This window comes from Desertibaculum subflavum (genome assembly GCA_003576705.1).
GTDB classification, from domain to species: domain Bacteria; phylum Pseudomonadota; class Alphaproteobacteria; order Ferrovibrionales; family Ferrovibrionaceae; genus Desertibaculum; species Desertibaculum subflavum.
Window position 1 is genome coordinate 1 of the sequence record QOZS01000015.1, and the last position, 57,671, is coordinate 57,671.

General features: G+C 63.4%; 53 protein-coding genes (1 of these 53 running past the window's edge). 34 read left to right on the plus strand and 19 right to left on the minus strand.

Annotation, left to right across the window (positions count from 1 at the left end):
* The 7 genes from DT074_RS09760 to DT074_RS09790 all read right to left on the minus strand — a co-directional run.
* Positions 1-1,845 (minus strand): amidohydrolase (locus DT074_RS09760; protein WP_162914769.1); only part of this gene is annotated, 1,845 nt, incomplete at its 3' end.
* A 74-nt stretch (positions 1,846-1,919) separates the two neighbouring features.
* A complete protein-coding gene (locus DT074_RS09765; protein ID WP_119419659.1) occupies positions 1,920-2,213 on the minus strand; it encodes a XapX domain-containing protein in 294 nt (97 codons plus the stop codon).
* Between the two features lie 98 nt (positions 2,214-2,311).
* A complete protein-coding gene (locus DT074_RS09770; RefSeq protein ID WP_119419660.1) occupies positions 2,312-2,998 on the minus strand; it encodes a hydrolase in 687 nt (228 codons plus the stop codon).
* A 31-nt stretch (positions 2,999-3,029) separates the two neighbouring features.
* Positions 3,030-3,434, minus strand: a complete 405-nt coding sequence (locus DT074_RS09775; RefSeq protein ID WP_119419661.1) for a response regulator transcription factor — start codon at positions 3,432-3,434, stop codon at positions 3,030-3,032.
* Between the two features lie 102 nt (positions 3,435-3,536).
* The gene (locus tag DT074_RS09780; RefSeq protein WP_119419662.1) at positions 3,537-4,163 is read right to left on the minus strand and encodes a response regulator transcription factor; all 627 of its coding nucleotides are present in this window, start codon (positions 4,161-4,163) and stop codon (positions 3,537-3,539) included.
* A gap of 5 nt (positions 4,164-4,168) precedes the next feature.
* Positions 4,169-5,782, minus strand: a complete 1,614-nt coding sequence (locus DT074_RS09785) for a sensor histidine kinase (RefSeq protein ID WP_119419663.1) — start codon at positions 5,780-5,782, stop codon at positions 4,169-4,171.
* Between the two features lie 333 nt (positions 5,783-6,115).
* The gene (locus DT074_RS09790) at positions 6,116-6,304 is read right to left on the minus strand and encodes a hypothetical protein (protein ID WP_119419664.1); all 189 of its coding nucleotides are present in this window, start codon (positions 6,302-6,304) and stop codon (positions 6,116-6,118) included.
* Between the two features lie 540 nt (positions 6,305-6,844).
* Between DT074_RS09790 and DT074_RS09795 the strand changes: the two genes are divergently transcribed.
* Together DT074_RS09795 and DT074_RS09800 are read left to right on the plus strand one after the other, a co-directional pair.
* Positions 6,845-9,739: a hypothetical protein gene (locus DT074_RS09795; protein ID WP_119419665.1), complete on the plus strand. Its 2,895-nt coding sequence runs from the start codon at positions 6,845-6,847 to the stop codon at positions 9,737-9,739.
* 31 nt (positions 9,740-9,770) lie between these two features.
* Positions 9,771-10,988 carry a hypothetical protein gene (locus DT074_RS09800; protein WP_119419666.1) on the plus strand — a complete coding sequence of 406 codons (1,218 nt, stop codon included), beginning with the start codon at positions 9,771-9,773 and terminating at the stop codon, positions 10,986-10,988.
* A gap of 10 nt (positions 10,989-10,998) precedes the next feature.
* Here DT074_RS09800 and DT074_RS09805 read toward each other — a convergent pair whose 3' ends face one another.
* Both DT074_RS09805 and DT074_RS09810 read right to left on the minus strand, forming a co-directional pair.
* A complete protein-coding gene (locus tag DT074_RS09805) occupies positions 10,999-12,039 on the minus strand; it encodes a recombinase family protein (protein ID WP_368744571.1) in 1,041 nt (346 codons plus the stop codon).
* Entirely contained in the window at positions 11,954-13,039 is a 1,086-nt protein-coding gene (locus DT074_RS09810; protein WP_119419667.1) for a recombinase family protein, read from the minus strand. The genes DT074_RS09805 and DT074_RS09810 overlap by 86 nt, the downstream gene beginning before the upstream one ends.
* A 370-nt stretch (positions 13,040-13,409) precedes the next feature.
* On the opposite strand from DT074_RS09810, the gene DT074_RS09815 reads away from it, so the two are divergent.
* The 4 genes from DT074_RS09815 to DT074_RS09830 all read left to right on the plus strand — a co-directional run bounded on the left by DT074_RS09815 (position 13,410) and on the right by DT074_RS09830 (position 15,401).
* Entirely contained in the window at positions 13,410-13,853 is a 444-nt protein-coding gene (locus DT074_RS09815) for a hypothetical protein (RefSeq protein ID WP_162914770.1), read from the plus strand.
* Between the two features lie 85 nt (positions 13,854-13,938).
* The gene (locus DT074_RS09820) at positions 13,939-14,142 is read left to right on the plus strand and encodes a hypothetical protein (protein WP_162914771.1); all 204 of its coding nucleotides are present in this window, start codon (positions 13,939-13,941) and stop codon (positions 14,140-14,142) included.
* Between the two features lie 36 nt (positions 14,143-14,178).
* Positions 14,179-14,397, plus strand: a complete 219-nt coding sequence (locus tag DT074_RS09825; RefSeq protein WP_119419670.1) for a hypothetical protein — start codon at positions 14,179-14,181, stop codon at positions 14,395-14,397.
* Positions 14,398-14,759: 362 nt separating this feature from the next.
* The gene (locus tag DT074_RS09830; RefSeq protein ID WP_119419756.1) at positions 14,760-15,401 is read left to right on the plus strand and encodes a thermonuclease family protein; all 642 of its coding nucleotides are present in this window, start codon (positions 14,760-14,762) and stop codon (positions 15,399-15,401) included.
* A 77-nt stretch (positions 15,402-15,478) separates the two neighbouring features.
* Here the strand turns inward: DT074_RS09830 and DT074_RS09835 are convergent, their stop codons facing one another.
* On the minus strand, positions 15,479-16,300 hold the full coding sequence (locus DT074_RS09835) for an isocitrate lyase/PEP mutase family protein (RefSeq protein ID WP_119419671.1): 822 nt from the start codon (positions 16,298-16,300) through the stop codon (positions 15,479-15,481).
* Positions 16,301-16,523: 223 nt separating this feature from the next.
* Here DT074_RS09835 and DT074_RS09840 point away from each other — a divergent pair, with 223 nt between their 5' ends.
* The 8 genes from DT074_RS09840 (at position 16,524) to DT074_RS09875 (ending at position 24,344) form a co-directional block, all read left to right on the plus strand.
* Positions 16,524-17,435: an HNH endonuclease gene (locus DT074_RS09840; RefSeq protein ID WP_119419757.1), complete on the plus strand. Its 912-nt coding sequence runs from the start codon at positions 16,524-16,526 to the stop codon at positions 17,433-17,435.
* Positions 17,436-17,443: 8 nt separating this feature from the next.
* Complete coding sequence (locus tag DT074_RS09845; RefSeq protein WP_119419758.1) at positions 17,444-18,370, plus strand: HNH endonuclease; 927 nt, start codon at positions 17,444-17,446, stop codon at positions 18,368-18,370.
* Between the two features lie 15 nt (positions 18,371-18,385).
* Positions 18,386-18,991 (plus strand): hypothetical protein, encoded by a 606-nt coding sequence (locus DT074_RS09850; RefSeq protein WP_119419672.1) that lies wholly within the window; start codon positions 18,386-18,388, stop codon positions 18,989-18,991.
* Between the two features lie 292 nt (positions 18,992-19,283).
* The gene (locus tag DT074_RS09855) at positions 19,284-20,660 is read left to right on the plus strand and encodes a DNA methyltransferase (RefSeq protein ID WP_119419673.1); all 1,377 of its coding nucleotides are present in this window, start codon (positions 19,284-19,286) and stop codon (positions 20,658-20,660) included.
* A gap of 16 nt (positions 20,661-20,676) precedes the next feature.
* Complete coding sequence (locus tag DT074_RS09860; protein ID WP_119419674.1) at positions 20,677-21,036, plus strand: DUF5681 domain-containing protein; 360 nt, start codon at positions 20,677-20,679, stop codon at positions 21,034-21,036.
* Positions 21,033-22,580 carry a phage terminase large subunit gene (gene terL / locus DT074_RS09865; protein WP_119419675.1) on the plus strand — a complete coding sequence of 516 codons (1,548 nt, stop codon included), beginning with the start codon at positions 21,033-21,035 and terminating at the stop codon, positions 22,578-22,580. Before DT074_RS09860 ends, terL begins: the two co-directional genes overlap by 4 nt.
* A 292-nt stretch (positions 22,581-22,872) precedes the next feature.
* Positions 22,873-23,421, plus strand: coding sequence for a phosphatase domain-containing protein (locus tag DT074_RS09870; RefSeq protein ID WP_119419676.1), 549 nt, complete (start codon positions 22,873-22,875; stop codon positions 23,419-23,421).
* Between the two features lie 38 nt (positions 23,422-23,459).
* Positions 23,460-24,344 (plus strand): ADP-ribosylglycohydrolase family protein, encoded by an 885-nt coding sequence (locus DT074_RS09875; RefSeq protein ID WP_119419759.1) that lies wholly within the window; start codon positions 23,460-23,462, stop codon positions 24,342-24,344.
* Between the two features lie 28 nt (positions 24,345-24,372).
* On the opposite strand, the gene DT074_RS27985 is transcribed toward DT074_RS09875, so the two are convergent.
* Together DT074_RS27985 and DT074_RS27990 are read right to left on the minus strand one after the other, a co-directional pair.
* Positions 24,373-24,744 (minus strand): hypothetical protein, encoded by a 372-nt coding sequence (locus tag DT074_RS27985; RefSeq protein WP_162914772.1) that lies wholly within the window; start codon positions 24,742-24,744, stop codon positions 24,373-24,375.
* A 106-nt stretch (positions 24,745-24,850) separates the two neighbouring features.
* Positions 24,851-25,630: an endonuclease/exonuclease/phosphatase family protein gene (locus DT074_RS27990; protein ID WP_162914773.1), complete on the minus strand. Its 780-nt coding sequence runs from the start codon at positions 25,628-25,630 to the stop codon at positions 24,851-24,853.
* Positions 25,631-26,084: 454 nt separating this feature from the next.
* On the opposite strand from DT074_RS27990, the gene DT074_RS09885 reads away from it, so the two are divergent.
* From DT074_RS09885 to DT074_RS09910, 6 genes are all read left to right on the plus strand, one after another.
* The gene (locus tag DT074_RS09885; RefSeq protein WP_119419678.1) at positions 26,085-27,494 is read left to right on the plus strand and encodes a hypothetical protein; all 1,410 of its coding nucleotides are present in this window, start codon (positions 26,085-26,087) and stop codon (positions 27,492-27,494) included.
* A 56-nt stretch (positions 27,495-27,550) separates the two neighbouring features.
* Entirely contained in the window at positions 27,551-28,303 is a 753-nt protein-coding gene (locus tag DT074_RS09890; protein ID WP_162914774.1) for a hypothetical protein, read from the plus strand.
* A gap of 9 nt (positions 28,304-28,312) precedes the next feature.
* Positions 28,313-29,572 carry a hypothetical protein gene (locus DT074_RS09895; protein WP_119419680.1) on the plus strand — a complete coding sequence of 420 codons (1,260 nt, stop codon included), beginning with the start codon at positions 28,313-28,315 and terminating at the stop codon, positions 29,570-29,572.
* On the plus strand, positions 29,562-30,572 hold the full coding sequence (locus DT074_RS09900; RefSeq protein WP_119419681.1) for a hypothetical protein: 1,011 nt from the start codon (positions 29,562-29,564) through the stop codon (positions 30,570-30,572). The genes DT074_RS09895 and DT074_RS09900 overlap by 11 nt, the downstream gene beginning before the upstream one ends.
* A 539-nt stretch (positions 30,573-31,111) precedes the next feature.
* Positions 31,112-31,588, plus strand: a complete 477-nt coding sequence (locus DT074_RS27995; RefSeq protein WP_162914775.1) for a hypothetical protein — start codon at positions 31,112-31,114, stop codon at positions 31,586-31,588.
* A gap of 142 nt (positions 31,589-31,730) precedes the next feature.
* Positions 31,731-32,525: a hypothetical protein gene (locus tag DT074_RS09910; RefSeq protein ID WP_162914776.1), complete on the plus strand. Its 795-nt coding sequence runs from the start codon at positions 31,731-31,733 to the stop codon at positions 32,523-32,525.
* Positions 32,526-33,257: 732 nt separating this feature from the next.
* Here DT074_RS09910 and DT074_RS09920 read toward each other — a convergent pair.
* Complete coding sequence (locus DT074_RS09920) at positions 33,258-35,243, minus strand: ATP-dependent nuclease (RefSeq protein ID WP_162914777.1); 1,986 nt, start codon at positions 35,241-35,243, stop codon at positions 33,258-33,260.
* An 809-nt stretch (positions 35,244-36,052) separates the two neighbouring features.
* Here DT074_RS09920 and DT074_RS09925 point away from each other — a divergent pair.
* From DT074_RS09925 to DT074_RS09965, 9 genes are all read left to right on the plus strand, one after another.
* Complete coding sequence (locus tag DT074_RS09925; RefSeq protein ID WP_119419686.1) at positions 36,053-36,637, plus strand: DUF3489 domain-containing protein; 585 nt, start codon at positions 36,053-36,055, stop codon at positions 36,635-36,637.
* Positions 36,638-36,802: 165 nt separating this feature from the next.
* Positions 36,803-37,237, plus strand: a complete 435-nt coding sequence (locus tag DT074_RS09930; protein ID WP_162914778.1) for a DUF2924 domain-containing protein — start codon at positions 36,803-36,805, stop codon at positions 37,235-37,237.
* Entirely contained in the window at positions 37,234-38,892 is a 1,659-nt protein-coding gene (locus DT074_RS09935) for a recombinase family protein (RefSeq protein ID WP_119419688.1), read from the plus strand. The genes DT074_RS09930 and DT074_RS09935 overlap by 4 nt, the downstream gene beginning before the upstream one ends.
* 701 nt (positions 38,893-39,593) lie before the next feature.
* Positions 39,594-41,492: a DNA recombination protein RmuC gene (locus DT074_RS09940; protein WP_368744574.1), complete on the plus strand. Its 1,899-nt coding sequence runs from the start codon at positions 39,594-39,596 to the stop codon at positions 41,490-41,492.
* 73 nt (positions 41,493-41,565) lie between these two features.
* On the plus strand, positions 41,566-42,051 hold the full coding sequence (locus DT074_RS09945) for a hypothetical protein (RefSeq protein ID WP_119419689.1): 486 nt from the start codon (positions 41,566-41,568) through the stop codon (positions 42,049-42,051).
* 18 nt (positions 42,052-42,069) lie between these two features.
* Complete coding sequence (locus tag DT074_RS09950; protein WP_162914779.1) at positions 42,070-43,611, plus strand: trypsin-like peptidase domain-containing protein; 1,542 nt, start codon at positions 42,070-42,072, stop codon at positions 43,609-43,611.
* A 184-nt stretch (positions 43,612-43,795) separates the two neighbouring features.
* Positions 43,796-44,128, plus strand: coding sequence for a DUF4286 family protein (locus DT074_RS09955; protein WP_162914780.1), 333 nt, complete (start codon positions 43,796-43,798; stop codon positions 44,126-44,128).
* A gap of 388 nt (positions 44,129-44,516) precedes the next feature.
* On the plus strand, positions 44,517-45,725 hold the full coding sequence (locus DT074_RS09960; protein ID WP_119419692.1) for an RWP-RK domain-containing protein: 1,209 nt from the start codon (positions 44,517-44,519) through the stop codon (positions 45,723-45,725).
* A 67-nt stretch (positions 45,726-45,792) separates the two neighbouring features.
* Positions 45,793-46,140 carry a DUF4286 family protein gene (locus tag DT074_RS09965; protein WP_162914781.1) on the plus strand — a complete coding sequence of 116 codons (348 nt, stop codon included), beginning with the start codon at positions 45,793-45,795 and terminating at the stop codon, positions 46,138-46,140.
* Between the two features lie 447 nt (positions 46,141-46,587).
* Here the strand turns inward: DT074_RS09965 and DT074_RS28000 are convergent, their stop codons facing one another.
* From DT074_RS28000 to DT074_RS09985, 4 genes are all read right to left on the minus strand, one after another.
* Positions 46,588-47,160: a bacteriohemerythrin gene (locus DT074_RS28000; protein WP_368744575.1), complete on the minus strand. Its 573-nt coding sequence runs from the start codon at positions 47,158-47,160 to the stop codon at positions 46,588-46,590.
* Positions 47,072-48,229: a DUF8744 domain-containing protein gene (locus tag DT074_RS09975; protein WP_497746120.1), complete on the minus strand. Its 1,158-nt coding sequence runs from the start codon at positions 48,227-48,229 to the stop codon at positions 47,072-47,074. The genes DT074_RS28000 and DT074_RS09975 overlap by 89 nt, the downstream gene beginning before the upstream one ends.
* Positions 48,230-48,255: 26 nt before the next feature.
* Positions 48,256-48,579, minus strand: a complete 324-nt coding sequence (locus DT074_RS09980; RefSeq protein ID WP_119419695.1) for a metal-sulfur cluster assembly factor — start codon at positions 48,577-48,579, stop codon at positions 48,256-48,258.
* Positions 48,580-48,642: 63 nt separating this feature from the next.
* Positions 48,643-49,620, minus strand: a complete 978-nt coding sequence (locus DT074_RS09985) for a diacylglycerol/lipid kinase family protein (RefSeq protein WP_119419696.1) — start codon at positions 49,618-49,620, stop codon at positions 48,643-48,645.
* Positions 49,621-49,758: 138 nt separating this feature from the next.
* Between DT074_RS09985 and DT074_RS09990 the strand changes: the two genes are divergently transcribed.
* On the plus strand, positions 49,759-49,974 hold the full coding sequence (locus tag DT074_RS09990) for a DUF1858 domain-containing protein (protein ID WP_119419697.1): 216 nt from the start codon (positions 49,759-49,761) through the stop codon (positions 49,972-49,974).
* Here DT074_RS09990 and DT074_RS09995 read toward each other — a convergent pair.
* On the minus strand, positions 49,946-50,644 hold the full coding sequence (locus tag DT074_RS09995; RefSeq protein ID WP_119419698.1) for a Crp/Fnr family transcriptional regulator: 699 nt from the start codon (positions 50,642-50,644) through the stop codon (positions 49,946-49,948). The two genes, DT074_RS09990 and DT074_RS09995, sit on opposite strands and share 29 nt — an antisense overlap.
* A gap of 144 nt (positions 50,645-50,788) precedes the next feature.
* Between DT074_RS09995 and DT074_RS10000 the strand changes: the two genes are divergently transcribed.
* Positions 50,789-51,244 (plus strand): pseudoazurin, encoded by a 456-nt coding sequence (locus DT074_RS10000; RefSeq protein ID WP_119419699.1) that lies wholly within the window; start codon positions 50,789-50,791, stop codon positions 51,242-51,244.
* Between the two features lie 50 nt (positions 51,245-51,294).
* Here DT074_RS10000 and DT074_RS10005 read toward each other — a convergent pair whose 3' ends face one another.
* Entirely contained in the window at positions 51,295-52,161 is an 867-nt protein-coding gene (locus tag DT074_RS10005; protein ID WP_162914783.1) for a ferritin family protein, read from the minus strand.
* Positions 52,162-52,405: 244 nt separating this feature from the next.
* Here DT074_RS10005 and DT074_RS10010 point away from each other — a divergent pair, with 244 nt between their 5' ends.
* The 3 genes in view from DT074_RS10010 to DT074_RS10020 are tightly spaced (at most 19 nt apart) and all read left to right on the plus strand, a layout consistent with a single transcriptional unit that may run on beyond the window.
* A complete protein-coding gene (locus DT074_RS10010; protein ID WP_162914784.1) occupies positions 52,406-54,718 on the plus strand; it encodes a 4Fe-4S binding protein in 2,313 nt (770 codons plus the stop codon).
* Positions 54,719-54,733: 15 nt separating this feature from the next.
* On the plus strand, positions 54,734-56,671 hold the full coding sequence (nosZ, locus tag DT074_RS10015; RefSeq protein WP_119419702.1) for a TAT-dependent nitrous-oxide reductase: 1,938 nt from the start codon (positions 54,734-54,736) through the stop codon (positions 56,669-56,671).
* A gap of 19 nt (positions 56,672-56,690) precedes the next feature.
* Positions 56,691-57,671 carry the 5' portion of a nitrous oxide reductase family maturation protein NosD gene (locus tag DT074_RS10020; protein WP_119419703.1) on the plus strand. It continues 402 nt past the right edge of the window, so the window shows 981 of its 1,383 coding nt (coding positions 1-981); the start codon lies at positions 56,691-56,693; its stop codon lies beyond the right edge, outside the window.

Genomic DNA, 57,671 nt, shown 5'->3' on the forward strand with positions numbered 1-57,671 from the left:
GAACGAGCGGAGATCGCGGGTCGGCGCGCCGCCGCCCCAGGCCGCCGCGTGCGCATGGCCGTGCACGGCGCAGGCCGTGCCGCAGCCGCAGGCCGCGGCCGCGACGCGGGCCACGCTCTCGGCGCGACGCGGGCCCGAGGCCTGCTTCTGGTAGCCGCCGAAGCTCCTGACCGGCGACCAATCCGGCATCGCCGGCGGCGGTGGCGGCGCAAGGGCGACGAAATCCGCCGCGCCATAGACCGGCTTGCCGCCGACGATGGTCAGCACCGACTGCAGGTGCTGGATCTCGTCCTCGGGAACCTGGAAGTAATCGCGGTCGAGCACCGCGAGATCGGCAAGCTGGCCGACCTTGATGTTGCCCTTCTTGCCCTCCTCGTTGGAGAACCAGGTGACGTTCTCGGTCCACATCCGGAGCGCCGTCTCCCGGTCGAGGCAGTTGCGCTGCGGATAGAGCTTGAGGCCGCCGAGCGTCTTGCCGGTGACGAGCCAGGCGAGCGAGACCCAGGGATCGTAGGAGGCGACGCGGGTAGCGTCGGTGCCGGCGGAGATGTTGATGCCGGCCTCGATCATGCGCTTGACCGGCGGTGTCGCTTCGGCGGCCGCGGCGCCATACCGCTCGACGTAGTACTCGCCCTGATAGGCCATGCGGTGCTGCACCGCGACGCCGCCGCCGAGCTTGGCGATCCGATCGATCGAGCGGTTGCTGATCGTTTCCGCGTGATCGAAGAACCAGTTCAGGCCCTGGAGCGGGATCTCCGAGTTCACCTTCTCGAACACGTCGAGCGCGCGCGCGATCGTCTCGTCATAGGTGGCGTGCAGACGCCACGGCCATCGGTTCTGCGCCAGGATGCGCACAACGGCTTCGAGTTCCGGCTCCATCTCCGGCGGCATGTCCGGCCGCTCGACGCGGAAATCCTCGAAATCCGCGGCGGAGAAGACCAGCATCTCGCCCGCGCCGTTCAGCCGGAAATAATCGTCACCTTGCTGGTACTTCGCCTGTGCCGTCCAGCGCAGAAAGTCGTCCTTCTCTTCCTTCGCCTTCTGCGTAAACAGGTTGTAGGCAAGGCGCAGGGTCAGCTGCCCATCGCGGTGCAGTTGCTCGATGACGGCGTAGTCGTCGGGATAGTTCTGGAAGCCGCCGCCGGCATCGATCACCGAGGTGACGCCGAGGCGGTTGAGATCGCGCATGAAGTGCCGCGTCGAATTGACCTGGTATTCGAGCGGCAGCTTCGGCCCCTTCGCCAAGGTCGAGTACAGAATGCCGGCATTGGGTTGAGCCAGCAGGAGCCCGGTTGGGTTGCCGCTGGCGTCGCGCTGAATCTCGCCACCCGGCGGGTTCGGCGTGTCCTTCGTGTAGCCGACCGTGCGCAGCGCAGCGCCGTTCAGCAAAGCCCGATCGTAGAGATGCAGGATGAAGACCGGCGTATCGGGCGCCGCCTGGTTGATCTCGTCCAGCGTGGGCAGCCGCCTCTCGGCGAACTGGTGCTCGGTGAAGCCGCCGACCACGCGCACCCATTGCGGCGGCGGCGTGTTGGCCACCTGGCGCTTCAGCATGCTCATCGCGTCCGCGAGCGAGCGAACGCCGTCCCAGCGCAGCTCCATGTTGAAGTTGAGGCCGCCGCGGATGACATGGATATGGTTGTCGCAGAGGCCCGGGATCGCCCGGCGGCCGCCGAGATCAATCACCTGAGTGCTCGCGGCCCTGGTCGGCATGATGTCGGCAAGTGTGCCGACGGCGCTGAAGCGCCCGCCGGTGATCGCGACCGCCTCCGGCGCCGGGTTGGCGCGGTCGAGCGTCGTGAACCGGCCGTTGGTCAGAATCAGTTCCGGAGCTGATTGGGCCATGGCTGTGCTCCTGCCAAAAGCGTAGAGGCTGAGCGCGGCGGCGCCGATGCCGGCGTCGCGGCGGGTGAGGCGCGTCATGTCCGCGCGCCGGGCGACTGCTTGGTCGCCGCATCACCGGCAACGCCGACCGGCCGGCTCGGCAGCCGGCCGAATATGTGATCGCCACAATGCGCATGCAGCACAGAGACGGAGAAGACCTTGTGCCCCTCGATCATCCGCTTGGTCAGCGCCGGCAACTGCTCACCGAGCAGGATGCCGAACAGCCCCACCAGCGCAATGACCGGCGGCGCCGGCGAGCGCACGTTCAGGAATCCGTAAATCACGCCGACAAGCAGACCCGCGGCAAGGGAGAATATGTACGCCTTCATGGTCCCGCCTCCTTGATATCGGCTGGGCACTCTCGCCTTCTCGGATGCGGCCGCCGGCCATTCGGCCGGTGGCGCGGACATCCGCGCGCGGATATGCGTTAGCGGGCCGGCACCGGCGCGAGGACCTCATTGGAGGCGCCGGCGCGGGGCGGGGCGTCGTGGACCATGGTGTAGGCATAGTCGACGCCCATGCCATAGGCACCGGAATGCTCCTTCACCACGGCCATGACGGCGTCGTAGGTGTCCCTGCGAGCCCAATCGCGCTGCCATTCGAGCAGCACCTGCTGCCAGGTCACCGGCACCACACCGGCCTGGATCATGCGCTGCATCGCGTAGTCGTGCGCCTCCTTCGATGTGCCGCCGGAGGCATCAGCCACCATGTAGATCTCGTAGCCGCCTTCGAGCATGGCGCAGAGCGCGAAGGTGTTGTTGCAGACCTCGGTCCAGAGGCCAGAGACCACCACCTTCTTCCGGCCGTTGGCTGCGAGCGCATCGCGCACCTTCTGGTCGTCCCAGGAGTTCATCGAGGTCCGCTCCAGGATCTTGTTGCCCGGAAACACCGCGAGAAGCTCGGGGTAGGTGTAGCCGGAGAAGCTCTTGGTCTCGACCGTCGTGATGGTGGTCGGAATGTTGAAGATCCTGGCCGACTTGCCGAGTGCGACGACGTTGCTTTTCAGCACCTGCCGATCGATCGACTGGACGCCGAACGCCATCTGCGGCTGTTGATCGATGAAGATCAATTGGCTGTTGGCGGGCGTCAGAACTTCAAGCTTCGAGTCGGTCATCGGTTCGCTCCTTTCATTGGCTGGTTCCGGATCAGGGCTTCGGTCCCTTGTCAGCGGGTCCGGCGCCACCGCCTCGGGGTGCCGCCAACCCGATGCAGTCGAGGAGGTCAGCGGGAGAACATGGCTTTGTCAGATAGCAAAGCACTCCGGCCCGAAGTGCCCGCCCTTTCGTCGCTTCGTTCGGATATCCGGTGACAAGGATGGTCGGGATCGGTGTGCCAGAGGCGAGCAGATGCATGTGAAGTTCGAGACCATTCATCTGGGGCATCTGCATGTCGACAATAAGACAGCTCGTTTGCGCAAAGCCGTCCGAGCGCAGGAACTCGGCAGCGCTCCGAAATCCCACGGCGGCAAAGCCGGAGGCCCTGACGAGGCCGACGAGCGCGTCGCATGCCGCCTGATCGTCATCAATGATCACAATCGGGCCCGTACTCATGTTCGGCCTCGTCCCTTCGGCAAGCCGATCGAGACGGCTGCGTCGCGGGAAGGAATAGGCTCGAGGAGCCGGCGGCCGCAATTATACGATGGTGTCGGCGGTCTACTGCTTTGTGTTGCTTGTCGCCAGCTTGTCGGCGAACCGGACGAGTTCCGCCAGCGAGCCCGCCCGCATCTTCCGCATCACCTGGCCGCGATGGACTTTTGTCGTTATCTCGCTGATGCCTAGCCGTGCAGCAGCCTCCTTGTTCGGCAGACCGCTGGTGACCAGCGCCATGACCTCGCGCTCACGTGCCGAGAGCGTCTCGTAGCGCTGTCGAAGATCCGCAGCCTCCGCCGCGGCAATCCGTCGCGCGCGGTCGACCGCGATCCCCCGTTGCACGGCATCGAGAAGCTCCTGATCGCGGAACGGCTTGGCAAGGAACTCGATCGCGCCGGTCTTCATGGCGGTCACCGACATCGGAATGTCGCCGTGTCCGGTGATGAAGACGATGGGGATACGATTGCCCAATCGGACCATCTCCTTCTGGAGCTCCAATCCGCTTCGACCGGGCAATCGGACATCCAGCACCAGGCAGGCGGGAAGGTCGGGGAGCGTGCTGCTCAGGAACATCTCGGCCGACTCGAACCACTCGACCGGCTGGCGCACGGACCGGAACAGGCCGACCAATGCCTCTCGCATCGACCGGTCGTCGTCGACAACGAAGACGATGGACGGTTCGGGATTCATCGTGCTCACCCGGCCGCAGGCCGAACGGCCGCGTCATCTCTTGGCAGCGTGAAATGCGCCGTAACGCCGTGCAGCGCGTTCTCGCTTATCCACAGGCGCCCGCCGTGCGACTCCACGACCGAACGACTGAAGATCAGCCCCATGCCCATGCCCTCGGACTTTGTCGTGAAGAACGGCTCGAACACGCGATCGCCATGTCCGGATGGGAGCCCGATTCCCGTGTCCTCAACGGAAACCTCGATGCCGTCAGGATCACGGCAGGTGGTTCTTACATGCAGCATCCGTGGTCGATCGGTGACGGGCTGCATCGCGTCGATCGCATTGGCAAGGAGATTGGATACAACCTGCCGTAGCTGCACCGCGTCACCGGTGACCAACGGCAATGTAGCGTCGAGTGCAGCGTGGATGGACATGGTGTCGAACCGCCCTTCTCGCTGGCCGTGCCGCAGCACATCCTGAATCAGCTCATTGAGATTGATCGGACCGCGCTGGAGAGCGTCCTTCCGGAACATTGCCCGGACACTCCTGATGATCTCGCCGGCACGTTGTCCGCTGTCGGCGATGCGCCGCAGCGCCGAACGGGTCTCGTCGACATCCGGGCTCTCCTTGTCGAGCCAGCGAAGGCCCGCATCGGCGTTCGTGACCATGCTCGCCAAAGGCTGATTGATCTCGTGGGCAATCGATGCCGAGAGGGCCTCCATCGCGCTTAGCCTCGCCTCCCGGGCGCGACGCTCCGCGGAGATCGAGCGAACGAGCCGGCCCTGCAGCGTCGTCGTCTCCGATAGAAGGACGAGCAATACAAAGCTCGCGGAGGCGAGCCCATAAAGGCGCCCGGCCCACCAGCCGACGCTGAAACGTCCGGAGCTCAGGTAAGAGAGAAGCAGGATCTCGACGAGGAACGTGAACAGCACGACGAGCAGCCACAGATCGACCAGCGACCTTCGCCGCCGCCAAAGCACGACCATTGCCGACACGGAAACCGCGGCGGCAATTGGCGGGATGAACTCCCACGCGGCTGCACTCCGCTGATGATCGGCCATCAGCTTGGGCAGCGACGCGTCGCCCGTCAGAATGAGCCACACCACGCCGTAAGCAACCGTGACGATGGCCGACACCGTCGTGACGGTGAAGGTTGTTGTCTGGCGTCGTGGTGCCGTCGGCTCAAGGTTCGTGCTGCTCAGGACCGCGTAGCCAAGAACGAAGAGCGGAAAGCCGACGCGCCGCAGTGCGGCGATCGCCGCGGTGGTCTGCACGCTCGCTTCGAGCAGACCCGACGTGGCGAAGACACCAGGAAAGGTGAGCGCCCAGGGAACCACCAGGAGGCCCGAGAACAGGTACCCGCTGGCGAGCACGAGCACGGCGACCGAGCGTCTGGCCGAGAAGAGCGACAGCAGCAGAGCCGATGTGATCAGTTCATTGACGAGTACCGCAGCGGCATAAGCCGGCAGGAACGGCTGCGTGCCGGAAAGCGGAACGCGGGCGAAGGGTATGGTCGCGGCCAGCGCGACGAGCAGGACAACCACGATCGACGCGGCCAGCCGATTCTGACGCGGGCTCGGCGGTGACGTCGAAAGGAGGTACCGGTCGTCGACCTGCTGGTCTCTCGTATTGTCGACCATCGCTAGCCCACGCCGAAAGTTGGCGGTTTCAATTGGCAAACCAACCGACCGTAACAGATTTAGCCCAAGGTGTGGTCGGTCGAGGGCCGGCAGCGAGGCAGTGCATGTCCGGCGATTTGCGGACAATCGACGCCACGCTCCACTAGGTCCGCCCCGTGCCGAACAGAGGCGCGATGGACCTTTTCGGTCGCAGCGGAGGATCAGCCCGCATCCAAGATCTACGCAGATGGACTGCGCCATTGCCGGCAAGCTCTCGGATCGCCTGCTCGCTCGCACCCGTTCCTCGCGTCATGGGGCTGGCCGACAAAGGCCACGACGGCGACGGCATTCCAGTCAATGGCTGGTCATGCCTTTAAAGATACCTGACGCCGACACCGCCGCATTGCCATCGCCGAGCAGTCCTACGGCACCGACCATCTCGATCTGGTACTGGCCAAGGGCGACCTCGCGAAGCTTCTCGGCAATGCGCGTGTCTTCCGGTACCTCGCCCAGCACCAGCAGAAGATCCTGAGCGAGTTCCAAAGGATCATCGACATGGAGACGACGCTCGCCTGAGGAAGAGACCGCGGCCTCTCGGCCGCATCGATGGGGACCCGGACCCGATAAGCGCGGGGACCGCAGGAGACGCCGCACTGTGGGGCGGATCAAGCGCGGGGTGGGGATGGCGGCGAACCCGCTCGGGGCCCACCGCTGACATTTCGATGGAATCCAATGAGCGACAACGAGGTGCGGCGGGGACGGCGTGCTCGTGCCTCGCAACGAGTTTGAGCGCGTGATGGACGTCACGAAGTTGGTGGGTGCCAGCAAGCGGCTGCCTCTCGCTGGCCACGAATACGGTGATGCCATTCCCTCGGGGACGAGCGCTAACGCGCTGGCACCAATGTGAAATCGTTTCGGCGCCGACGGCGATTCGGAAACTGCTCTCCCGAGCTGTGACCAAAGTTGGCCGCCCCTCAGGGCGCCCATCCGCCGATCTGAGCCTCCCGTACTGCGGGCGATCACGACGGTCATTCCGGGCGGACGTGTTGCACGGAGCAATCGTCCCAAGCAGAGGGAGGCTTCATGAAGCCGCATTTCGAGCTGTTCCGCTTCGGTCTTATTCGTGGGCCGCGTCCTGCACGACAGGCCCGTGTTCTGCAGTTGCCCGATCCTCGGCCCGCTTTCATCGGCACCATCCTCAGCGGCGCCTCGCGTGATGATGTTCGCTTCGCTGTCGCCCGGTTCATCGGCACCGATGCATTCGAGCGCGACATTGACCGGCTGACATTGGCCGGCGTGCCGCTCACGCCGCTGCGCGACGACATCAGGGAGGTCGCGGATCTTGGCGACGCCGAAGTAGCGGATACGGTCTCCGCGCGCCTCGGAGGAACAACACCCGCCGCGGCGCCAGGTCAGCGCACCGCCGACCTCAAGCGTCGGCTGGCGACCGGCATCGTCGCCCTGAAGTTCGGCTCCGATCTCATGCCGGGATTGCTCGCCGACTACGTCGAGCTGTTCAATCTCGTCGAGTTCCTGGAGGAGCTTGCGCGTGATCCCGCGCTCAATGCCGGCACAACCGGCCGGGAACGGCTGCAGCGACCCATAGCACTTCCGGCCGAACTGTTCCCGCATCTGCCCTGGCGGGGGGCGGAACCGCAGCAGAGCGCCGTGGCTGCCGATGAAGACTCCGGACCGGAGGAGTTGGCAGCCTTGGCCCCGCGCCGGCGCATCAGTATTGGCAGCAGCACGATGCTGCGCCCCGTCGCGACCCTCGCGACGGTCCCGCCGGGAGCGGCCGCGCCAGGCGGCCCTTCGGCGCAACCGGCCAACCCGCCCTCCGATCAGCCGCCGACGACTGTCGGCCTGCACCGGCCGGCACTGCTGCCGCTCTACGTCACCCGCCAGCAGATCAAGCGCTACGAAGGCGGCGAGATCGCCCATATCGAGAATGTGCTCCGCAGCGAGCACAAGCAGCGTGACACCCGCCGGCTGCGGCGCATCGAAGAGACCTTCACCGTCGAGCAGGAACGGCGCGAGGAGGAAGAGCGCGACCAGCAGAGCACCGCCCAGCTCGATATCCAGCAGGAGGTGCAGTCGACCATCTCGGAGAGCGTTTCGAAGAGCTTCGGCGTCGCCGTCTCGGCCGGCTACGGCCCGTACTTTACCGTCTCGGCCAACTACAGCCAGGACAGTCAATCGGATTTCACGCGCGCACAACGCTTCGCCAGCGTCTTTGCGCGCGAGGTCGTCGAGAAAAGCGCGTCGAAGATCCTGCTGCGCACCAAGGAAACCAGGACAACCAAGCTGATCGAGGAGTTCGAGGAGAAGAACCAGCACGGCTTCGACAACCGCACCTCCGGCAGCAATATCCGAGGTGTCTACCAGTGGATCGACAAGGTCTATGAGAACCAGGTGTTCAACTATGGTCTCAGGCTGATCTTCGTCCTGCACGTGCCGGAACCGGCCACATTCCTGCAACGGACGGTCGCGCAGATGCTCGGCAGCGACGCGTTGGAGGAGCCCGAGCCCTTCACGCTTTCGCCCTGGCAGATCACCACGGACAATTACCGGAACCTCATTGGGCGCTATCGCGTCACCGATTTCGAGGAGCCGCCCCCCGGCCAGATCGTCATCCCCTACACGAAGGTTGAACCGGCCATGAGTGCCGGCACCGGCGCGGGCGATACGCCCGCCGAGGGTGAGGAAGATGAGGAGAGCGGCGCGGGCAGCGCCGGGCAGAAGATCCAGACGTTCTACACGTCGGCGGAGTCCGTCAACATTCCGGCCGGCTACAGGGTGGCTCGCGTCCGTATCGCGACGAGCTTCAAACCGCTGACCACGCAATTCCCGCAGCCCAAGGATGACGAGTTCTCGCCGGCAACCGTGGCCGAGTGGTCGGCGATTCACAACGCGCTTTACAAGGGCGTCCGTGTCACCATCGGCACCGCAACGCATCATCACGCGGCACGCGATACCCTCGACTTGATTGGCACCGAGGAAAACGAGGGCAATGCCCTGCTCGGCGGGCCGATGCTGAGCTGGAAGGAGACCGAGTTCCCCTTCGAGTCCGAGGATGATCCGAAGCCGGCCTTCACCGACTTTCTCGGCAACCCGGAGAACGAATTCAGCGACCGTGTCTTCGCGCAGGGCTTCGATCGCGAGATCGAGCAGCTGCCGGTTATGATCAAGGCCGACTATGTCGATGTCTATGCCGTCCGGGCGGAGATCGTGGTGACGGCGGGCGAGCGGGCAATGAATGCCTGGCGCATCGGGATCCACAAGGCGATCGCCCAGGCCTATCAGCAACGCGTAGCGGAGTATCGCGAACGCCTGGCCGAGGCACAGACCTCAACCGGCATCGCCATCTCGGGGCGCAATCCGCTCGAGAACCGAGAGATCGAGCGGAACGAGCTGAAGCGGCACGCGATCCGGCTCATCACCGGGCAGAGCTTCGGCGCTACCGGGGTGGAGATCTTCGACGAGATCCGCGGAAACTTCCCCCCCGCCGAGGCCCTGGCCAAGGGGCGCTATGCCGATTTCTTCGAAACGGCAATCGACTGGCGGAACATGACCTTCGAGCTCCACCCCTACTACTGGGCGCGTCGGCAGACCTGGATCGACCGCCTGCTCCTTACCGATACCGACACCGAGCATGCCCGCTTCCTCAAGTGTGGGTCGGCGACGGTCCGCGTGCCGATCGATCCGGAGTTCGAGTTCGAGGCATTGCACTTCCTCGAGACAGGCCAGGTCTGGGCGGGCGGGGACGAGGCGCCCGTCGTCTCCGAGCAGAATGTCGCGCTTCTTGAGGAGATCCGTGCCCATCGCGAACTGCACGGCGACGACGAGATCGCCGAGGGCAATCCGTTCTCGATCAGGCTGCCGACGACGCTGGTCGGCCTGCGGCCGGACGACGAGCTGCCCAGCTGGAGCTGGGATCCCGATGCCGGCGAATGGATCGCCGACGACGACAGCAACTAGCTCCGCGCATCCCGGATCCACGAGGGCAATCATGACCGACAGCTTGGCGAACAGTGGCGAAATCGGGCTTACCCGGCTGGTCGGCCGGATCGTTGCCGGCGACCAGAAGCTGCCGTCGATCGACGAGTTGACGGAACTCGATGGCGATCAGCTTCAGTTCCTCCATAATCTGCTGAAAGGTGCGATCCGCTCCGGGCTGTCGGCCGCTTCGGAGGGGCATGTCCGCAAGTTCAGCCGGGAGCGACTCGCCCCCGCTCTCCGGCTGAAGCTCAGCAAGGCAATCGTGGACAGGGCGCGCGCGTTGATCGACGCACGCAGTGATTTGATGTTCCTCACCCGGCTTCGAGCAACCGAGCTACACACGTTCATCAACAGCGCGGAACTGTTTCCGGAGAAGCTTAAGGCCGAGAGGAAGCGAGTGGGCCCGCGCAGCACCGCCATGATCGACCTGCAGGTCGAGTTCATTGCCGGCCACTTGGATGAATTCTCAGATGCCGAGCTGAACCGCGTCACCATGGCAATGGCGCTCGTCGAGGTCGCAATCGGGTATGACGCTGCCGAGGCATTTTTCCAAACCTACGGCGAGAACAGCCTGGAAAAGGATTCGGGTCTCGCGGCGGATGAGGGCGAGACCGTCACCAATTTTTTCGGGTCTGCCTGGACAACGTCCATTTCGCCCGAGCTTCTCAGCGGCAAATTCTCCGCGGCGAGGATCGCGGCAATCCTGATGCATGAGCTGGTCCATGTCGGCCAGCCTCGCCAGGGTGGCGGCGGGAACATCTCGATCCATCTGGGCGAAGGCCGCCCCTATGGCGTCGACTGGGCCATCGCCGATGCGCTCAACGATGACGTGCGCCGAGCCGCCACGGAGGCCTTCATGCGGGGTGGCCTTCTGTCGAACGCAAACGAGGTGGCCGACTATTGCGTGACCTGCGTTGCCGCCTCGGTGCTGGGTGGCCTGCGCGTCGGGACCAGGCCGTCGGGCCTGCCGAGCAATCTTCAAATGGATTCCGAGCGAGCCGATCGCCTTTTCGTCGAGCTGGTAACCTCGATACCTGACAAATATTCAACGGAGCTGATGTCATACCTGAATGATCTGGGTCGAGCCTTTCCCGCCGCAGCCCCGAATCGCGGCGGATGGATCAACCGCAATTCAAGAATTCCTGCGATTTGCCGCTTCAAGGAGGCGAAAAGCACGCTGTTCGATCAGATTTCCGACGGCACCTTCGCCTTGCCGCCGCCTCAGTGATCGCAGCGGCTCACGCCTGTCGTGGCATGATGGGATTTGTACGCTCATTGAGCCTTCGTCGGTGTTGCGCCGGCGCGATGACCGACAGGCGTTCCCGGAGCCGGCGGACACCCTCGGTCGTCCAACGTCCGCCGTAGGGGCGCTGAACGCCGCGTGAAGTGAAGGCGCGTGCGATCTCTTGATCGGCCTCAATTCCTTTAAGCGCCAACTCCTCGAGGATCTGCGCCCATCGAAGCGCGCGCTCGTTTGCCAGTCGTTGGACAGCCGCGCGCCTGGCCGCGATCATCTTCAGAAGAAGCTCGCGTCGCAGCGGTGCGCGAGGCGGCTGGTAATCCGGCTCATGCGCCTTGATGAGCTTCTTCACGGTGTCGATGTACCAGCGACCTCTGCCGCTCGCGGTCGGGATGCCTTGCGCGGTCAGCGCCTTGGCGATGGCCTTGTAGCCGGTGATGCCCTGGCGCCGCAGGTCGTGGATCACCGGCATCGTCGCCTGCACGAAACGTTCGTGCTGCGCGGCGCGCGCGATATCGGCCAACCGACGCATCTCGCGGATCTGCTCCGGCGTGCGCCCCCTTGTGCCAAGCGGTTTGCCGAGGCGGTACATCGTTTCCGTCACGGCAGCACGGCGCGCCGAGAGCAGGTCAGCCTCATACTCGGCGACCGCCGCCAGGAAATGCACCGTGAGCCGGTTCGCCATCGGCAGATCCGCGGCCACGAACTCGACCCGCGCCTCCATCAGCCGCGCGATCAGGGCGACGTTCCGCGCGAGCCGATCGAGCCTGGCAATGACGAGCACCGCGCGCTTCCGTCGGCAGCGCGCGAGCGCGCGCATCAGCTCCGGCCGATCGCGCTCCGTCTTCCGCCCGCTCTCGATCTCAGTGAAGGCGGCGATCAGGGTGCCGCCATTGCCGGCGACGAACTTCTCGACCATCGCCTGCTGGGCCGGAATGCCAAACCGTGAAACATCACCCTGCGGCTTGGTGCTGACCCGGTAGTAGCCGACGAAGAGCCGGCCTTGCAGGTTGGGTGTCAGTGCTTCGGTGGCGACCAAGGGCCTTCTCCCCGCGTTCGATGATCTGCTTCAAACCCCATGAGCTCCAATGCGGCCGGTCGCGCCGGGTCGGGATGCGCCGCTCGTCAAGGGCATGCGCCAGATCGACCCAGGTGGTGATCCCATCGGCCCTGAGCTGGTCGACGAGCGGCACGAGGGATTTCGCGAAGTTGACCGCGATCTGGGCCGAGCGGATGTGGTTCGCCCGGGCCCGCATGGCGGCGTATTCCTGCAGCCGTCCGGGCCGCACCAGGGGCGAGGAGGGATCGGCGCGTCGGATCATCCCGGCGACGGTGCCGTCATACCAGGGGCCTCTGTTGTAGAAGGTCGGGATCTTGCGCCGGTTCAAGGCACGGGCGATGGCCGCGCAGGTGGTGCAGCCGGAGACCCGGAGCTCGTCGATGATGGGGAGAAGCGCCTTGGCGAAGCGGTTCAGGCGCTCCTGGTTGATGGCGAGGCCCCGGGCGGCAGCCTCGCGCTGGCGCTTTTTGCTCATGCGCGCGAAGCCGATCTTGCCGCCGGCATTCTTGTAGGCGGCGAGCGCCTCGCGGATCCGGGCACCGGTGATGCGCCGCTCATACTCGGCGACCGCGGCCAGGATATGGATGGTGAAGCGGTTCGCCTGCGGCACATCGGCCGCCACGAAATCCACGCCTTCCTTGATCAGGTTGGCGACGATCAGGACGCTCCGCGCCAGGCGGTCGAGGCGCGCCACCAGAAGCGTCGCAGTCTTCCGCCGACAGAGCTCCAGCGCGGCCCGGAGCGCGGGCCGGTCCTCAGGCTTCCGATGGGCAGCGTCCTGCTCCTCGAATTCGGCAATCAGCTCGCCGCCATATTGGCCGAGGAAGGCACGTACACTCGCATGCTGGGCGGCGAGTCCGAGCCCGGAGCGCTGCTGCGGGACCGTGCTGACGCGATAGTAGGCGACGTATTGCTTGGGCTTGGGCCTCCGCGGCCCTCGGCCTGATCGACCAGGCCGTATGGCATCCGACCCCACCATTGGCGCCTCCTCTCGAGGACACGGCCGGGCGCGTGCTCAGCGAGCCTACGCTTCAGCGATCCGCCGCGTCCGGACCGGATTCCAGGTATCAGGCCGCTCGTTCCGACCATCCGCGTGCGTCGCCGGGATGGCGCGCAATGTCGGGATTTGCTGTTGACTCAAATATGTGTTCTCTTTATGTTCTCATATGCCTTTTGAGGGCATTTCCCGGCCCGAGGGCCGGAGCTGAGAGCGGATCGCGCTTGGTTGGGAGGGTTCGATGCACACGGAAACTTTGCAGCGGCCCAAGGCATCGGCACAGCCGGACATCCCCCCGGCGGCACATCTGGCCTGCGATGTCGCCAGGTTCAGCAGCCGGCCGGATGACCCCGTGCTGTTCCTGGTGCTGCGGGCGCGGGCGAAGGCCTTGGCGGCGGAGATGACGGGCGACGCGCGCTTTCTTGGTTGGTCCGAGCCTCTCACGCGGCAGATACGGCGCCAACTGATCGACGAGTTGCCTCGGATCGAGGAAGCCGTGCCAGCCGAAGAAGCTTTTCGTTCGAACGACGCTGCGGCCGAGCCGCCTCGCGCGCTGACCTATCTCCTCTACATGCTGCTGCCGCAGACCGAGCGCGACGCCGTGCTGCCTTCGCTGAAGCGGGCCTATGCGCACGACGTGCTGCCGGGTTTCGGGCGCGCCGCTGCGGGCCTCTGGTATGCCAAGCAGGTGCTATCGGCGATCGTCCTGCAGAATCCGCTCTGGCGCTGGCTGCTGCTCGGCGGCGGCCTGATCAAGCTGCTGGAATGGACGCTGCGCTGGAAGCGCGGGCCGTGACGCGGTTCCGAATTGAGCTGCACAAGCGTGCCGGCAATGATGGGCACCACGTACATCGAAACGCGGACTGAAAGGGCTAGGGTTGGTGGTCGACGATCTTGACATCTGGCGATCCGCCAAACTGCTTTTGAACAGCCATGGCGCCAAAGCGGATCAGGTGGCGCTGTCGAAGATGGATGCGATGCGCGTCAAAGGGGATGCGGAAGGCGTCGTAGTGTGGCGACGGATCCTTGCCGCCATCTCGGAACTGCGGCGAGACCGACCGATCGGCGATGAGAGCCTCCACTGATGCGCGAAGATGGCATTGTCATATCAGTGGGCACCGATGAGTAACTGGAAACCCCTCTCCACGCCGGCCGACGCGATCGATCGCGCCGTGCGGCTCTACCAACTGGCTCGAAAGCTCGAAGCAACCGCAAGCAAGGTCGGCGACATCGACATGCTCCGGACAGCAACGCGCATGCGGGCCAAGGCCGAGGCGCTCGCCGAGATCGGGCTGGGGCATTTCGGCGACGATGTGCCGGAGGCCATGCCGCGGAAATGATCACCCGCAGACGCTTTTTCCGGTTCCGCCCATGAAGGCATCCTGGAATGTCAGCCTCTGTTCCCGCGGTCGCGCCTCGATCCCCAGGTACACGGCAACGCGACCACGCGCCCACGGTCCTGAAAGGTTACCGGGAGCTTTAAAGCAACCTTAAGCAGGGCGCCGCCACGCTCTCCCCCATGCGCCATGCCCCAGGAACTCGAGGCGGACGCCACCAGCACCCCGCTGCTGATCGGCGGCGGTATTGGCGTGGCAAGGCCAAAGTGCGCCGCAATCCCCGCCGGGCAAAGCTCTTCGCGTCGGCGGCCATATTTGTGGGCGTGATTCTGGGCAGTCTTCTGCTCGCCTGGGATCGCGGTTGGATGTTCGATGCCAAGCCGGCATTCGCCAGCGAGGCGATCTCGGGCCGCGCCTCGGTCATCGACGGCGACACCCTCGAAATCCACGGCCAGCGCATCCGCCTGCATGGCATCGACGCGCCGGAGAGCGCGCAGACCTGCAAGGACGACCGCGGCGGCAGCCATCGCTGCGGCCAGCGAGCGGCGCTCGCTCTGTCGAACAAAATCGGCGAGCGACCCGTCGCGTGCGCGCCGCGCGGCACTGACCGGTACCAGCGGATTATCGCTGTCTGCCACCTGGGCGGAGAGGATCTGAATGCCTGGCTGGTCAGCGTGGGCTGGGCCATCGCCTATCGGCGCTTTTCGACTGACTATGTCAGCCACGAGGATGCCGCGCGCGAGGCCAAACGCGGCCTCTGGGCCGGCACGTTCACGCCGCCGGAGGAATGGCGGCGCGCCCAGGGCAGCTCGGCACCCTCCTCCGCTTCAGATCAGAAGAGCGGCTGCCTCATCAAGGGAAACATCAGCAGCAAGGGCGAGCGGATCTATCACGTGCCAGGCGGCGACTTCTATGACCAGACCCGGATCGACCCGCTCAAGGGCGAGCGGATGTTCTGCTCCGAGGCAGAGGCACGCGCAGCCGGCTGGCGCCGTTCGAAACGATAGCCTGCCACTCGCCCGGTGATTCACTGATACAAGACAGCCGCGAACGATCGAAGCAGGTCTTGGCAGAACAGCTCGACCTATCCCTGCATGAAGCCGGCGAGTTCGCCGCTCGGGATCGACGAACCAACATAGCCGAACGTGCCTTTCTCCTTCGCCTCCTTTGCCGCCGCGACCAGCCCCGTCATCGCGGCGCGGTAGAGCGAGGTGGCAAGGCTGATCCGGCGCACGCCGGCGCTCGCCAGCTCGGCGACCGTGAAGGACTTGCCGGGAATGCCGACCATGAAGTTGACCGGCTTCGACACCGCCGAGCAGACGGCCTTGACCGCCGCGAGATCCGGCAGTCCCGGTGCCATCAGCACATCGGCGCCCACTTTCTCGTAGGCCTGCAGGCGCTTGATCGTGTCGTCGAGATCAGGATTGCCGCGCAGGAAGTTCTCCGACCGCGCGGTCAGCATGAACGGAAAGCCGACGGCGCGCGCCGCATCGACGCAAGCGGCGATGCGCTCGACTGCCTGGCCGATATCGTAGAGCGGCCGATCCTTCTCGCCGGTTGTATCCTCGATCGTGCAGCCGACCAGGCCGGTGCCGGCGGCGAGCCGCACCGTTTCGGCGGCGAACGAAGGCGCATGACCGAAGCCGTTCTCCAGGTCAGCGGAGACGGGAAGCTCGACCGCGCCGGCAACGGCACGGGCATGCGCCAGCGCCTCCTCCCGGGTGACCTTGCCGTCGCGCCGGCCGAGGGTGCCGGCGAAGGCGCCGCTCGACGTCGCCAGGGCCGGGAAGCCGAGGCCCGCCAGCACGCGCGCCGAGCCGGCATCGAAGGCATTGGCGATGATGAAGCTGCCGCTCCGATGCAGCTCCTGGAACTGTTTCGCGAGGTCAGCTTGGCTCTTGGGCATCTTTACCCTCCCGATCTGGAATGGGCGGGACGATAGCGCGGAAGCACTCCCATCTGTCGAGGGCCAAACCGGGCAATGGTCCCGGGCCATTTGGCGGGTCAATCCGAGTGGAGCCGACCCGCGGCGGAACCGACCGGCCCGTTGGACATCCGCGACGGCATGGGTCCAAGATCGCAGTCAGATTGCGGATCAGGCCGGCCCAGGGGGGAACGCGCCGGTGGGGGTGAAGCTCGTCGTCGCCGTAACGGACACCGACTGGTTCGAGACATTGCGGCGGCAGCCCGGTCTCGAGGAGGTCAATTTCTGGTCGCCGTCGGGTTCAAGCTTCCGTGCCCTCGAGCCTGGCGAGCTCTTCCTCTTCAAGCTGCACGCACCGCGGAACTTCATCGTGGGCGGCGGCGTCTTCGCCTACGCCAATACGCTGCCATGCTCACTCGCCTGGGAAGCCTTCGGGCTTGCCAATGGCGCCTCGACAGCGGTGGAGATGCGCCAGCGCATCGCCAAGTACCGCCGCAAGGATCCGGCTGACCGCAGCGACTTCCCGGTCGGCTGCCGGATCCTGACCCAGCCCTTCTTCCTCGCCGAGCACGAGTGGATCCCCGTCCCGCCGAGCTGGTCACCCAACATCGTGACGTTCAAGACCTACGACACGGAGGAGGCCGAGGGGCGCCACCTCTGGGACCTGGTGGGCGAACGCTGGAGCACTTTGTCGCCGACCGTAGTGCCGGAGGCGGCTCGGTTCGGCACACCGCAGCTGATCCGACCGCGACTAGGGCAAGGCGCCTTCCGGATCCTGGTGACCGATATCTACGATCGCCGCTGCGTCATCACCCAGGAGCGGACTTTGCCGGCACTCGAGGCGGCCCATATCCGTCCGTATGGCGAGGGCGGGGAACACGAAGCTCGGAACGGCCTTCTGCTGCGGCGCGATATCCACAGCCTCTTCGATGCGGGCTACGTCACCGTCACGCCGGACCTCCGATTCGAGGTCAGCCGGCGCATCCGCGAGGAATTCGACAACGGCCGGCACTACTACGCCCTGCACGGCCAGCACATCCGTGCGCCGCATGACCTCAGCAAGCGGCCCGACGCTGATGTCTTGAGCTGGCACAACGAGCACCGGTTCAGGGGATGACCGGCAGCATGAGCGACGCCGATCGCGACACACTCATGCGCATGGCCGCCTTCGATCGCGTCCGCCGTCTGGCCCAAGTACGTGACCACCTGACCGCCAACGACCTGAAGTCCGGCTTCATCTTCCAGGGTGAGCGCATTCCGCTGATCAATCCGCAGCGCGGCATCTTCAAACCGCAGCAGATGCGCTTCCTGCTGTCGATCAAGACCGTGTTCCCGAAGCCAGGTGGGAAGGTCTGGTACGACGACCAGCGCGAAGTGCATCGACAGATCTTCGAAGGAGACGAAACCGTCGACTATGCCTTCATGGGGCAAGACCCCGAGGCGGCGGACAATCGATGGCTCCGCGAAGCCTGCGATCACCAAATCCCGGTCATCTACTTCCTCGGCATCGCACCAGGCCGGTATCAGGCCATGGTCCCGACCTTCATTGTCGGATGGGATGCGGACTCGCTCAAAGCCAGGATTGCCTTTGGTGTGCCCGATCAGCCTTCGATCGCCGTACCGGAGAACGCCATCGAGAGACGCTATGCACTCCGTACCGTGAAGCAGCGGCTACACCAGGCCTCGTTCCGAGAGGCCGTGATCGCGGCCTACCGTGGTCGCTGTGCCATATCGGGTTTGCCGGAACCCCTGCTCCTGGATGCCGCTCATATCGTTCAGGACAAGAACGAGTTGCTCGGCCAGCCCGTCGTGTCGAATGGGCTTCCGCTCTCGAAGATCCACCATGCCGCGTTCGATGCCCATCTGATCGGCATCGACCCGGATTACCGGCTGCATGTTTCGGAGCGCCTGCTGGCGCAGAACGACGGTCCGATGCTGGCGGCCTTGAAGGGATTAGAAGGAGGCCGGTTGCTGCTGCCGAAGCGCAGCAAAGATCTTCCCGATCGCGACCGGCTGGCGATGCGGTTCGACCAATTCAGGGCCAGGATCTGATAGGAAGTGAAGCAGATGGACACCAGAGTCCAAGCACCGCTCGAAGACCTCGTCGTGCATCGCGATCCGCCGCCAAATCGGGTTGGAAGGACTACAGGCGGCGCCGAGCAACACTTGACCGAAGCCGCCGTCATGCTCGCCTTTGCAATGCATCTGCTCAATGAGCAAGCCGGGACCTCACTCGTAGAAATTCATCCTGACGGCGAGCATGTGAAGCGGTTCGAGCTGGAGCCATGGTTGCTTGCGCACGGTTTCTCGGTCGCTAGCCGAAAGGGCAAGGGTGCGCACTTCCAGAGAGGAGATCATGCGATCGCCATGTCATTCACTGCAGGCTTGGGTGATGTCGTCGGCACGAACGGTAATCGACGCATCGTGGCGGAGTGCAAAGGCGGCATCCTGAACACCACGCATCCAGGCCAGAAATCCCGCCTCCGCCGCGGCCTGTGTGAAGCCGTTGGTCAGATGATGGGGCGCGAGCAAAAAGATGAGCGCCACATCGCCGTTGTACCCGACACCCAGGTCACCCGAAACCTTGCCGATCGAATGCGCCACCGGTGCCGAGCCTCCGGAATCGAGATTGCACTCGTAGCTGGCGACGGCTGTGTATCCTTCATCGCATAGAGCGGATGAGATAGCGGCCCACCGATGCGCCTTTGTTTCGCGTCCGCGTCGGGGAAACGTGGAGCACGACATTCAGCCGAACGTGTCATTTGATGGCGTTGGCGCTGAGGGAGCGCACGTTCATTTCGAGTGAACTCGCCTCGCGCCAAATATAGCGCCACGCTATATTTGGAATGGATAATTGACGGCGCCCGTCCCTAGCATAAAATTCCCTCCGATTCGCCACGGACAAATCGGCTGACCACGGTAGGTCCTAGGCGCGCCAACATCCTCAAGTACAGGACGTAGCGCCATGCCTAGAGCTATTGCCACGGGCAGCCGACGTACTCGGCCATCTCCGCGACCTGGTCAGATCATCGCTCCGTTTGCCGTCACCGGCGCGCTTACGGCAACGGCATTGGCGGAGCTTCGCCGCAATCCGAAGAACGCGCGGACTCATTCGCCGAAGCAGATCGAAAAACTTGCGGCGAGCATCCGCGAATACGGCTTCGTCGTGCCGATCGTGGTGGACGAAACCAATATGATTCTGAGCGGCCACGGCCGCTATGACGCCGCCGAGTTGCTTGGACTCGCCACGGTACCGACCATCCGCGTCGGTCATCTGACGGACGCGCAGAAACGCGCCTATTCGATTGTCGACAACCGTCTGACCGAGCTGTCGCGGTGGGAAAAGGACACGTTGAAGCTCGAGTTCGAGGGGCTGATCGAACTTGAGTACGACGTCGAACTCACCGGCTTCTCGACCGCCGAGGTCGATCTGATCATCGATGGGGCGGAGGAGGTATCCGGCGCGGTCGAGGATCCCGCCATCCCCGAACCGCCGGAGATCGCGGTGACCAGGCCCGGCGATATGTGGGTACTGGGCCCGCATCAGCTGCTCTGCGCGGATTCGACCTTGCCCGACAGCTACGCGTGCCTGCTGCAGGGCGAGAAGGCGGAGATGGTTTTCACCGATCCGCCCTACAACGTGCCCATCCAGGGCTTCGTCGGGGGCAGCGGGCGCCACAAGCATCGCGAATTCGCCATGGCGTCCGGCGAGATGACCGGCGGGCAGTTCCGCGGCTTTCTGAGTAGCGTGTTTCAGTTGTTGGCCCGGCACACCAAGCCGGCATCGATCCATTTCGTCTGCACGGACTGGCGCCACCTGCAGGACATGCAGGCTGCCGGTGACTCCACCTACTCGGCGCTCAAGAACATCTGCGTATGGACCAAGACCAACGCCGGCATGGGCTCGTTCTACCGGTCGCAGCACGAGATGGTGCTGGTGTTCCAGAGCGGCCGCGGTCGGCCGATCAACAATTTCGGTCTCGGCGAGAGTGGTCGTTACCGCACCAACGTCTGGAGCTATGCCGGCGCCAACACCTTCCGGCGCGGCCGGAATAGCGACCTTGCCGACCATCCGACCGTCAAGCCCCTCTCGCTCGTGGCCGATGCCATTCGTGATTGTTCTCGCCGGAATGGCCTTGTGCTTGATCCCTTCGGCGGCTCGGGCACCACCATCCTGGCGGCGGAGCGCACGGGCCGGATCGCCCGCGTGATCGAGCTGGATGCCTCTTATTGCGACGTTGCGATCCGCCGCTGGCAGGAGCGCACCGGCAAGACCGCCCGGCTTGCCGGGTCGGATGCTTCCTTTGCCGACGTCGCACAGTCGCGCCTGGCGGAACGCTAGATAGGGGGCCCGCCAGATGAGCGACTACAAGGTTGGCTATCGCAAGCCGCCCAAGGCGACGCGGTTCCGGAAGGGCAAATCCGGCAATCCGAAGGGCCGGCCCAAGGGCAGCAGGAACCTGCTGACGATCGTCGCGGACGAGCTCACCGAGCGCATCACCGTCAAGGAGAACGGCAAGGCTCGGCGGATCACCAAGGCAGAGGCGATGGTGAAGCAGCTCCTCGCCCGGGCCATGGGCGGCGATACCCGCGCCGCATTCACGATCATGAAGCTGTCACAGGAACGCCAGGGCGAGGAGGCCGAGAAGGAGCTGGATAGCGACGATCGGAAGATCTTGGATGCCTACTTCGCCAGGCGCAATCGGAGGCCCGAATGATGCCTCCTGAACGGCTGGCGCTGCACGCTGTGCTGCGCAGCGATCTCGGCGCCATGGTGCAAAAGGTGTTCAACACGTTGCACCCTGGTCAAGAGTTCGTTCACGGCTGGCACATCGACGCGATCGTCCATGCCGTGATGGACCTGGTATCCGGCCGTTCCCGGCGGCTTGTGATCAACATCATGCCCCGGTCGCTCAAATCCATCATCACGTCGGTGGCGCTCCCGGCGTGGTTGCTGGGACACAATCCGAGCGCTCAGATCATCTGCGCGAGCTACAGCGACGACCTCGCCGAAAAGTTCTCCCGGGATCTCCGGACGGTCATGCAGAGCCGGTGGTATCGCGAGGCGTTTCCGTATACGCGCCTGGATTCGCGGAAGCAGAGTGCCCGCGAGGTCGCGACCACCAAGGGTGGATTTCGGCTGTCCACCTCGGTCGGTGGCACACTCACCGGTCGCGGGGCCGACTGGATCATCATCGATGACCCCCTCAAGGCCCAAGATGCCTTGTCCGAGGCGGCGCGTCGGACCGTGAAGGAGTGGTTCGACAGCACTGTCGCAAGTCGCCTCAACAATCAGGCGCAGGGGCGGATCCTCTTGGTCATGCAGCGCCTGCACCAGGACGACCTGGCGGGACACCTGATTGAGGCTGGTTGGCCGAATTTGGTCCTGCAGGCACAGGCCGATGAGGATAGGGACTTTCCCATCCGCCTCGAAGAGGACGGCGCGCTGATCGTTCACCGCATGCGCGCCGGCGATTTGCTGGATCCAGAGCGGATGGATGCCGAATCACTGAGCCGGCTGAAGAGCCAGATGGGCAGCATCGCTTTCGCCGCCCAATACCAGCAGTCGCCCGTGCCCCCGGATGGAAACATCTTCAAGCGCCAGTGGTTTCGGACCTACGACGACCGTCGAGACATCCCGCGCCATGGCACCGTAGCGATCTGTTGGGATTGCGCATCGAAACCGACCGACAGCGCCGATTGGTCGGTCTGCACGATCTGGCAGTTCAACAATGGCAACGCCTACCTCCTGGATGTCGTGCGGGGCAGGTGGGCCTTTCCGGAACTTGTGGCGGTCGCGAAACGCCTCGCCGACGAGTGGCGGCCCAATGGCATTCTGATCGAGGAGGCGAATGCAGGGGTCTCTCTGATCCAGGTGCTGCAGCAGGAGACGAAGCACCCCATCATCGCTCGAAAAGCGAAGCTCGAGAAGGAGTACAGGGCAGGTCAGGCTGCCGTTCATGTGGAAGCCGGTAAGGTGTTCCTCCCCGCGGAAGCGTCGTGGCTCGCCGGGTTCCTACAGGAGGTGTTGGCCTTTCCGAATGGACGGCACGACGACCAGGTCGACAGCATGGTGCATGCACTGCTCTGGGATGCTGAGCGCCCGATGCTCGTTGCGGCCATACCGTGGTATGGGCAGAAGCCCCTCGAAGACCAGTTTCCGAGTGAGCGTGATTGGTCCGGAATGTTGGACCTTCATAGTGATCCATTCGCGGCCGATGACGATGCTGATCCTGAAGACTCGGGGCCTCATCTCATTTAGAACCCCAGCCGCTCGCGACGGTTCGGCTGCTCGGATCAGCGCACGACGTTGCGCTGGCTGATGCGAGGAGCCGGTGTGCGATTCAGCCGCAATTGCTCAACCTTGAACGCGATTTCTAGACGCCCCACCGCGTGTTGTTCATTCATTGCCCAGCGCGTCACTGCGCCTGAAGCTCGTTCGACTTGACTTCCTCGCCACACAGAGCGTTCGTCTGTTCACCGCGGCTTTACCCCTCGGTTCGGTAAGGGGGGTCGCGGTCCGGATCGACGACAGGCGAGGCAGTACACCATTGATGCGCACCAGCAAGACCCACCCGCTTCAGATCGCGACGGCGTCGATCACGGGCACATTGGGCCGGATCGGCATCACCTTCTGCCCCGGCAAGTATGACCCTGCGGCGATGACCGGGGGTTGGGACCGGGATCTCGCGGCGGATGTGCAAGCGATCCAGCGGTGGGGCGCGTCCACATTGATCTGCCTGTTGGAGCGGCACGAGATCGAGCTTCTGCGGGTGACCAATTTGAAGAAGGCGGTCGAAGCCGCGGATATCCGATTCATGCATCTGCCAATCCGGGACGGCGGCATTCCCGATCACACCTTCGAAGGATCCTGGAAGTCAGTCTGCCCGACGCTGCATGACGAAATCGAAAGCGGTGGTTCAATCCTGGTGCACTGCCGGGGTGGGCTGGGACGAGCGGGTCTGGTCGCGGCGCGCCTGCTGATCGAGTTCGGCATGGCCCCCGCAGCCGCCATGCGCGCCGTGCGGGCCGTCCGGTCAGGCGCCATCGAGACCACCGCCCAGGAGCAGTATGTATTGGCACTACGGGAGGCGGGACGTTGACGGCGCGAGCGCGTGGCCAGCCGCGGCTGGACCCAAGAATGGATCGCGCCGTCGGCGCACTTGTTGGCCTCGCGGTCGGGGACGCGCTCGGCACGACGCTCGAATTCACCCGGCGGGATTCCTATCCGCCACTGGACGACATGATCGGTGGCGGCCCCTTCGGGTTGCTACCGGGCGAGTGGACGGACGATACCAGCATGGCGCTCTGCCTGGCCGAGAGCCTGCTGGCCAATGATGGTTTCGATCCGGCCGACCTGATGCGGCGCTTCGTTCGCTGGTGGCAACACGGCGAGAATTCGGTCAACGGGCGCTGCTTCGATATCGGCATCACGACCCGCACCGCGCTGGCGAGGTTCCAGAAGACGGGTAATCCACTTGCTGGCGACACGGATCCGATGACCGCCGGCAACGGGTCGATCATGCGGCTTGCGCCGGTGGTGCTGCGATGGTTTCAAGACCCTAAGGCGGCCATCGAGATCGCCGAGCTTCAAAGCCAGACGACACATGCCGCACCGGCGGCGGTCGCAGGATGCCGGCTGCTCGCCGACCTCCTTCGGGACCTGATCGAGAGTGGCGACAAGGCTGCCCTGTGGGCAGAGCGCGCGTCAGACGAGCCGCTGTTGGCGGGCGTCGCCGGCGGGAGTTGGAAGCGGAAGAATCGAGATCAGATCCGCTCGAGCGGGTACGTCGTTGAGACGCTTGAGGCAGCAATGTGGGCAGTGAATGAGGGAGCGGATTTCAGGGACGCTCTCCTGCTCGCGGTCAATCTAGGCGGAGACGCAGATACTGTAGGTGCCGTAGCGGGTCAAATCGCCGGCGCCCTGTGGGGCGCTTCAGGTATACCCCCAGAGTGGCGCACGTGCTTGGCATGGAATTCTCAAATCGAAGCCCTCGCCGCTGATTTGTGGAATCGCGCAACGTGACCGCCGGAGGACAATAGGAATGGGGCCTCTAGAGAGGAGCCCAGCGCTTGCAGAGATCGTCCATCAACTGCGATCGACAACGCGGGAAATAGCCCAGCGCGTCGACCAGGTCGCCACGGTGCTGATGAATGAGGGCGATCAGGCTGCGGTCGGCACAATGCTCGCGCTGGAACGTCTCTTGTTGGATGCGCTTGCAATGCAGACGGCCGCAATCGCCTTGTGGAGGGGACGTGTCATCAAATCCGCTGAAACCAGCGATCCCAGATCTGAGGGATGACAGGGCAGAAGTGTGCGCTGTTGCCGCCTCTCGGATTGTCCACGAATGCCCCATAGTCGGCAGCAGCATCTCCCAGAAGAAGTTCTGCTTCGCTAGCAACTGATTATGGATCGCACTACGCATGTTCACGTAGTTGGGTAGGGCACCCTCTCAATGCCTTTCGCCGGCCCGCGCCGTGCCTCCCACTATGATCCTCGGCATGATCGCGATGCCTGCATGGCTACGATGCTCATCGCACACCATCGGCACCACCGGCTGATGCTGGGGCCGCCACGCGGAGGTCCGCAATGACCGGAACGTGGTCACTCAAGCCGCTTTCAACCCAGTCCGTATAACTTCCGACGCTTGCACATCCGGGCGAAAGCATTTGCGCAGGAGCGAAGACGAAATCGATGTGAAATCGGTCAGTCGGGGAGCCGCGACGCCGCCAATAAAGTGTCGGCTCTTCCTCCTCGCCATGCTCAACGGCCTCGCTGATATGGTAGGCGCTCTGAAGTCCGGCCTGCGATAGACGATTGACAATTCCGGTGAGGTTGCGGCCGGCTTGACCTGCCATGGCGACACTCGCGTTCAGATCACCAGCTAGGATTGTGCGCCCTGTCTTAATCATATCGGCGTGACGTTCAATCGCATCGGCGACAATCGCCGTATAGGTTGGCCCGCCCTTTCGCTGAACAGGCCAGAGCGCAATAATGTTTAGGCACACTGAGCCACTGCCTACCCGAGCGACGATCTCTTCTCGGCCAGGATGTACAAGAGTGGGGATCAATGCCCAGTCTCCAAAGGCCGCTATCAGCAAACCCTTCTTGTTGTCGGCACCGGCCCAAATTGGCCGACCGGACACCGACGCTTTCGCTTCCAGCAGTGCGCAGTCAGAGCTTGCCGCTTCGGCAATTATCGCAACGTCCGGCCGCAACGCTTGAAGGGCGCCGATCTTGCCAGCAATTGCTCCGGCACAGTTCCAGCTCACTAGACGCAGGCGCGGCTCGCGAACTTCAGCTGGTTGCATCTTCTTCCCTTGATCAGTTGCCTCGCTATGCACCTACGGTTTCGCGGCTTCAGTGTTCGATACGTTGAGTCATCCCGCGACGCTACCGCCGCTCGCTCGTCCACTGCATGGTCGCCGGCCGGGTCCTCGGCTCTTGGATGGTGTCGAGCGGCTGGACGGTCGCCTTTGTCCGCCCCTCGGATACTTGAGAGAAGAGGCAGACGCGCGAAAGGCCGGACGGGGTATCTGGGCGGGCACCTTTGATATGCCCTGGGAATGGCGTGCTGGGCATTGCAATGAGGGCAATTGAGCCAGCGCCTCGCACCTTCTGCCGCGGCACATCCAATCCCGTTTCCACCGTTAACCATACGCCCTGCGCGCGCAAATCGCGACGCATTGCGCCTACCAGTGATCCCCCGCCTCGGATACATTGGCCCCAGAGGCATTTGACTGCACGGCCGCCTGCGGGGGAGAGATGGCCTTTAACAACCTGTTCAATAGGCCCCGCACGAACGTGGCCTCGTCGATCCTTACGTTCCCGGCGATCGACACCGACGGGATGATCAAGAAGCTACGGCTCAAGGAGCGCGCGAAGGATAGTGGGCAGAAGAACCTACCTGCCTCGGACAGTGATGCGTTCGATGCAACCGAGCAGCAGATCGCCAACGAGATCGAGAACGAAGGAAAGACCCAATATAACCACTACCTCAGCCATCAGAAGACTTATGCTGACCGGGCGAGTGATACGGGCATCATGGCCCTCGCGCTCCAGGTCAAAGGTGTCGCGGAAAGCGCCACGTCCGACTTCGAGCGCAAGACCCACATTGGAACTGGCGACTTGTACGCCGCAAAGCGCGACGTGATCGAGACTGAGCGCGAGCTCAACCGGTTCCGCGAACGTCACAAGATCAGTCGCCCCGCTCGCGACATCGGCTCCCGCGCATACAAGTGGGGCCTCCTCGTGCTAATCCTCGCGATTGAATCGGTGCTGAACGGCTTCTTCCTCTCGAAGGGCAGCGTATTCGGCCTCGTGGGCGGCATCGCGGAAGCGCTCATCATCGCCTTCATCAACATCGTCGCCGGCGTCGTAGTCGGACGCGCGCTACTCCCGTGGATCGGATATCGGAACTGGTTCGTCCGCATTCTCGCGAGCCTTGCGAGCCTCGCCTATCTTGCTGCCGCCGTCGGCTTCAACCTCGCCGTCGCGCATTACCGGAATGCCGTTGCGAGCGATCCGTTCGAAGCGTCGGCCGCCGCGTACCGATCCCTGGTCGCATCCCCTTTTGCGATCGACGATCTCCAATCTTGGAGCCTCGTCTTGATCGGCCTCTTCTTTTCGTTCCTCGCGGCATACGACGGCCTCAGGATGAACGATCCGTACCCGGGATACGGCCACCGCATGCGTCAGAACCTCGACGCGCTCGACGAGTACACTGACCGGAAGGACGAGCTTTTCGACCAACTTGAGGAGGTCAAGAAGGCGGCCGACGCGCGGCTCGACGATCTGGCGCGGAGCATCCAGAGCCGCCACAGCGAGGCCCAATATGTGTCAATCAAGAGCCAAGCGCTTCGCGAGGAAATGCGCCAGCATTTCGCCCATCTGGAATCCGCTGCGAACACTCTCCTCACTTACTACCGGGATGAGAACCGAAAGGCGCGCAAGTCGCCTGCGCCGCCGCGCTTTGAGCAGCGGTGGACATATGCGTGCCCTTCGCTCGGCCCCGACATCACCCCCTCGCAGCCGGCGGATGCCGTCCAGGCACAAATCGCAAAGCTGTTCGAGGATGCGCCGAAGCTTCAGGAGGAGGTGAACGCCGCGTACCGCGCTGCGCTCGCGGCGTACCGACGCATCGACGAGCTCGTGGAGGTGAAGGAATCGACATGAGTCGAAGACGGCGGCGGCGAGACAAAGGAGTAGCTCTCGGCTGGATTTACGGCACCGTGGGAGTCGTCATCATCGTCGCCATAGCTACAGCAGCAATCGTCATGCGGTTCGGAGCGCGCGACACCGATCGCGACACCGGCTGCCCAAAGGATCGCTACGATAGCGTCACCGTGGCTCTCATCGACCTCACCGACCCGGTGAACGCAGTCCAGGCCGCGGCACTTCGGAACGCACTCCACAAGATTAGGAATGATGTTCCACGATACGGCCGGCTCGAGATCTACCCGTTGAACCCGACCACAGAGAAGGCGATCGAGCCGCTCTTTGCCGGATGCAGCCCTGGCAGCGGTAGGGACATCGACAGCTCTCTCTATGGAAATCCAGAACTTGCCGATCGCCTCTGGCAGAAGCAGTTTGCGAACAAGGTCGATGCCGTCGCTGCGGACATTCGGAAACTTCCTACCCAGGATTCCTCGCCGCTCTTTGAAGGGCTGCAATCGGTAGCGGTAACGGCACTTGGCGCGCCGCTTGCCGCTCCGGCTTCCGACAAGCGAGTCATCGTCGTCTCTGACATGATTCACCACACCGCCGATCTCTCGATGTACCAGGGCGCCCCCGCCTTCGAGCGGTTCAAAGCCACACAGTACTATCTCCGCATCAAGCCGATGCTCCGCGGCGCCAACGTCGATGTGCTCCTCATCGTGCGCGAGACGCGCCGCAACGTGCAGCAGCCTCCGCTGTACAGGTTTTGGGTCGAGTTTGCCGCAGCGAGCGACGGCTACCTCCGCAACTGGGAACCGCTGCAATAGGAGGCGCGCGTGACCGATATACCCGCCGGCAATCGCCGCTATCGCAATCCGCGCGCCGACACGCAGGACCAGTTTCTCTTTTTCACCCTGTTTGTCGCCGGCAGCGCCGCAATTTGGACGATGAAACTTCTGGGATTCAAGCAATGGGAGGTGACGCTCGTCCCCATCGGCTTGATGCTGTTCTACGCCCTCGTCGCCATCGCGACGAAGCGCTACCGCATTCGAGAAGACCGGGTCGGCGACAACAGCTACTATCTCGGCTTCCTATTCACCTTGGTATCTCTATCGCACGCGTTGTGGGTATACGATCCCGATGGATCCGGCGCCGCAGACATTATTGCGAACTTCGGCATTGCCCTAGGCACGACGATACTCGGCCTCGCCTTCAGAGTGCTGTTCAATCAAATGCGAGAAGACCCCGTCGAGTACGAGCGGGAAGCGCGCCAGTCGCTCGCGGAAGCGAGCATGGCGCTCAGATCGCAGCTCGCCGATGTCGCCACCGAGATGTCGAGTTTCAAGCGGAAGATCGTGCAGATCACCGAAGAGGGCGTTCGGGACGTGACAACCTCCGCCAGCACGTCGATGACTCAGCAAGTTGAGCGGTTCGCTGTCGTCGCAACGGATGTGAACGAGAAGATCCAGGTCGCGTTTGGCACCTTCACCGATCACGCGGTGCGGCTCAACGAGGTCGCCTCGAAGAGCGTCGAGGCGCTCCACACGCTCTTTGAGCGCATTGAGAAGATCGAGGCGTCACCGGAGCTCCTCGCGAAGAAATTTGATCCAATCGTCCAAAAGTTTGATGAGGTGGCGAGCGAAGCACTGAAGCGTAATCGTGCGCAGACCACCGATTTGAAGCGTATGCGCGAAGCGATCGAGGTTGCGGTGACAGCGTCGGAGGCGCTCCATACCTCGCTTGCGGGGTCGGACAAGATCCTATCGAGCCACATCGCATCTTTCGGCGCCCGCATCGAAGAGACGCTCGCGGGCGCGGCACGAATAACCGAGACGCTGTCACGGTCGGGGGATGCCCTGGCAGCACAGGTTGATGCCGTCACGCGATCAGGCACCGCGATCGGACAAGCGCTTAATGGGCATGGTGACGCTATCGCTGAGGTACGCGCGGCGATCGAGGCCGACCTTGCAGAGCTGCGCGCGCAGCGGAGTGCCATATCGGCGATGGCGGCAGAAAGCCGGGAGGCTGTTCGGCTGGTGGAAGCATCACTCGTGAGCCTCAGCCGCACGATGGTGGAGCAGCTCGGTGAGCGTTAAGGGCGCCGATATCGCGAGCCAGGACAGCGCCTACCGGCGGGGGCTCGTCTTCGGCCTCACCATGGCCGAGATCATGGTGCTCATCCTGTTCGCGCTCCTCCTTGCGCTCGGCATCGCACTGACGAGGCGGGATGCGATTATCGCAGAGAAGGACCGCCGTATCGCGTCGCTTGAGATCTTGGAACGGGAAGTGGTTGCCCTCACCCGTGAGAAGAACAATGCCATCTCGGTGACCGACATCGTACAGCGCATGGAGCGGCAGCAGAATCGGATTACTGAGTTGGAGCGCGAGGTCCTTAGGCTCGCTCCCTTTGAGGCGAATGCTCGCGAGATCGACGACATCATTCGCGAGCTGCGGCGGATTGACGGCGGCAAGCCGACTGCTAAGGACGCCGTGGCGCGGCTCAAAGAGCTGGAGGTGCTCCGGCAGGAAGTTGCTGCACAGAAAAAGGAGATCGAGCGTCTCAAGCCGCTTGAGGCGACCAAAGCCGCACTTGAGGACATTGTCCGCGAGATTCGCCGGAGCGGCGATGCCGACGCAACGCCCGAGAAAGTCTTAGAGAAGCTAAAGGAAGCCCAATTGGCGGCAAAGAATGCCGAAAACCTGCGGGGACAGATCGCGCAGCTTACGGCGCAGATCAAGAACACCGGTCGGGGCAATGAGTTTCCAAGCTGCTGGGCCACCCCCGAAGGTAAGACAGAGAGTGTCTTCGAGTTGGTCATCACGGGGAGTGGCGTTGAGATCAGGGATCGAAACCTGCCGCACCGGCGGGAAGACAAAGCGAAGCTCCCGCTCACCTCGGTGCAGTACAGTACGGAGCTGTCGTTGGCGACCTTCCAGGCTCAGATGCGTCCGCTCTATGCCTGGAGCGTCGAGCAGCGCTGCCGCTTCTACGTGATCATCTATTCCTCGGTATCGAGCGCACCGATTGAGCTTGTGAATGCGGTGAACAGCTACTTCTACCCCGATTCCCGTATCATGCCGCTGCCGAGACCATGAACGAGCTGTCCGGCGCTCTCTTTGACCTTCGCGTCCGCGTGCTCGCTCGCATCGCGAAGCGGCACGGCATCGATACTGCAGATCGCGAGGTGCGAGGTGTCGCGACACAGCTAGGCGACCGTGAAGTGCTTGAAGAGCTTCGACGTCGGTCAGGGGTGTTACGTTGGCTGCGGCGTCTGTTTCAGCGTCGACGCAGACTCGCATAGTGGCAATTTAACTCGCGCTGGATAGACGCAAGCGCATCCCACAGCGCTTATCGTATCTGCTGACCCATAGCGGACATTCCGCTCGATCCCATTGGCGGACATTCAGGTAGTCCCACTCGCTTCTATTGGCCACCAGGGAACAGGCCTCATCGACGAAATGAATCCCCCCCAGATGCGCCAGGGCAACCACTTCGGATGGTCTCTGCCCATTTCCGCGAGGTGAGCGTCACACTCGCCACTTTCGTCCCCGATCGAAAGAGTCGTCGATCTTCCAGACCGTTTCTTTTCGGCATAGTCTGGCGTGTGAGGCGATGGGGCAGCGAGGGGTAAGCCATGCCTATCCGCCGTCGCTTTTTCGCCACTGGTCTCATCCTGCTCGCAGCCGCCCTGACGTCGCTTACAACCGGGGTGAATTTCTATCGGCACCTCGCCGACAACAGCGCCGTGCCTTCGGATCCCATCGGCACGCCGCTCTTCCTTTCGGTCATCCATGCCTTTGACGCGCTCGACGACATGCACTTCCGACTCTCGTGGGCTACGATAGGCAGGGCGGCACCGTGGGCATCGGCACCGCCTTCGCAACCACGACCGTTCCCCCATCCGATCGACATCTATCCTTACTACCACTCGCAGACATGGATCGGCCTCCGGCCCGATCCGTCCGAAGCCCTGGAAGGCTATGGCCTGCAGCAGTTGGGCGTGATGCTGACCAATGTGGAGGCGGGGCCGGATTCACGGGCGACTTGCCGCTTGTTTTCAACGTCGACGCCTTCGAGGTGCGGCGGTTCCATGTCGGCCTTATCGACCTAGCCGTTCCCAAGGCGCTGCTGCAGGGGGTAGTCGGCGTGGTCGATCGCATTGAGGTCACCATCGCCGATAATCCGGCCCCCGGCATCGCGGACGTCCTTGGCCTTGGCGCCCTGTTCTTCGGGCTCTCGAAATGGAGGATGCCATGCGTTTGACGTTCGTCGGGTTGCTGATTGGTTTGACCATCGTCGGCACAACGGACGAGGCAAGTGCCACCGCCTTCACCGGGGTACGCCTCGACATAGGCTCCGCCATTTTGTTGGATACTGATAGCTCGACGACGGTTTCGACGTCCGAGCTTGCAATTCCGACGGGGCCTTCGGCCTTCATCGAGGCCGATACGACCAGAGGCACCCTTAAGGGCCAGGCCAGCGCGGACCATGGTGCGGGGCAGCAAGCTAGCGCAGGCGCATCGATTTTCGAGGCTGGCAGCTTCGTGGTCTCCAACTTCACCACGCCGGTCACCTTCCGGTTCCGGTACGACATCGCCGCAACCGTTGGCGAGGGCGGCGTCTACTCCTGGGGGCTGACCTTGGTACTGGGATCGTACAGTGGCGGGATCGACCTCTCTGCTATCTATGACACGGCTGTCGGCAGCGTGATCGAGGATGGGAATCACTCGGATGTCCGCATCCTGGACATGGATGCCGACACCCTTCTGGTGGAGGCCACGTTGAATTCCGCCGTCGTGCCGTTCGATTTTGGCATGGCGATTGGGCTGGTGGCGAACACTGACGTCGCCGCGACATTCTCCCTGTTTCTGCCGGACAACATCCGGATGATCCCTGATTCTGGCGAGTTTCTGAGCGCGGCGAACACAGTGGAAGTCGCGGAGCCGTGGAGCGCGATTATCGTGGTCACAGCCCTCGCCGGTCTTCTCATTGGTGGGGTGGCGCGGCGGCCATTCATGGGGTACGACATATCCGCGCGGAACGCTTGAGTACGTTGAGGCGAAAGGGTCGTGGTGATCTCCCGCGCAACTCCCTCGGGCCGATGTTTCTGGTCGAGCGATGGGCCCTGGATCCGCAAGCGCTGTTGGCGTGTGTCCCTGCTCGCCCTCAACTCACTGCACCTGACCCAAAGCGGACAATGCCATGAGGAGTGAGCTGATCGTCGGCCGGTCATCTGTTCAGCCTGGAAGGAAAGGGTGTGAAGACCGGGTGCCCCACCGGAAGCGTTTCCCTTCCGCGGCCAACTATAGCGGCTTCCAATCAGATATTGAGAGAACGGGGGCCACTCGCCCAATCGAAAACAGGGTACGGACGAATTGGCGTCTTGCTACCCGATTGCTACCCAGCCCGACGCAAGCGTTGTGTGCCGTCAGCATATCGCTTTCAGCATCTGATCTAGCTCACCTCAACGTCCACCCGGGTTACACAGCGATTGGCGCGGGAATGGTCCCTGCTGGTGTGCCATTCGCCGTCCACAACGCTGACAGCTTGGAGCTTGGCAACTTCGAAGCACCGCCATTCTCCGCCCGCCGCCAACCCCTTGCTGCCGCTTCCGCCGAACTGAAACGCCATAACCATTTGGCGTCCCTTGTCGTCACGGCCCAGTGCATGCGGACAGAATTCGCGCGGGAAACGCTGATACTCGGCGATCACCTGTTGCCGGCGGAGTATGGCTTGGCGAAGCAATGAGTATGCATCCACTGATTTGCCCTCCGTTGACGTCACTGAGGCTCCGCAGGCGCAAGTTCCTGTCGCAAAGCAAGCAACGCATCGATGATCGTCGACAGCGTCGCACTAGTGCCTCCCTCATTCGCGCAGCGCGCTAGCAGCTCACGCATGATTGCGGGCACTTTCTGAGCATCATCACGCGAAGCGACGCCAAATTCCGTCTTCAATGCATCCAGGTGTCGATCCCACAGTTCTGCATCTATTTCGGCCTTCACTGTGGTCTCTAGATTCACATCAAAGCACGCGTAACTCGACGTGATACGTGAGCAGTGGTCAGCAATGTCCGCGACTCCAACGCCCTCCAATCGCTGCAGCGCTTGATTTTGACGCAGCCCTGCCGGTTGTCGCGCACCATCGCAATCCCACACCGTAAAAGTCTTTATGCCGAGCGATCGAAAGATTTCCAACGGCTTGTCCAAGTTCCCCTTCCCATCAACAACAATCACCGCGATCTCGTGGGCCTCTAGATCAACGTCCTTCATCGAAGCCGCGGCAAGCAACGCTGCCCGATCGCTAGGTCCCTCTACCAAGCACGCAACCGAGGCGAAGAAGCCCTCAGCAACCGAAACATCAATTACGTGCAGTCTGGGCAGCAGCGTCTCGCGCGTCCAAAGACCCGGAGCGATGCTATTCGCCTGCGCGAGCCGGCCCGCAATGGCACCGAGGCTAGATCGACTAGATAGCGCCTCCCGAGGCCGCTCTGGATCAGGTCGCCAACGGCGAATGAGACATATCTCTTCGAACTTATCCAACGAGACGAACAGCGGAGAGTGCGTTGTAAAGACCACTTGCGTCTTCGCTGCGACACCAGGGAGCTGTCCTGCCGACAACCGTTCCAACACGCGCGCAAAGTGTCGCTGCTTAGTTGGGTGTTGATAGAGCTCCGGCTCTTCGATCGCCAGGATCAGACCAGGGATCATCGTCGGCACCTCCTCCGTAGGAGCGGCGTCGGCTCCCTGCGAGGTGCGGTCAGGCGAACGCTCTGTCGCCATTGCCAGGTATTGAAGCAACGTAAGGATCAGCGCCCGCTGCAACCCGTGGCCCGTCCGGTCGACGGGGGTCTGGATGCCATCGTCGTCCAATCGAATTTCTGCTGCGGGAAGCGGAATGTTTAGCGGCGGTATATCCCGCCAATTCAGCAACACGGCGGCCTCGGCGTAGAACGCTCTCAGCGCGCTAGTAAGCCCGGTAGCTAGCCCTCCAAGCTCAGTGAGATTTCCGGGGTCCATAAGTCGTTGGAAATCAGCCTCTACCGTCGCCCTGAATTGGCGCACCTCGGGTCGTGCCTCGATTGCAGATCTAACCACCAGATCCAGCAACGTAGCGATCGCTGAGTTGCGGTCCGCTACATCATCGGTCGCATCTCGCACTGCGGGCACATAAACGAATCTGGTCGCATCGGTCAGCTTGCCTTGGCCCACGTTTACAAATCCGAAGAACTGGCCGTCGTCGCGCCCAAGCTCACAGCGGGTCGGGTTGGTGGCTTCCCATGCCGCCAGCGCAGGTTCAACCTGGTCGATCCGAGTTACACGCGCCAACCCGTCGTACCGACCGGATGCAACTAGATCGTTATACGCGCCGGTCTTCTCTCGACCGGTCCGGCTCCGAATTTCGGTAAACTCCGGATTCCGCAACGTCATTCCGAAGTAGCGGCCGTTCGATCTCCCCCCACTTAAGGAGAAGATCCTGGTTACAGTCATCGTGCCGTTGGCCGCAATTCGGGAGCCGAAATTCTCTCGCTCGCCATCAGAAAACTCTGTGAACGTAATAGCGACCTCTATTTCATCTGACTCGCTAATATCAAAAAAATCGTCCCGCGTAATGTTTATGTTTCCTGGCGCATAAAATAGCTCTAAGGCCTTGAGAATTGTCGATTTTCCCACCCCATTCGCGCCGATAATTCTTGTCAGTCTTCCAAATTCAATGGAAACATTTCTATTAGACCTGAAATTTTTGATGCCGATGGATTTGATTAACACGGCACCCCCCTGGGCCGGCCTTATGGCGTTCAGCCCTATCACCGCCGGCGATTGCAATCAACGGTAACGGACTTTGCCGGCATTGCGGGCGAGGCAAGCGCGTGACCGTACAGTGGCCCGGCGAGCCACTGGCGGTGTCGGTCAACCTGCACGGAGACATCGCTATTACTGCGCGCCCCGCTTCGCCGGGGGGAGGTGGCGGCCGATGCGCTCGTTCGAAGGACCCAACGCGCTCCAACCTGACCAAGTCGCGCCAAGCGCGTGAGTTCCTAATCCAGATTGAACAGCTCGAGATCCAACTCTTGGAGGCGCGCGACAGGACCGGAGGGCAGAGAGGCGGTAATTCACCGCGTGCCGATGCGTCGCCCCCCGGTCGCCAATCGCTGCACGATCTGGCTCTAAGCCTGTACAGAGATTCCCTCCGAAATTGGCCTGACGTGTTCGCGGAAATCCTGGCTTCGATCGGTCGCCAATTTATGTACGGATATCGGTGGATTTCTGGACATCCGCTACTGGCGCGAAGCGGTCGCCGACGCCACGTCGCCTGCTAGCTGCTCGGGCCCTCGCGACACCGGCCGATAGCTCCGTCACACCGACATACTGGGCCGCGCTGGTGCCTTTTCGGACACCCGCCTTCCACTCGAACACCCTCGAGATTCCACTGGCCTTCCGCGCCAAAGGAAGCATTGCTGTCGTCGTTGAACGAAGGACGGCCGCCTCCGGCCCCTCGCCCCGACCGGCGCGCCGGCGGGGCTCGGGGTGGTGCAAGCATCGCGATCGTCGCGGTGCCGACACCAACGGAGGCCACGATGGCCAAACTCAGCGATACCCAGCTCGTCATCCTCTCTGCCGCAGCGCAACGTGGCAATGGCGCGATCCTGCCGCTGCCGAAGTCGATCAAGGCCCGCGGCGGGGCCCTGACCAAGCTGATCGACGCGCTCAAGCGCAACCGCCTGATCAGGGCGCTGCCACGCGATCCCGACGCGCCGCTCGACGATCGGACCGAGCCCACCCTGGTCATCACCGATGCCGGCCGCCGCGCCATCGGGGCGGAGGTGTCCGGGGAGCCGGCACCGTCGCCCAGCGGCGCGAACGAAGCCGCTGACGGGGCCGCGAGCGAGGATCAGGCGCCCAAGCCCGGAGATGCTCCGGCGGCCGCTGCCGCCGGCACCAAGATCGCGCGGGTCGTGACCCTCCTGCGGGGCGAAGCCGGTGCCACCCTGGCAGAGATCGTCGAGGCGACCGGCTGGCAGGCCCACTCGGTGCGCGGCGCCATCAGCGGCACCCTGAAAAAGAAGCTCGGACTGACCGTGACCTCGCACAAGGTCGAGGGCCGCGGCCGCGTCTACCGGATCACCGTTGGCCAGCGCGCGGATGTGGAGGCGGCGTCGTGATGGCGACGGAGCCCTTCGTCAGCCCGTACCTGCGCCGGCCGCTGCGCAGCTACGAGCAGGCGCTCTGCGATCGGGAACGGACGGCGAGAGCGAAGCCACCGCCGGATCAGGAGCTCGGGTACCAGCCCGACTCCGATGGAACGGCAGATTCGAAGGGGCCCGACCGTGACGCCTGACCTCGACTTCGACAGTCTCGCCGAGCAGTCGATATCGAAACTGACGGATCGGTTCCATGTGCTCTATGGACAGGATCCGCCGAAGCATATCCGCAGGGGCCTGCTCACCCGAGCCGTGGCCCACCGGCTGCAGGAAAACGCCGCCGGTGGGCCGGATGCAGCGATGGCGAGCCGCCTCGGCAAGCTTGCCGAGGCCCTGCGTGGCGGCAGCGAGATCGATGTCGCGCCCCGCCCGGCGACCAAGGCCGGCACCCGCCTGATCCGGGAGTGGCAGGGCGAGACCCATACGGTGACGGTCACCGACGCGGGCTTCCTGTATCGGGGCAAGGTCCACCGCTCGCTCTCCGGCATCGCCCGCCAGATCACCGGCACCCGCTGGTCCGGCCCGGCCTTCTTCGGTCTCGATCGGGGGCGGGCACCGTGAGCCGCGTCCGCTGCGCCATCTACACCCGCAAGAGCAGCGAGGAAGGCCTGGAGCAGGCGTTCAACTCCCTCGATGCGCAGCGGGAGGCCTGCGAAGCCTATGTCCGGAGCCAGCGCCATGAGGGTTGGGCCACCCTTCCCGACCGGTTCGACGATGGCGGCTATTCGGGCGGCAGCATGGAGCGGCCCGCCCTGCAGCGGCTACTGGTCGAGATCAATACGGGCCGGGTCGACGTGGTGGTGGTCTACAAGGTCGACCGGCTGACCCGATCGCTCTCCGACTTCGCCCGCATCGTCGACTCCTTCGATGCGCGAAAGGTCTCGTTCGTCTCGGTGACCCAGCAGTTCAACACCACCTCCTCCATGGGGCGGCTGACGCTGAACATGCTGCTCTCCTTTGCCCAGTTCGAGCGCGAGGTCACCGGCGAGCGGATCCGGGACAAGATCGCCGCGTCCAAGCGGAAGGGCATGTGGATGGGCGGGACCACGCCGCTCGGCTACGTGCCCAAGGATCGCACCCTCGAGATTCTTCCGGGCGATGCCGAGACGGTCCGCACCCTATTCCGGCTCTACCTGGAGATCGGCAATGTCGATGGCCTCGTGGCGGAGGCCCGCAATCGCGGCATCACCAGCCGCAGCGGCAATACCCTCCATCGGGGCGCCCTCTACCACCTGCTGAAGAACCCGGTCTATATCGGGGAGATCTCGCACAAGGGTACGCGCTACCCCGGCCTGCATCCGGCGATCATCGACAAGCCGACATGGGATGCCGCCCAGGCCCGGCTTGAGACCAACCGTATCGAGCGGCGGGACGGCACGAGGGCGAAGGAGCCGAGCCTGCTGGCCGGCAAGCTCTTCGGGGAGCGCGGATTGGGCTTCACGCCCAGCCATGCCGTCCGATCGGGCCGGCGGTATCGCTACTACGTCGAGCGCGGTCCGGTCGGCGCAGCCCACACGGGTCGCCGTCCGCGTCTACGCCGGATCCCGGCGCAGGAGATCGAGGATCTTGTCGTCGAGGCGACCCTGCGGCTGCTCAAGTCGCCGCGACAGCTGATCGAAGCCATGCAAGTCGACCACGGCAGTTCGGCTGCCATGCGTGCCATCATCGAGGCCGGCGCCGCCGTCGCCGAGCAGATTGCGGCGGAGCCGCGTGAGGGACATCGTACCCTCCGATCGATGATCGGCCGCGTCGCCATTACCGAGGACGCCGTGCGCATCGAGGTCGTGCGTGCGGCACTGGTCGATTCGCTTGGCGAGGCCGGCACCAGGATCCCCGCGGCCGAAGGCGATCACGCGATCGTTGTTCCCGCGAAGCTCAAGGCCCGTGGTGTGGAACTGCGCTTCATCCTGCACGCCGATGACGGCAGCCGGCGGCCGGCGCCGGACCTCAGCCTGATCCGCGCCATCGTGCGTGGTCACGACTGGTTCCGGCGGATGATGGCGCCGGACCGGCCGACCATGTCCGACATCGCCGCCGCCGATGGCGTGTCGCACCACTACGTCCGCCGGCTCCTCGATATGGCATTCCTGGCCCCGGACATCGTTGCCGCCATCCTCGACGGCAGGCAGCCCCTGGACCTCACGGCGGATCGCGTCACCCGGATGGAGCTGCCGCTCGACTGGCCCGGGCAGCGACGGCTGCTCGGCTTCAACTGAACCGGCACCGATCCCGCGCTACACGTCGAACCGCTTCAGAATCGCCCCGGCGTGTCCTGCTACCGCCGCGTCGGGGCTTTTCCAAGAGGCAAGCAGCGTCCGATAGTCGCAAGCCTGGAACACGACCTCGTCGCCGGCGATACGCTTCGCGAAGCGCGCGATCTCGGACCGGTGCGCTTCGACATCGTTCGGCGATACCGGCTCGCCCGCGCCACCGTCCCATCGGTTCGGCTCGGCGAACAGGTAGAACAGGATCGGCCGATTGCCTTTGGAGTCCTCGAGGTCACGGTCGCCAGGACGCGAGAAGAGGTCTTGCCGGAACGCCGTCGCGCCGGGACGGCTCCGGAAACGGGACCAGTGAAGTGGCGAACGGAGAAAGTGCGAGTTCAGAGCGCCGCATCATTCTCTCTTCCAGTCCGGAAGCCGGCGGCTGCGCCGCGCTGTTCTGACCAACCTGCGGAAATGTCGGCGCCATTGCAGCGTGGTGCCACCGAGGCAATTGCGTCGGATATCAATGACTTAAGAGTGGCGGAGAGCATCAAATTCCAACCATCAGCATCATCGCTTGCAAGCCTTTGAAATTGCGGCATTATTTTTGGGAAATCCAAGCTGGAGGGGCGCTTCAAACTTTAAATCACGAAGACCTGCACGCATTGATGGCATTTGGTGGCACGATGCTGGCTCCAGGGGGAGGACCATCGGTGCTTGATTGGATCTACTTCGCGATATTGCTGCCAGCCGCAGCGGCGGCGCTCTTCTCTTTCCTCGCATTCCTGCGTTCAGGCCGAAGCGGGACAGGGTTGAGCCGGGAAGAGGCAGCGGACCTGCTGCGCACCGAGTTCGATCGCGCACGACAATCGAGCGATGAACAGGCGCGCGCTGTGCGACAGGAACTCGGCGACAACCAGCGTGGCTTCCAGGAGACCACGCTCAAGGTCTTCGGCGAGCTCGCGCAGTCATTGGGTACGCAGACGCGGGCGTTCGGAGAACGACTCGATGCCGGCCTGCAGACGATCGATGGCCGCGCCGTGGCTATCGCCGGCAAGCTCGATGCCGATCTCAAGCAGATGGGCGAAGAGGCCACACGGAATCGCGACGCCTTGCGGCAAGCAATCGATACCAGGCTCGACGAGGCTGCGAGCAAGCAGGCGGCTGCCGCCAAGGATCTTCGCGAAGAGGTCTCTGGGAGCGTGCAACGCCTTAGCGATGCTCTCTTGAAGGCCGCAGGCGAACAACGAACTCTGCAGACCGAACAGTTCGAGACTTTTGCCGGTCGGCTTGGTGAGAGCCTGGTGACGATCGAAGCCCGTTCGAAGGAGATCAGCGACGCCCTGCAGAAGAATCTTGCCGACTTCGGAACGGCGGCTGAGCAACGCCATGAAGCTATGCAGCGCACGCTCGCGTCACGGCTGGGCGAGATGCTGGAAGCCAACGCGAAGAGCGCGGAAGCGCTACGCGTGGAGCTAACAGCGAGCCTGCAGTTGCTTGGCACAAACATGACGGCAGCGCTGCATCAGATCGGCGCCCAGCAGAAGGAACGGTTGGACATCGTCGGCCAAGAGCTACGGACGCTCACCGAGAAGCACGAGAAGGGTCAGGAGGCGCTCCGCCTGACTGTCGAAGGGCGCCTCGATACCTTGCGCAACGAGAACTCAGCCAAGCTCGACGAAATGCGCCGGACCGTCGACGAGAAGCTGCAATCCACGCTTGAGCAGCGGTTGGGCGAATCCTTCAACCGCGTCGTCGAGCAGCTCGAGCGTGTCCACAAGGGCATCGGTGAAATGCAGACGCTGGCGACTGGCGTGGGTGATCTGAAGAAGGTGCTTTCCAATGTCAGCGTGCGGGGCGCACTCGGTGAAATCCAGCTCGCCATGCTGCTCGAACAGTTCCTCTCACCGGAGCAGCTGATCAAGAACGCGGTCGTGCAGGAAGGTAGCGCCGAGCGCGTCGAGTTTGCCGTCAAGCTGCCCGGCCGCGAGACCGATCACGAAGTGCTGCTACCTATCGATGCGAAGTTCCCGCAGGAGGACTACGAGCGTCTGGTTGCGGCCTCCCACCTCGGTGACGCGGAGGCGGTGGCAGACGCAGGCAAATCGCTTGAGGCTCGGGTGAAGATCTTCGCCAAGACCATCCGGGAGAAGTACATCCATCCGCCGCGCACAACGGATTTCGCCATCCTCTTCCTGCCGACCGAAGGACTCTACGCGGAGGTGCTGCGCCGGCCTGGGCTCTTCGAGTTCCTGCAGCGTGAGTACCATGTGTCGCTCACCGGCCCGACTACCCTGACGGCGTTTCTGAATGCGCTTCAGATGGGTTTCCGCTCGGTCGCGATCGAAAAGCGTTCCAGCGAAGTGTGGCAGGTCCTTGGTGCGGTACGCAGCGAATTTGGCAGATACAATGAGGTCGTCGACCGCATCGCGAAGCAGCTCAACACGGCAGCGAAATCCGTCGAGACACTGGGCACTCGCACGCGAACAATGAATCGGAAGCTGCGTGATGTCGAAACCCTTCCGGACGAGGCAGCGCAGGCTTTGCTCGGGTTCGATGCCAACGGGCCGGCACTGGCCGACGTCGAAGAGGAAGCGGCCTCAACGGCGTAGTGACACCATCGACCACATGGGAGCCGGCAAAGTGGTCGGGGCTGGGCAGCTGCGCCGCTGATTTGAGGGTGCAATGGACGATCTCGACCAAAAGATTCGAGAGCTCCTCGATACTGAAATTTTGGCCGACACGCGTGACGACCTGCTGGAGTTCAAGAAACAGCTGCTCGCCGGCAGGCTTCCGCAAGAGGACGCAGAATACGTTCGCGCTTTGCACGATCGCGTGATGGGGGGCTCTCGAGTTGTGCCTATCCCCCCTTCCGAGACTGCCTCAGCTGATCCGAAGGATCTTCACCTGCTAAAGGCTGAAAACGCGGAGCTTCGAAGGAAGGGCCGAATTGCCGTCGCGGAGCGGGATAAGCTTCGGGCACTCATTGCGGACCTCGAGGCCAATCGAGGGTATGAGAGCAACGCAACCGCCCGATTCGAGAAGGCGAAAAAAGCATTTGCGCGATTGTATCACCCGGACAATCAGCGGGGCACCACGATAGAGCGCGCAGTGCGAACTGAGATATTTAAAGAGTTCTGGGCGGAGTTGGAGAAGATCGAGAACGAGTAGAATTCGCCGCGGACAACCTTGCCGGTAGAATTCAATCAGGTTGGAATGCCTTCGGGCTGGCCGGGTGAGCGTGCCCGTGTGGTCATGCGAGACGACCTTGGCGTGGGGCAGGGAATGAAGCCACGAGCGTTGCCGACTGCTGTCGCCTTTTTGCTCGCATGCTCGGGACTTGGCGACGCCAGGTCGCAATCGGAAATGGATGCAGTGTCTCGGCTGCCGAAAGAGCAGCGGGATATGATCTTATCCGCATGCTCGCTGAGCAAGTACAGCGGGCCTGCTGCCTATTACAGCTGCCTCGACAGACAGATTGCGGCGCTCCAAAAGAGCCCCAACCCGCCGACGGATCAGCTCTCCCGATTGTCTAAAGAAGAGCGCGATCTGATCTTGTCCGCGTGCTCTCTGAGCAAGTACAGCGGGCCGGCCGCTTATCATAGCTGTCTCGACAGACAGATTGCGGCGCTCCAAAAGAACCCCCTTGCGCCGACGGAACAGCTGTCTCGGCTGTCCAAGGAAGAGCGTGACATGATCTTGTCCGCATGCTCGCTGAGCAAGTACAGCGGGCCCGCTGCCTATTACAGCTGCCTCGACAGACAAGTCGCCGCCCTCGGAAGCGTGCGACAAGAGCCGCGCGGAGATAGGAAAATTGACCGACCTGGCCCTACTTCCATGCCAGCCGCTGGCAGTGCCGAAGTCGCAAAGGCCCAACGCGCGCTCAGCGAACTCGGCTACGATCCAGGTCCGGTCGATGGGCAATGGGGCCGCCGGACATATTCTGCACTCGTCCGGTTTCAATCGGACAAAGGGATTGTGCCTGCTGATGGCCATTTGTCAGCGGCAACACTCGAGGCGCTCGAAGCGGCAGTGGGCCAGCATCGAGCAAGTGCACGCAGTGCCGCGACTGCCGAAACGGAAAGGGCCCCATCGATAACCCCAGCACCGTCGCCTGCAAAGTGGGCAGCGATGAAGAGCAGGGTGCTCACGTCCGAAGGGTCTACGGATCAAGGGGCGCAGCGCGTGTTTGCCGCCGTCAAAGGAAGCATCTGGACGGTCATAGCTGGGAAAACAATCGCGGACGTCCAAGCCGTTCGAAATTTGGCACAAGGCTCGGCTGTCGCCGTGTCAGGACGGCTGCTACTTACGAACTGCCATGTGCTCGATGGACGAGCCGTCTTGGTGCTAGTGCAAGGCGATGCGATTGACACTGCAAGCCTGGTCAGCAGCTCACCTGATACTGACCGCTGCATACTAAGAGCCAAGACGCTCACACTCCTGCCGATACGGTTCATCAGGTCCAGCAAGAGCGTTCAGATCGGCGAACGGGCCTACACAGTCGGTGCGCCAAGTGGTTTGGAACTGACTATCGGCGAAGGAATCGTCTCCGGGGTAAGGGCGAGAGCCGGAGTGACGTACCTTCAGTCGAGCGCGCCAATTTCGTCCGGATCTTCCGGCGGCGGTCTATTTGATGGTGAGGGCAAACTGATTGGTATAACTACATTCCGCATCCGCGATGGGCAGGCGCTGAACTTTGCCATAGCCGCTGACGAATACTGGCGAGATTGATCGGGCGACCGAAGGACTGGAACAGTCGCGAACTGAGGTCGTGACTGCGGCGGTGTTGCGGCTGCAGGCTCGCGCATGAAGGCGCGTTCGAGACGGATTGAGGTTGGGGAGCGTCACCCCGCTTACAGCCGGGCCTCACTATATTGCAGGTCAGCAGGAGGCGATGCCGATGGATGGGAACTGCTTGCTGATCGTCACAGCCGAAGTCGATCCGGAGATCGAGGCTGACTGGAACCGCTGGTACGATGAGATGCATCTGCCGGATGCACTCCGCTGTCCCGGCGTGTTGGCCGAGCGTCGCTTTGTCTCGAATGGAGCGATCAGCGAGTCCGACCGAGGAGAGCGCCGCGCGCTCGGCAAGACGCTCTATACGACCATCTACCGGTTGGCGTCGCCCGCGGCTGTATCGACACCAGAGTTCACTGCGATGCGAGGCTGGGGTCGCTTCACCCCGAATGTGCGATCGCGGAGCCGCGTGGTCGTCGCATTGGGCCAGGACGCGTCAGACTCACGTTGAATGACCATCACTTGCGAGTGCCGTGCTTCGGCTCCCTCGCGCGGCGGATCGAGACCACAAGGGGACCGGAACAGTCGCGAACGGAGAATGTGCGGAATGGCAGCGCCGCATCATTCTCTCTCTGCCGCCGAAAGGCGTCTCCGCCGCGTCAAGCGGTCGCTAAGGGACCGGAATTTCGCACCAATTCCGGCTTCTCCGAAATTCGAAAAAGTCCTTGTGTGTCAATGGGTTAGGTTGGCGGGCAGGAAAGGATTCGAATTCTCAGTATCATCATACAATCGCGCTGGAATGATGCGTTGTCGGGCGCTGTTTGCTACTGCCGTGGCCATGTTCTGGCTCCAAGGCATGATCGCCGAGATCGCGACCATCGCATTCGGACGCTCGTAACATGGCGAAAAGACTGACACGCGAGGAGCTCCACGCCCTTGTCTGGGACAAGCCCATAACGCGGCTGGCGAAGGATTTCGGCCTGTCCGACGTCGCTCTTCACAAGATCTGCCGCAAACACAATGTCCCGACGCCTCCTCTCGGTTACTGGGCGAAGAAGGCCCATGGCAAGCCGGTGAGCAACACGCCACTGCCGAAGGACGAGGGATCATCGGGCACCATTTTCATTCGCGAAGGCGCCGAGATATTCGAAAGCGAGGCGGTGTCAGCTTCCCGCGCACGAGTCCAAGAGCTTGCCGAGCGGCAGAGTGAGACGCCCGCCGAGACCAAAGACCCGATCCTGGAGCGCACCCTGGTCCAGCTGGCCAGAGCCAAACCGGATCGCACCGGCATAGCGAAGGTCGATGGCAAGGGGCTGATCAGTGTGGCTGTCCGTCCTGAATCTGCTCAGAAAGCCGAACGATTGCTGAAGCTGCTGGTCGGCGCGGCTCGTGCGGCGGGGCTGACGCTGGAGGCAGCGAAGGAAGCCGCCGCATGGCACGTTGATGGCGATACGGTCACCTTTGAACTGGTCGAGGCTGTCGATCGGATCGAGCATGTTCCCACCGCAGCGGAACTTGCCGCGTTGGCGAAATGGGAAGCCAAGCGCGAAGCCGATCGCAAGCGCTATGGCTATGTGAGCGACTGGGGACGGCCGCACATCCCCAAGTGGGAGGAGCGGTTTCAGGGGCGCCTCTCCATCCGCCTCGAGGAGGTCCGGATCCGAACCGAGAACGAATATTGGGGCCCGGTGATCAGACGGGTCTTTTCCGACAGCAAGAGGCGCGACGTCGCCAAGTCGATCCCCACCATCCTGTCCACCATTGCTGCCATCGCGGTGGCCAAGCGCGAGAACCGCGCCGCAGATGAGCGGAGGCGACTGGCACGCGAGGAGGCCGAGCGCCGCCGCGTGGAAGCGGAGAGGCGGGCCGAGATCGAGCGGAAGCGGCGCGCGATGCTCGACAAGCTGATGTCCGAGCACGAGCAGATCGTTCGCTTCGAAGGTTATCTCGCGGCCCTCGAGGGATCGCTCAAAGGCGACGAGAGGCCTGAGCGTGTCGCACGCCTCATCATGTGGACCAGAGAGCGGCTGGAGAAGTTGCGGCAGGCCTCGGTGCCAGACTCGATTGAAGCCAGGCTCGCTCATGAGGGCGCGTTCGAGACGGATTGAGGTGGGGAGCGTCACCCCGCTGGCTGCCGGACCTCGTTATATTGCAGGCAGGCAGGAGGTGGCGCCGATGGATGGGAACTGCTTGTTGATCGTCACAGCCGAAGTCGACCCGGAAGTCGAGGCTGACTGGAACCGCTGGTACGATGAGGTGCATCTGCCGGATGCGCTCCGCTGTCCCGGCGTGTTGAGCGGGCGGCGCTTTGTCTCGAACGGATCCATCAGCGAGTCCGACCGAGGAGAGCGCCGCGCGCTCGGCAAGACGCTCTATACGACCATCTATCGGTTGGCGTCGCCCCTGGCTGTATCGACACCGGAGTTCACCGCGATGCGAGGCTGGGGTCGCTTCACCCCGAATGTGCGATCGCAGACCCGCGTGGTCGTCGCATTGGGCCAGGACGCGTCAGACTCACGTTGAATGACCCCCACTTGCGAGTGCCGTGCTGCGACTTCCTCGCGCGGCTGATCGAGACCACAAGGGGACCGGAACAGTCGCGAACGGAGAACGTGCGGAATTGCAGCGCCGCATCATTCTCTCTCTGCCGCCGAAAGGCCTCTCCGCCGCGTCAAGCGGTCGCTAAGGGACCGGAATTTCGCACCAATTCCGGCTCCTCCGGAATTCGAAAAGTGCCTTGTGTGTCAACGAGTTAGGTTGGCGGTGGGCGCAGTCTGGAGCGAACCACGCTCTCGGCCTGATTCCCTGTTCGCTTCGCAGGGAACTGTCCAGAGATTTTTCTGTCGATATCAGGGAGGCGATCGCCATTTCTCCAACCAAACAGGGAATCGTGGAAGGCAGCACGGTTTCGGACGCGGCGGGCCGGCCGTGCTTTTCGGGCGCGTGTCCTCAGGCCAACCGCGTGAGTCACTAGGCTTGATTTCGTCTCCGGCCTCTTGCCGCAACAAGCGGGTACTCCGCGACGAACTCCAGGTGGGATTTGAAATCGAGATCGTGCCGGATCATCGTCTCGATAAGGAGATTCCGGATGGCACGCACAATTTCGGTGTGCTCCGCCATATTCTTCGCGCGCTCAGCTTTGACAAGAAGCTCCTCCATCTGAGCCAGAATCTTCTTGTGCTCGCGCCTGCGTGCATGCACGCGCTCGAAACCGGTTGACAGGAGCACTTTTGCCTCGCTGACAAAATGGCTTGCCATCGCGGATTTCAGTTCGGCCACGGCGATGCCGAAGCCCTGAGGGGGCAGATCGGTCACGAACCGGGAGAGCGCGTCACATTGCGCCACCAGCGCCCGATGCTCGCTGTCGATCTTCACGTTTCCCGTTTCAAGGCTCTTGAGCCAACCTATCGGCTTCAGGTTGCTCGCCTCATCAGGGCGACCCCCAAATTGGGTGTCATCCCTTTGAAGGAGCCGGTTCGTTCTCGAGTCCATCTTGACCACTCCAAAGCTGCGCTCGCCTGCGACCCGATTTGCGTGCCCCATCAAATACAACGGCTGCCAGACCTGCGATTGCGAGCAGGACGACGGGGCCGCTCCAGAGCCGAGCAACCTCATGCCCGACCAGCCCGCCGCAAACGCGCATGAGCGTTCCCGTCTGAAGCAGCAGCAGCGGTACATACACAGCACCGTGGTATTGAATCCGACGCCGCGTGATCGCAGGCAGGATGATGAGCGCGTGACCAAACACCATCGAGAGCGCGAAGCCGATCAACACCGCGTGGATCGCGACGTCGTAGGGCAAGCCAACCGATCGGTTTGCCGATAGGAGCAAGAGCAGTCCCGCCCCACCGAGCCAGCCATAGCCGCACAGCATGCAGACAGCGAAGAAGCGAGTCTCGCGCCGTTGTCGAACATTCCGGCGGGCAATGTCGTGAGGGAGCAGCCAGCTGGTCAGGAGGACGAGACCCGTGCCGAAAAGTACGGCACCGTCTGCCGCAACCAGCGCATTCTGCGCACCCGCAAGCAGAAGACCGGCCCCGAGGAGGAACACCCACTCGGCTCGTCGTGTTGGAATCAAAACCCTGCTCAGCTCCAGTCGCTCGCCCGCGACGGTCAGAATCGGGAAGGCAAGCCACCAACCCACAATCTCAGGCACCGACTGGCCGGAGAGCCAAAACACGTTGCCGGCGAGCCAGGCGATGGCGCCCAGTATCATCGCGCCGTGAAACACGGTCGGCTGGGACCGTGCGACGACGACGGAAGCAGCGACCAACACTACTGCGGCAATCACATAAAGCGCGGCGCCCGCCACCAATGGAAGCCCCGCCAGCAAGGCGAGCGTTCCGAGCCCGGCAGCGGCGGGGCAAGCGAACGCCCAAGGCCGCCCGAGTGCAATGGCTCGCTCCAGTCCGATCAGGGTGCCGAACATGCCCGATATGAGGAGCGGCCCGTGCAGCTCGGCCAGCGAACCGGTAGATAGCGGCCATCCGAGCCGGGTCATCCCGCCGAGAAGGCCGCTCATCAGCGCCATCCCGCCGAGCGCCATGAGCGCCAGGCGACCTCCGAGGCCGTGTCCGAGCGAACGTGCTCTCGACAGTATTGTCCCATACATAGGGTTTGCCCTCGTTCCTCTCCCGGCTAGCCGCGCAACATGGCGCGGCCGCGGTCGCTTATCCGATCAGGGTGCCAGGGCGGCTCCCACACGAGACCCGCGACGATTTGCGTCGTGGCGCCGTAGCGATTGACCAACGCATCGCGCGCCTCGTCGAGTAGCAGCTCGCCGAGCGGGCAGGATCGGGTAGTCATCGTCAGCGACAGCTCGATGCCCTCAGGTGACCGTGCGGCGCGGTAGACGAGCCCAAGATCAACGATGCTGAGTCCGACTTCCGGGTCGGTCACGCCTTGGAGGGCATCCAGGATCTCAGGGTCGAGAACGTCAGATGAGTTCGGTGTCTTGCCCATGAGCCCATTTCAGCGTGGTCCGGGCTCAGCTTCTTTGGCCCGGAGCAAATACATGCACTTTTGTCAGCTGAGTCGGAGGAAGGCGATCGGGGGTCCCGGTCGCACGGTCACGCAGCCCATGGGCCCTGGCTGCACCACTTCGCCATCCAGCACGAAAGGGCGATGCGTCCTGAGTTTGATGCGGCCCGCGCGTCCGCTGCGGTAGCCGGACGCTTCCATCCAGGGGGCAGGCCTGCCGCGCAGCACCCGTGGCAGCGCCCGGATCAACCCGGATGCAGGCGCGCCCACGTTCAGCCATCGGATCAGACCATCGCCGTCGCCCCAGAAAGGCGACAGCCACGGCAGCAACCGGTCGAGCGCCGTCAGCAGGAGCAGAAACTGGCGATCGCCGGGGAGCAGCGACCCGTCGACCTGCACTGTGATCGGCGCGCCGCCCAGGAAAGCTGTGCGGCCGCGCCCGCAGGTGGCGTGAAACACGTTGGCGGCGATGCCCCCGACGATACCGAGTTGACGCGTCAACCCGATCGCGTTGACGCGTCGACGCGTGAGCAACGTCCCGTCGAGGAACGCCGCCGCACCGAACAGGAAGCCGTGCAGGACCTCGCTCTCGCCTTCGCGCTCGATCTGCAACGGCGATTGCCAGACTGTGCTGGCGCGCAAGGCTTCGGCCGGTGTCTTGAGGATGCGGTCGATCGCATGGACCCGCGCGGTGGTCACGCCGAGCCGCAAGGCGACCAGGTTCGTGGTCCCGGATGGCAGCAGCACCAGCCTTGGGCGCGCGACATTGGGCGGAAGGCGCAGGACGGCCGAGGTGACGGCGGACACGGTTCCGTCGCCGCCGTCAACGATCAGGTCCGTTGCGCCCTGCGCCGCCAGTGAGGCGACCTCGGCTCCGAGTTCGCCGCCGCCCCTATAGACCAGTCGAGGGATGCCTGGGTGGCGCGCCAGCGCGCGCTCGATCGCCGGATCCTGGCGATTGCGACCCGCGGCTGGATTGGTGACGACCGCCGCCCGGACGGGTCGCGGATGATAATGGAACAAGGCAGCACCTCTTCGATGCCCGGAGCATGCCTGCCGTGCCGCGGTTCACTTTGACCCTGGACAAACTGCCTGGAGTTTGCGCCGCACCAACGTTCCTCCGGTTGAATGGCCCATCCTGGCCGGGCAAGGAGCAGATCGATGTCCATTGAACCCGATCAAACCGTGGACGAGGTCATGCGGCGATGGCCGGAGACGATCCGGGTGTTCCTGGATTGGCGGATGCATTGCGTCGGATGCCCGATCGCCAGCTTTCACAGCGTGACCACTGCGTGCCTGGAGCACGGCGCCAATCAGGCGGAATTCGTGAGCGCCCTGGAGGCGGCGGTCATTCGGAAGGCTTCTCAGCCAGCATGACGAGCTTGTGAGGGTCGCGGATCACGATGCGCTGACGGCCACCCTCGACCAAGCCCTGATCCTCCCAGGCACTGAGGATGCGGCTGACCGTGTGAAGCGTGGTCCCGATCATCTCGGCAACGTCCTGCCGCGTGATCGGAAAATCGATCTGCACGCCTTCGTCCACCTTCTTGCCCGCCTGCTGGGCAAGGCGGAGGAGCGCCCGCGCGACGCGCTGCTCCACCTGTTCCGTCGTCATTTCGATCACGCGCGTATGCGCTTCCTGGAGCCGACTACCGACGGTCTGCAGGGCGGTGCCTGCCAGCGACGGATATCTCGCGATCAGCCTCGGCCAAGCCGCCGACCGCCAGGCCAAGGCAAGGCTCTCGGATGCGGCAATGGCGGTTGCCGGGTAGGTGCTGCTCCCGATTGCCGGGGCGATGCCGAAGAGTTCCCCAGGGCCGACATAACGGACGACAATCTGCTGCCCGGCGGGCGTGAGCTTGACCGCGCGCACATGGCCGTTCAGTAGAACAAAGAACGAATGCGCTTCCTCATCCTGCGAAAAGACGGTCGATCCCTTGGGAAAGCGGACCGTCCGCGCCTCTCTGAGAAGCTCGTCAAGCTCCCCGGGCGCAAGGCCGGCAAAGACCGGGAGGCCCGCGACCTGGGACCTGTCCACATTCGCCATCGACGCCTCCCATGCTTCCGCGGCACGAATCTTCCACGAATTTGCTGCAGCGCAAACTCTCCGGCCGCAACAGGGCCTATCTCTCCGTCATGAGCCTCGAAGCTCCGGCTTCGTTCCCCCAAAGCAGGCTCGCAGGAGAAGACGATGCGCAAGTTGGTCCTATTCGGTGCCCTGGTCGCCGCCTTGGGCGTGGCGACGGCCGCGACAGCGGCCGAAGTCGAGGTCAAGATGCTGAACAAGGGCGCCGCCGGCATGATGGTGTTCGAGCCCGCCCTGGTCCGGGTCAAGCCCGGCGACAGCGTCAAGTTCGTCCCGACCGACAAGAGCCATAATGCGGAGAGCATTCAGACGATGCTCCCGGATGGCGCCACCCCCTTTGTCGGCAAGCTCAACGAAGAGCTTACCGTCACCTTCGACAAGCCCGGCGTCTACGGCTTCAAGTGCAAGCCCCATTACGGCATGGGCATGGTCGGCATCGTGGCCGTCGGCGAGGCGCCCAACCTGGAGAAGGCCAAGGCGGTGAGCCACCCCGGCAAGGCGAAGTCGACCTTCGCGGGCCTGTTTGAGAAGCTCGCGACGTCCGTTACCGCGTCGAAGTAGCGCCAGCGACGCTGAACCGAAGCCCCCGCATATGCGGGGGCTTCTTGCGATCAGTTCCGGTCGATCACCCCCCGGAGCCGGGCGAGGCGCGCCACAGCCTGTTCCGCCAGGCCTTGCGCTTCTGCCAGCACCGTCTCGTCGGTGCAGTGCTCGCCGACTTCCAGATATGTCTCAACCAGGCCCTCGGCGATCGCCAAGATATCGCGCTTGTCAGCGTTCCTGAGGTCGGGCGAGCTGATGGCCGAGCGCGGGCTGGCGACACGGGCCTGTCCCGCCAGATCGAGGGCGCGTTCACGCGCCCCGCCGGTCAGCGTTCCCGCCCAGTCTTCCAGCAGGTCCGCGAGCTGGCGCTCAAGCCTGGCCGCCCAGGTCAAGGCCTCGGTTGGCGAGCGGGGTCTGTTCGTCGCGAGTTGGGAGCGCGGCGCGTGGTACGCCTGCCGCCGCGCTCGCCGCAGGATGGCGACATGCTCGAGCTCTTCCTGCGCCATGGTTTCCGCGGCCTGCCGGATGTCCTCAGTCTCCGCGCGCGACGCGATATACGTCCACAGCGCGAAGGCGCGCTCCTCGTTGCGCACGGCCATCGAAAGCACACGATAGGCATCCGCCAGTTGTGAGGTAACGAACTCTCCGGCCGTCTCATCGTCGAAGGTCTGCGGCAGATCCCATCGAATGTCCCGGGCGTCAGGCAGCTTGCCGCGCCGATCGGCGCACCAGCGATCGACATGCTCGACATGGGACCTCTCTGCTCGCGCGAGCCACTCGAACAGCTCGGCGAGCTTCGGGACTCCCTCAGCCCGTACCTTCTGGGCCAGCGCTTCGTACCGATGCTGGGCTTCCTGCTCCATCCCGTGCGCGATCGCGAAGAGCTCTTCCAGCGAACGGACCGCTTCCGGGGGCTCGGTTCTGAGAAGTGACATCTGCTCCTCTGACCGCTGCGCCACATGACCCTGAAACTAAAAGCTTGGTCGGACATTGCTCCAGCGCAAAGAGCAGATCTGATCCGATATCGAGAATGGGCCCCGATCAGATGGAAAGAGCCATGATCTGTCGCATCGAGCCTGCTCGTCTCAACCATAATCCTCACAGCTGCGGCTCAAAGCTGTTGCAACCAACCGACGAACTCGTAGGGTCTAAATGATCTCGACCTGACGAGGATGGCGCATGCTCCATGCACAACCCCGGCAGCGGCGGATGTCGTGGCGGATTTGTCTTTTGTTGCCCTTCGCATTGACTTTCGTCGTGTTGTTGTCGCAGGCGCGTGTCGCGAATGCCGCAGGGCGCGTGCAGGAGTTCGTGGGCAAAGCCGCACCGGCCGAACTCCTACCCGGTGCCGATAACTTTGGTCCCGCAGAGGGCGATCCTCCGCTCGTCCCCGCCATCCGAGGCGGTGAACGTGTCGGCTATGTCTTTCTGAACTCGGATTTCGCCAACGCCGTCGGCTATTCGGGCAAGCCGATCCAGATCCTGGTTGGCATCGACCTCAAGGGAATGATCACCGGCATCAAGCTGGTCGATCACAAGGAGCCGATTGTTCTCGTCGGCATCCCGGAGCAGCGGGTTGTGGATGTCGTCAACAAGCTGATCGGCAGCGAACTTGCACCCGTTGCCCACGGAGCCTCGCGAGCGCCCCAGGTCGAGATCGTCAGTGGCGCCACCGTGACCGTGCTCGTGATGGGCGACAGCATCGTGCGGGGCGCTGTCCGTCTGATTCGAAGCGGGCGCTTGACCGGCGTCGCCGTCGGACGGGATACGGGCTCGCAGCCCGGCACCGCGAAGTCGGTGGACATGGCGCAGAGCGAGGTGCGCGACTGGGCGAGCCTCCTCGGTGACGGCTCGGTGCGGCGGCTCACCTTGAGCGTCGGGGAGATCAGCCAGGCCTTTGCCCGCGCGGGCCACGAGGCGGCAGCGCAGAATCCGGAGACCGACAACCCGGACGACCTGTTCATCGACCTTTATGTCGCACCGGTCAGCGTGCCGACTATCGGGCGGAGCCTTCTGGGCGACGAGCGCTACGAGCGGCTGCGCCAGCAGCTGAAGCCGGGCCAACAGGCGATCGTGGTCGCCGGCGAAGGAGCCTACTCGTTCAAGGGCTCCGGCTACGTTCGCGGCGGCATCTTCGACCGGATCGAGCTGCTGCAGGACGGCGCTGGCACGCGCTTCCGCGACCGCAACCACACGCGGCTCGGCGCGCTGGCGGCCGAAGGCGCGCCTGATCTGCCGGAGATCGCGCTCTTCGTGGTACCCGACGAGTTCACTCTCGACCCGACCGAGTCTTGGCAACTTCAGCTCTTCGTCCAGCGCAGCATCGGCGCCCGCGACAAGGCCCTGATCACCATGGAGCTCGGCTACACCTTGCCACACAGATACCTGGTCCAGGCGCCACCAGCCAAATCACCATCTGCTCCGATTTCTTCGCCTGCCACTGCCGGAGCGGCTGCACCGTCGGCAAGCGCGATGGACGGGCTGGACCAACCGCTCTGGATGCGGATCTGGCGGGACAATGCCGTCGCCATCGTCATCACCGCCATCGCTCTCCTGGTCCTGACGGCCATCTTCTTCTTCCAGGACACACTGGTGCGGCGCCCGGTTCTCTACACCTGGATCAGGCGCGCCTTCCTGACTTTCACACTGGTCTGGCTCGGCTGGTACGCAAATGCCCAGCTCTCGGTCGTCAATGTCGTCACCTTCACCAGCGCGCTGATCACCGACTTCAACTGGGAGTTCTTCCTCGCTGCACCCCTCATCTTCATTCTGTGGACCGCCATCGCGGCGGCGCTGCTGTTCTGGGGACGGGGGCCGTTCTGCGGCTGGCTCTGCCCGTTCGGCGCGTTGCAGGAGCTGACCAATAACGTCGCCCAGTGGCTCAAGGTCCCACAGATCAAAGTCCCATGGGGACTGCACGAACGGCTCTGGCCGATCAAGTACATCATCTTCCTTGGGCTGTTCGGCCTCTCGCTCTATTCGGTTGCCGCGGCGGAGGTGATGGCGGAGGTCGAGCCGTTCAAGACCGCGATCGTCCTCAAGTTCGTGCGCGACTGGCCATTCGTGCTCTATGCGGTCGGCCTACTGGTCGTCGGTCTCTTTATCGAACGCTTCTTCTGCCGCTACCTCTGCCCACTTGGCGCCGCCCTCGCCATCCCCGGACGCATCCGCATGTTCGAGTGGCTGAAGCGCTGGCCCGAATGCGGTTCGCCCTGCCAGCGCTGCGCCAAGGAGTGCCCGGTCCAGTCGATCCACCCGGAAGGGCAGATCAACGTCAACGAGTGCATCTACTGCATGCACTGCCAGGAGCTCTACCACGACGACCACCGTTGCCCGCACATGATCCAGGTGCGGCTGAAGCGCGAGCGGCGCGAGGCGCTCGCCTCGCCGTCGATGCGCCCGGGCGGTGCAACCTCGCCGAAGCCAATCACCCGTGCTCCCGGCAATCCGGCGGCTCAATCTCCCGCGTCGGATTCTCCGGGCACTACCTGAGCGAAGGAGAATGACATGAGCGACGAGACGGAAAGCAAGGGAGCCCTCAGCCGGCGCGGCTTGCTCGGAACGACAGCCGCTGTCGGCGTCGGAGCAGCAGCGGGCGGATTCGGCCTCGGCAGGACGGCCGGTATCACTTCTGCGGAGGCGCAGACGCGCACCCAGCAACGACAGCCCGCGCGCGCCAACAAGGCGGAGGTGCACCCCGGAGAGCTCGACGAGTATTACGTGTTCTTCTCCAGCGGCCAGACCGGCGAAGTACGGATCCTGGGACTGCCCTCCATGCGCGAGCTGATGCGCATACCGGTCTTCAACCGCTGCAGCGCGACGGGCTGGGGCCAGACCAATGAGAGCCTCAAGGTCCTGACCGAAGGTTTGACGCCGGAGTACCGGGAGTTTCTCAAAGATCGGGGCGGGGTCTACCTGAACGGCGACCTGCACCACCCCCACCCGTCGTTCACCGACGGCACCTATGATGGCCGGTATCTGTACGCGAACGACAAATCGAACACCCGCGTCTGCCGCATTCGGCTCGATGTGATGAAGTGCGACAAGATCATCCAGCTGCCGAACCAGTCGACGGTGCACGGACTGCGCGTGCAGAAATACCCGAAGACCGGGTACGTCTTCTGCAATGGCGAGGACCGCGTGCCGATCCCGAATGACGGCAAGATCCTCGATGACCCAAAGCAATATGCATCGGTCTTCAGCGCTGTCGACGGCGAGACGATGAAGGTTGCCTGGCAGGTGCGCGTCAGCGGCAACCTGGACAACGTCGATGCCGACTACCAAGGCAAGTACTGCTTCGCTACTTGCTACAACTCCGAAGAAGGCGTCAACCTTGCCGAGATGACGGCGAACGAGCAGGACTGGGTCGTCGTCTTCAATATCAAGCGGATCGAAGAAGCGGTGAAGGCTGGGAAGGCAGAAACGGTAGGCGGCGTGCCGCTGCTCGATGGCCGCAAGGGATCGCCGTACACGCGCTACATCCCGGTTCCCAACAGCCCGCACGGAATCAACACGGCGCCCGACGGCATCCACGTCGTCGCCAATGGCAAGCTGTCGCCGACCGTGACGGTGTTCGATGTCCGCAAGTTCGACGCCCTGTTCGATGACAAGATCCAGCCGCGCGACTGCGTCGTGGCCGAGCCCGAGTTGGGCCTTGGCCCGCTTCACACCGCCTATGACGGCAAGGGGAACGCGTTCACCACGCTGTTCCTCGACAGCCAGGTGGTGAAGTGGAACATCGACCGGGCGATCCGCGCCTTCAAGGGCGAGAAGGTAAATCCCATCATCCAGAAGCTGGATGTGCACTACCAGCCGGGCCACAACCACACCTCCATGGGACAGACCAAGGAGGCGGACGGCAAATGGCTTCTGTCGCTCAACAAGTTCTCGAAGGACCGGTTTCTGAACGTGGGGCCGCTGAAGCCAGAGAACGACCAGCTGATCGACATCTCCGGCGACCGCATGGTGCTGATGCACGACAGCCCGAGCTTCGCCGAGCCGCACGATGCGACCATCGTCCATCGCTCGAAGATCAACCCGGTCCATGTCTGGAACCGTGATGATCCGTTCTTTGCCGATGCGGTGAAGCAGGCCAAGGCGGACGGCGTTGACCTGACCGCCGACTCGAAAGTAGTCCGCGATGGCGACAAGGTGCGTGTCTACATGACGTCGGTCGCCCCCGCCTTCGGGCTGGAACAGTTTACCGTCAAGCAGGGCGACGAAGTGACCGTCTACGTCACCAACATCGATGACGTTGAGGATCTGTCGCACGGCTTCTGCATCGTGAACTACGGCATCAGCTTCGAGGTCGCACCACAAGCTACCGCCTCGGTGACGTTCAAAGCCAGCAAGCCTGGTGTCTATTGGTACTATTGCACGTGGTTCTGCCATGCCATGCACATGGAGATGCAGGGCCGCATGCTCGTCGAGCCACGCAACGCGTGAGGCGATGAGGACGGGCGCCATGCTGGCCGCGATCCGGTCGGCGGTGGTCCTCGCCGCCACCTGGACTTCGCACGCCTGGGCGGAACGCATTCTCGTTCCGCCCGGCAATGCGGGGCTTCAGCAGCGCATCGATGCCGCCAGCAACGGCGACGTGCTGGTGCTACAGGCGGGCAAGCATCAAGGACCGCTCCGAATCAATCGTACGCTTGCTCTTGAAGGTGACCCCGGCGCGCTCGTCGAGGGTGACGGTCACGGCAACGTCATCACGGTGTCGGCACAAGGCTCGGTCGTTCGAGGATTGATCATCCGAGGATCGGGCAACGATCTGGTGGCGATGGATTCGGGCGTCTTCGTCGAGAAGACTGCCACCGGCGCAGTGGTCGAGGACAATCGGCTGGAAGCCAACCTCACCGGCGTCTATCTGCATGGCGCGCAGGATGCGGTGGTCCGCGCCAACGTCATCGTCGGCCGGCGCGAGGGCCGGGTAAACGAGGCCGGAAACGGCGTCTCGGTCTGGAACGCGCCCGGCGCGAAGGTAATCGATAACGACATCCGCTTCGGCCGCGACGGCATCTACACCATCACCAGCCGGAACAACGTGTTCCGCGGCAACCGTTTCCGCGACCTCCGTTTCGCGGTGCACTACATGTACACAAACGACAGTGAAGTCAGCGACAACCTCTCCGTCGGCAACACCGTCGGCTTCGCGATCATGTTCTCCAACCGGCTGACCGTACGCGGTAACGTGTCGGACGGGGACCGGGACCACGGGTTCCTGTTCAACTATGCCAACGCTTCGGAGATCACCGGCAACGCCGTGCTGGGGCGCCTGCAGCCCGCCGAGCGCTGGCTTGCCTCCGGAATGCGCGGGCAGGGCGACCCTGGCCATGGACTGCCGGCGAGCGCGACCGCTCCGACCGCGCCCACCTCCGGCATGCGGACTGGCCCGGAGAAATGCGTCTTCATCTACAACGCCAATCGGAACCGGTTCCGCGCCAAC

What these genes read in the sequence shown, in the direction of transcription:
- DT074_RS10005 (WP_162914783.1), bottom strand. Translation starts at nt 52,161, where the DNA reads ATGTCACTTCTCAGAACCGAGCCCCCGGAAGCGGTCCGTTCGCTGGAA.
- DT074_RS09860 (WP_119419674.1), top strand. Translation starts at nt 20,677, where the DNA reads ATGAGCGACTACAAGGTTGGCTATCGCAAGCCGCCCAAGGCGACGCGG.
- DT074_RS09830 (WP_119419756.1), top strand. Translation starts at nt 14,760, where the DNA reads ATGTTCGATGCCAAGCCGGCATTCGCCAGCGAGGCGATCTCGGGCCGC.
- DT074_RS10000 (WP_119419699.1), top strand. Translation starts at nt 50,789, where the DNA reads ATGCGCAAGTTGGTCCTATTCGGTGCCCTGGTCGCCGCCTTGGGCGTG.
- DT074_RS09845 (WP_119419758.1), top strand. Translation starts at nt 17,444, where the DNA reads ATGAGCGACGCCGATCGCGACACACTCATGCGCATGGCCGCCTTCGAT.
- DT074_RS09780 (WP_119419662.1), bottom strand. Translation starts at nt 4,163, where the DNA reads ATGAATCCCGAACCGTCCATCGTCTTCGTTGTCGACGACGACCGGTCG.
- DT074_RS09975 (WP_497746120.1), bottom strand. Translation starts at nt 48,229, where the DNA reads ATGTATGGGACAATACTGTCGAGAGCACGTTCGCTCGGACACGGCCTC.
- DT074_RS09795 (WP_119419665.1), top strand. Translation starts at nt 6,845, where the DNA reads ATGAAGCCGCATTTCGAGCTGTTCCGCTTCGGTCTTATTCGTGGGCCG.
- DT074_RS09980 (WP_119419695.1), bottom strand. Translation starts at nt 48,579, where the DNA reads ATGGGCAAGACACCGAACTCATCTGACGTTCTCGACCCTGAGATCCTG.
- DT074_RS09825 (WP_119419670.1), top strand. Translation starts at nt 14,179, where the DNA reads ATGAGTAACTGGAAACCCCTCTCCACGCCGGCCGACGCGATCGATCGC.
- DT074_RS09995 (WP_119419698.1), bottom strand. Translation starts at nt 50,644, where the DNA reads ATGGCGAATGTGGACAGGTCCCAGGTCGCGGGCCTCCCGGTCTTTGCC.
- DT074_RS27985 (WP_162914772.1), bottom strand. Translation starts at nt 24,744, where the DNA reads ATGCGTAGTGCGATCCATAATCAGTTGCTAGCGAAGCAGAACTTCTTC.
- DT074_RS09835 (WP_119419671.1), bottom strand. Translation starts at nt 16,300, where the DNA reads ATGCCCAAGAGCCAAGCTGACCTCGCGAAACAGTTCCAGGAGCTGCAT.
- DT074_RS27990 (WP_162914773.1), bottom strand. Translation starts at nt 25,630, where the DNA reads ATGCAACCAGCTGAAGTTCGCGAGCCGCGCCTGCGTCTAGTGAGCTGG.
- DT074_RS09885 (WP_119419678.1), top strand. Translation starts at nt 26,085, where the DNA reads ATGGCCTTTAACAACCTGTTCAATAGGCCCCGCACGAACGTGGCCTCG.
- DT074_RS09945 (WP_119419689.1), top strand. Translation starts at nt 41,566, where the DNA reads ATGGACGATCTCGACCAAAAGATTCGAGAGCTCCTCGATACTGAAATT.
- DT074_RS09775 (WP_119419661.1), bottom strand. Translation starts at nt 3,434, where the DNA reads ATGAGTACGGGCCCGATTGTGATCATTGATGACGATCAGGCGGCATGC.
- DT074_RS09800 (WP_119419666.1), top strand. Translation starts at nt 9,771, where the DNA reads ATGACCGACAGCTTGGCGAACAGTGGCGAAATCGGGCTTACCCGGCTG.
- DT074_RS09990 (WP_119419697.1), top strand. Translation starts at nt 49,759, where the DNA reads ATGTCCATTGAACCCGATCAAACCGTGGACGAGGTCATGCGGCGATGG.
- DT074_RS09785 (WP_119419663.1), bottom strand. Translation starts at nt 5,782, where the DNA reads ATGGTCGACAATACGAGAGACCAGCAGGTCGACGACCGGTACCTCCTT.
- DT074_RS09925 (WP_119419686.1), top strand. Translation starts at nt 36,053, where the DNA reads ATGGCCAAACTCAGCGATACCCAGCTCGTCATCCTCTCTGCCGCAGCG.
- DT074_RS27995 (WP_162914775.1), top strand. Translation starts at nt 31,112, where the DNA reads ATGCCTATCCGCCGTCGCTTTTTCGCCACTGGTCTCATCCTGCTCGCA.
- DT074_RS09810 (WP_119419667.1), bottom strand. Translation starts at nt 13,039, where the DNA reads ATGGTGGGGTCGGATGCCATACGGCCTGGTCGATCAGGCCGAGGGCCG.
- DT074_RS09765 (WP_119419659.1), bottom strand. Translation starts at nt 2,213, where the DNA reads ATGAAGGCGTACATATTCTCCCTTGCCGCGGGTCTGCTTGTCGGCGTG.
- DT074_RS28000 (WP_368744575.1), bottom strand. Translation starts at nt 47,160, where the DNA reads ATGGGGCACGCAAATCGGGTCGCAGGCGAGCGCAGCTTTGGAGTGGTC.
- terL (WP_119419675.1), top strand. Translation starts at nt 21,033, where the DNA reads ATGATGCCTCCTGAACGGCTGGCGCTGCACGCTGTGCTGCGCAGCGAT.
- DT074_RS09770 (WP_119419660.1), bottom strand. Translation starts at nt 2,998, where the DNA reads ATGACCGACTCGAAGCTTGAAGTTCTGACGCCCGCCAACAGCCAATTG.
- DT074_RS10010 (WP_162914784.1), top strand. Translation starts at nt 52,406, where the DNA reads ATGCTCCATGCACAACCCCGGCAGCGGCGGATGTCGTGGCGGATTTGT.
- DT074_RS09910 (WP_162914776.1), top strand. Translation starts at nt 31,731, where the DNA reads ATGCGTTTGACGTTCGTCGGGTTGCTGATTGGTTTGACCATCGTCGGC.
- DT074_RS09875 (WP_119419759.1), top strand. Translation starts at nt 23,460, where the DNA reads ATGGATCGCGCCGTCGGCGCACTTGTTGGCCTCGCGGTCGGGGACGCG.
- DT074_RS09850 (WP_119419672.1), top strand. Translation starts at nt 18,386, where the DNA reads ATGGACACCAGAGTCCAAGCACCGCTCGAAGACCTCGTCGTGCATCGC.
- nosZ (WP_119419702.1), top strand. Translation starts at nt 54,734, where the DNA reads ATGAGCGACGAGACGGAAAGCAAGGGAGCCCTCAGCCGGCGCGGCTTG.
- DT074_RS09960 (WP_119419692.1), top strand. Translation starts at nt 44,517, where the DNA reads ATGGCGAAAAGACTGACACGCGAGGAGCTCCACGCCCTTGTCTGGGAC.
- DT074_RS09855 (WP_119419673.1), top strand. Translation starts at nt 19,284, where the DNA reads ATGCCTAGAGCTATTGCCACGGGCAGCCGACGTACTCGGCCATCTCCG.
- DT074_RS09870 (WP_119419676.1), top strand. Translation starts at nt 22,873, where the DNA reads ATGCGCACCAGCAAGACCCACCCGCTTCAGATCGCGACGGCGTCGATC.
- DT074_RS09965 (WP_162914781.1), top strand. Translation starts at nt 45,793, where the DNA reads ATGGATGGGAACTGCTTGTTGATCGTCACAGCCGAAGTCGACCCGGAA.